The sequence below is a fragment of the Arthrobacter sp. zg-Y40 genome (assembly GCF_020731535.1).
In the GTDB taxonomy this organism is placed as follows: domain Bacteria; phylum Actinomycetota; class Actinomycetes; order Actinomycetales; family Micrococcaceae; genus Arthrobacter_B.
This window is the reverse complement of record NZ_JAJFZS010000001.1, coordinates 343,652-401,322: the sequence shown is the minus strand read 5'-3', so window position 1 is coordinate 401,322 and position 57,671 is coordinate 343,652. Positions and strand designations below refer to the sequence as shown.

At 67.1% G+C, this 57,671-nt stretch carries 54 protein-coding genes (2 of these 54 running past the window's edge); 42 read left to right on the top strand and 12 right to left on the bottom strand.

Annotated elements, in window-relative coordinates; all coding sequences use genetic code 11:
• Positions 1–139: the 3' portion of a phosphoglucosamine mutase gene (gene glmM / locus LJ754_RS01820; RefSeq protein ID WP_227925088.1), read on the top strand. 1,226 nt of this gene lie to the left of the window's left edge; only the last 139 of its 1,365 coding nucleotides appear in the window; its start codon lies beyond the left edge, outside the window; it ends in the stop codon at positions 137–139.
• A gap of 18 nt (positions 140–157) precedes the next feature.
• Here glmM and coaA read toward each other — a convergent pair whose 3' ends face one another.
• Entirely contained in the window at positions 158–1,138 is a 981-nt protein-coding gene (coaA, locus tag LJ754_RS01815; protein WP_442860299.1) for a type I pantothenate kinase, read from the bottom strand.
• Between the two features lie 124 nt (positions 1,139–1,262).
• Between coaA and glmS the strand changes: the two genes are divergently transcribed.
• The 13 genes from glmS to tsaD all read left to right on the top strand — a co-directional run bounded on the left by glmS (position 1,263) and on the right by tsaD (position 17,157).
• Positions 1,263–3,149, top strand: coding sequence for a glutamine--fructose-6-phosphate transaminase (isomerizing) (gene glmS, locus LJ754_RS01810; RefSeq protein ID WP_227925086.1), 1,887 nt, complete (start codon positions 1,263–1,265; stop codon positions 3,147–3,149).
• A gap of 11 nt (positions 3,150–3,160) precedes the next feature.
• Positions 3,161–3,511 carry a holo-ACP synthase gene (locus LJ754_RS01805; protein ID WP_227912822.1) on the top strand — a complete coding sequence of 117 codons (351 nt, stop codon included), beginning with the start codon at positions 3,161–3,163 and terminating at the stop codon, positions 3,509–3,511.
• Positions 3,512–3,521: 10 nt separating this feature from the next.
• On the top strand, positions 3,522–5,048 hold the full coding sequence (locus LJ754_RS01800; protein ID WP_227925085.1) for an NAD(P)H-hydrate epimerase: 1,527 nt from the start codon (positions 3,522–3,524) through the stop codon (positions 5,046–5,048).
• 75 nt (positions 5,049–5,123) lie between these two features.
• Positions 5,124–7,313, top strand: coding sequence for a glycogen debranching protein GlgX (gene glgX, locus LJ754_RS01795; protein ID WP_227912828.1), 2,190 nt, complete (start codon positions 5,124–5,126; stop codon positions 7,311–7,313).
• On the top strand, positions 7,310–9,640 hold the full coding sequence (treY, locus tag LJ754_RS01790; RefSeq protein ID WP_227925084.1) for a malto-oligosyltrehalose synthase: 2,331 nt from the start codon (positions 7,310–7,312) through the stop codon (positions 9,638–9,640). Before glgX ends, treY begins: the two co-directional genes overlap by 4 nt.
• Entirely contained in the window at positions 9,637–11,376 is a 1,740-nt protein-coding gene (gene treZ / locus LJ754_RS01785; RefSeq protein ID WP_227925083.1) for a malto-oligosyltrehalose trehalohydrolase, read from the top strand. The genes treY and treZ overlap by 4 nt, the downstream gene beginning before the upstream one ends.
• A 143-nt stretch (positions 11,377–11,519) precedes the next feature.
• On the top strand, positions 11,520–12,566 hold the full coding sequence (gene mgrA, locus LJ754_RS01780; protein WP_227925419.1) for an L-glyceraldehyde 3-phosphate reductase: 1,047 nt from the start codon (positions 11,520–11,522) through the stop codon (positions 12,564–12,566).
• Positions 12,567–13,100 (top strand): GNAT family N-acetyltransferase, encoded by a 534-nt coding sequence (locus LJ754_RS01775; RefSeq protein ID WP_227925082.1) that lies wholly within the window; start codon positions 12,567–12,569, stop codon positions 13,098–13,100.
• A gap of 4 nt (positions 13,101–13,104) precedes the next feature.
• On the top strand, positions 13,105–14,355 hold the full coding sequence (gene alr, locus LJ754_RS01770) for an alanine racemase (protein WP_227925081.1): 1,251 nt from the start codon (positions 13,105–13,107) through the stop codon (positions 14,353–14,355).
• Positions 14,352–14,885: a tRNA (adenosine(37)-N6)-threonylcarbamoyltransferase complex ATPase subunit type 1 TsaE gene (tsaE, locus tag LJ754_RS01765; RefSeq protein WP_227925080.1), complete on the top strand. Its 534-nt coding sequence runs from the start codon at positions 14,352–14,354 to the stop codon at positions 14,883–14,885. Before alr ends, tsaE begins: the two co-directional genes overlap by 4 nt.
• 36 nt (positions 14,886–14,921) lie before the next feature.
• Entirely contained in the window at positions 14,922–15,590 is a 669-nt protein-coding gene (gene tsaB / locus LJ754_RS01760) for a tRNA (adenosine(37)-N6)-threonylcarbamoyltransferase complex dimerization subunit type 1 TsaB (RefSeq protein ID WP_227925079.1), read from the top strand.
• 26 nt (positions 15,591–15,616) lie between these two features.
• Positions 15,617–16,081, top strand: coding sequence for a ribosomal protein S18-alanine N-acetyltransferase (gene rimI / locus LJ754_RS01755; protein WP_227925418.1), 465 nt, complete (start codon positions 15,617–15,619; stop codon positions 16,079–16,081).
• Entirely contained in the window at positions 16,078–17,157 is a 1,080-nt protein-coding gene (gene tsaD, locus LJ754_RS01750; RefSeq protein WP_227912842.1) for a tRNA (adenosine(37)-N6)-threonylcarbamoyltransferase complex transferase subunit TsaD, read from the top strand. The genes rimI and tsaD overlap by 4 nt, the downstream gene beginning before the upstream one ends.
• Here the strand turns inward: tsaD and LJ754_RS01745 are convergent.
• The gene (locus tag LJ754_RS01745; RefSeq protein ID WP_227912843.1) at positions 17,154–18,299 is read right to left on the bottom strand and encodes a glutamate--cysteine ligase; all 1,146 of its coding nucleotides are present in this window, start codon (positions 18,297–18,299) and stop codon (positions 17,154–17,156) included. The two genes, tsaD and LJ754_RS01745, sit on opposite strands and share 4 nt — an antisense overlap.
• 175 nt (positions 18,300–18,474) lie before the next feature.
• Between LJ754_RS01745 and LJ754_RS01740 the strand changes: the two genes are divergently transcribed.
• On the top strand, positions 18,475–19,287 hold the full coding sequence (locus LJ754_RS01740) for a shikimate 5-dehydrogenase (protein ID WP_227925078.1): 813 nt from the start codon (positions 18,475–18,477) through the stop codon (positions 19,285–19,287).
• Between the two features lie 42 nt (positions 19,288–19,329).
• Here the strand turns inward: LJ754_RS01740 and LJ754_RS01735 are convergent, their stop codons facing one another.
• Positions 19,330–20,559 carry a class I SAM-dependent methyltransferase gene (locus LJ754_RS01735; RefSeq protein ID WP_227925077.1) on the bottom strand — a complete coding sequence of 410 codons (1,230 nt, stop codon included), beginning with the start codon at positions 20,557–20,559 and terminating at the stop codon, positions 19,330–19,332.
• Between the two features lie 54 nt (positions 20,560–20,613).
• On the opposite strand from LJ754_RS01735, the gene LJ754_RS01730 reads away from it, so the two are divergent.
• The 4 genes from LJ754_RS01730 to LJ754_RS01715 all read left to right on the top strand — a co-directional run bounded on the left by LJ754_RS01730 (position 20,614) and on the right by LJ754_RS01715 (position 24,213).
• Positions 20,614–21,768 carry a MalY/PatB family protein gene (locus LJ754_RS01730; RefSeq protein ID WP_227925076.1) on the top strand — a complete coding sequence of 385 codons (1,155 nt, stop codon included), beginning with the start codon at positions 20,614–20,616 and terminating at the stop codon, positions 21,766–21,768.
• A gap of 111 nt (positions 21,769–21,879) precedes the next feature.
• Entirely contained in the window at positions 21,880–22,239 is a 360-nt protein-coding gene (locus LJ754_RS01725) for a hypothetical protein (RefSeq protein WP_227925075.1), read from the top strand.
• An 82-nt stretch (positions 22,240–22,321) separates the two neighbouring features.
• On the top strand, positions 22,322–22,726 hold the full coding sequence (locus tag LJ754_RS01720; RefSeq protein WP_227925074.1) for a hypothetical protein: 405 nt from the start codon (positions 22,322–22,324) through the stop codon (positions 22,724–22,726).
• A 101-nt stretch (positions 22,727–22,827) separates the two neighbouring features.
• On the top strand, positions 22,828–24,213 hold the full coding sequence (locus LJ754_RS01715; protein WP_227925073.1) for a hypothetical protein: 1,386 nt from the start codon (positions 22,828–22,830) through the stop codon (positions 24,211–24,213).
• 32 nt (positions 24,214–24,245) lie between these two features.
• Here the strand turns inward: LJ754_RS01715 and LJ754_RS01710 are convergent, their stop codons facing one another.
• On the bottom strand, positions 24,246–24,548 hold the full coding sequence (locus LJ754_RS01710) for a hypothetical protein (RefSeq protein ID WP_227912854.1): 303 nt from the start codon (positions 24,546–24,548) through the stop codon (positions 24,246–24,248).
• A gap of 387 nt (positions 24,549–24,935) precedes the next feature.
• On the opposite strand from LJ754_RS01710, the gene LJ754_RS01705 reads away from it, so the two are divergent.
• Positions 24,936–25,730 (top strand): hypothetical protein, encoded by a 795-nt coding sequence (locus LJ754_RS01705; protein WP_227925072.1) that lies wholly within the window; start codon positions 24,936–24,938, stop codon positions 25,728–25,730.
• A 10-nt stretch (positions 25,731–25,740) separates the two neighbouring features.
• Here LJ754_RS01705 and LJ754_RS01700 read toward each other — a convergent pair whose 3' ends face one another.
• The 4 genes from LJ754_RS01700 to LJ754_RS01685 form a co-directional block, all read right to left on the bottom strand.
• The gene (locus LJ754_RS01700) at positions 25,741–26,499 is read right to left on the bottom strand and encodes an iron ABC transporter ATP-binding protein (RefSeq protein ID WP_227925071.1); all 759 of its coding nucleotides are present in this window, start codon (positions 26,497–26,499) and stop codon (positions 25,741–25,743) included.
• Between the two features lie 37 nt (positions 26,500–26,536).
• Entirely contained in the window at positions 26,537–27,553 is a 1,017-nt protein-coding gene (locus tag LJ754_RS01695; RefSeq protein WP_227912862.1) for an iron chelate uptake ABC transporter family permease subunit, read from the bottom strand.
• The gene (locus tag LJ754_RS01690) at positions 27,546–28,571 is read right to left on the bottom strand and encodes an ABC transporter permease (protein WP_227925070.1); all 1,026 of its coding nucleotides are present in this window, start codon (positions 28,569–28,571) and stop codon (positions 27,546–27,548) included. The genes LJ754_RS01695 and LJ754_RS01690 overlap by 8 nt, the downstream gene beginning before the upstream one ends.
• Before the next feature lie 63 nt (positions 28,572–28,634).
• The gene (locus tag LJ754_RS01685) at positions 28,635–29,576 is read right to left on the bottom strand and encodes a siderophore ABC transporter substrate-binding protein (protein ID WP_227925069.1); all 942 of its coding nucleotides are present in this window, start codon (positions 29,574–29,576) and stop codon (positions 28,635–28,637) included.
• A gap of 334 nt (positions 29,577–29,910) precedes the next feature.
• On the opposite strand from LJ754_RS01685, the gene groES reads away from it, so the two are divergent.
• The 12 genes from groES (at position 29,911) to LJ754_RS01625 (ending at position 46,450) form a co-directional block, all read left to right on the top strand.
• A complete protein-coding gene (gene groES / locus LJ754_RS01680; protein WP_146361179.1) occupies positions 29,911–30,207 on the top strand; it encodes a co-chaperone GroES in 297 nt (98 codons plus the stop codon).
• Positions 30,208–30,289: 82 nt separating this feature from the next.
• Complete coding sequence (groL, locus tag LJ754_RS01675; RefSeq protein ID WP_227925068.1) at positions 30,290–31,900, top strand: chaperonin GroEL; 1,611 nt, start codon at positions 30,290–30,292, stop codon at positions 31,898–31,900.
• Between the two features lie 143 nt (positions 31,901–32,043).
• The gene (locus tag LJ754_RS01670; RefSeq protein WP_227925067.1) at positions 32,044–34,098 is read left to right on the top strand and encodes an acyltransferase family protein; all 2,055 of its coding nucleotides are present in this window, start codon (positions 32,044–32,046) and stop codon (positions 34,096–34,098) included.
• 83 nt (positions 34,099–34,181) lie between these two features.
• On the top strand, positions 34,182–35,702 hold the full coding sequence (guaB, locus tag LJ754_RS01665) for an IMP dehydrogenase (protein WP_227912871.1): 1,521 nt from the start codon (positions 34,182–34,184) through the stop codon (positions 35,700–35,702).
• A gap of 93 nt (positions 35,703–35,795) precedes the next feature.
• Positions 35,796–36,935, top strand: coding sequence for a GuaB3 family IMP dehydrogenase-related protein (locus tag LJ754_RS01660; protein WP_227912872.1), 1,140 nt, complete (start codon positions 35,796–35,798; stop codon positions 36,933–36,935).
• A gap of 64 nt (positions 36,936–36,999) precedes the next feature.
• The gene (locus tag LJ754_RS01655; protein ID WP_227912961.1) at positions 37,000–38,724 is read left to right on the top strand and encodes a glycerol-3-phosphate dehydrogenase/oxidase; all 1,725 of its coding nucleotides are present in this window, start codon (positions 37,000–37,002) and stop codon (positions 38,722–38,724) included.
• Between the two features lie 15 nt (positions 38,725–38,739).
• Positions 38,740–39,234: a PTS sugar transporter subunit IIA gene (locus LJ754_RS01650; protein WP_227925066.1), complete on the top strand. Its 495-nt coding sequence runs from the start codon at positions 38,740–38,742 to the stop codon at positions 39,232–39,234.
• Between the two features lie 54 nt (positions 39,235–39,288).
• Positions 39,289–40,098, top strand: a complete 810-nt coding sequence (locus tag LJ754_RS01645) for an SURF1 family protein (protein WP_227925065.1) — start codon at positions 39,289–39,291, stop codon at positions 40,096–40,098.
• Positions 40,095–40,514, top strand: coding sequence for a DUF3817 domain-containing protein (locus LJ754_RS01640; RefSeq protein ID WP_227912877.1), 420 nt, complete (start codon positions 40,095–40,097; stop codon positions 40,512–40,514). Before LJ754_RS01645 ends, LJ754_RS01640 begins: the two co-directional genes overlap by 4 nt.
• Before the next feature lie 82 nt (positions 40,515–40,596).
• Positions 40,597–42,186 (top strand): glutamine-hydrolyzing GMP synthase, encoded by a 1,590-nt coding sequence (guaA, locus tag LJ754_RS01635; RefSeq protein WP_227912878.1) that lies wholly within the window; start codon positions 40,597–40,599, stop codon positions 42,184–42,186.
• A 192-nt stretch (positions 42,187–42,378) separates the two neighbouring features.
• A complete protein-coding gene (locus tag LJ754_RS01630) occupies positions 42,379–46,224 on the top strand; it encodes a DUF4011 domain-containing protein (RefSeq protein ID WP_331461496.1) in 3,846 nt (1,281 codons plus the stop codon).
• 4 nt (positions 46,225–46,228) lie between these two features.
• On the top strand, positions 46,229–46,450 hold the full coding sequence (locus LJ754_RS01625; RefSeq protein ID WP_227925063.1) for a hypothetical protein: 222 nt from the start codon (positions 46,229–46,231) through the stop codon (positions 46,448–46,450).
• A 21-nt stretch (positions 46,451–46,471) separates the two neighbouring features.
• On the opposite strand, the gene LJ754_RS01620 is transcribed toward LJ754_RS01625, so the two are convergent.
• From LJ754_RS01620 to LJ754_RS01610, 3 genes are all read right to left on the bottom strand, one after another.
• Positions 46,472–47,272 (bottom strand): RcpC/CpaB family pilus assembly protein, encoded by an 801-nt coding sequence (locus LJ754_RS01620; RefSeq protein ID WP_227925062.1) that lies wholly within the window; start codon positions 47,270–47,272, stop codon positions 46,472–46,474.
• A 107-nt stretch (positions 47,273–47,379) separates the two neighbouring features.
• Entirely contained in the window at positions 47,380–47,667 is a 288-nt protein-coding gene (locus LJ754_RS01615) for an FmdB family zinc ribbon protein (RefSeq protein WP_227925061.1), read from the bottom strand.
• Positions 47,668–47,718: 51 nt separating this feature from the next.
• Positions 47,719–48,321 (bottom strand): 5-formyltetrahydrofolate cyclo-ligase, encoded by a 603-nt coding sequence (locus LJ754_RS01610; protein WP_227925060.1) that lies wholly within the window; start codon positions 48,319–48,321, stop codon positions 47,719–47,721.
• 67 nt (positions 48,322–48,388) lie between these two features.
• On the opposite strand from LJ754_RS01610, the gene galU reads away from it, so the two are divergent.
• The 4 genes from galU (at position 48,389) to LJ754_RS01590 (ending at position 52,309) form a co-directional block, all read left to right on the top strand.
• The gene (gene galU, locus LJ754_RS01605) at positions 48,389–49,294 is read left to right on the top strand and encodes a UTP--glucose-1-phosphate uridylyltransferase GalU (RefSeq protein WP_227912886.1); all 906 of its coding nucleotides are present in this window, start codon (positions 48,389–48,391) and stop codon (positions 49,292–49,294) included.
• Positions 49,295–49,302: 8 nt separating this feature from the next.
• Positions 49,303–49,920, top strand: a complete 618-nt coding sequence (locus LJ754_RS01600; RefSeq protein WP_227925059.1) for a GNAT family N-acetyltransferase — start codon at positions 49,303–49,305, stop codon at positions 49,918–49,920.
• An 81-nt stretch (positions 49,921–50,001) separates the two neighbouring features.
• Positions 50,002–51,030 (top strand): hypothetical protein, encoded by a 1,029-nt coding sequence (locus LJ754_RS01595; protein ID WP_227925058.1) that lies wholly within the window; start codon positions 50,002–50,004, stop codon positions 51,028–51,030.
• Between the two features lie 19 nt (positions 51,031–51,049).
• Positions 51,050–52,309 (top strand): phosphotransferase, encoded by a 1,260-nt coding sequence (locus LJ754_RS01590; protein WP_227925057.1) that lies wholly within the window; start codon positions 51,050–51,052, stop codon positions 52,307–52,309.
• A gap of 35 nt (positions 52,310–52,344) precedes the next feature.
• Here the strand turns inward: LJ754_RS01590 and LJ754_RS01585 are convergent, their stop codons facing one another.
• Positions 52,345–52,821 (bottom strand): Lrp/AsnC family transcriptional regulator, encoded by a 477-nt coding sequence (locus LJ754_RS01585; protein WP_227912892.1) that lies wholly within the window; start codon positions 52,819–52,821, stop codon positions 52,345–52,347.
• A gap of 133 nt (positions 52,822–52,954) precedes the next feature.
• Between LJ754_RS01585 and LJ754_RS01580 the strand changes: the two genes are divergently transcribed.
• From LJ754_RS01580 to LJ754_RS01555, 6 genes are all read left to right on the top strand, one after another.
• The gene (locus LJ754_RS01580; protein WP_227925056.1) at positions 52,955–54,199 is read left to right on the top strand and encodes an MFS transporter; all 1,245 of its coding nucleotides are present in this window, start codon (positions 52,955–52,957) and stop codon (positions 54,197–54,199) included.
• 47 nt (positions 54,200–54,246) lie between these two features.
• Positions 54,247–55,176 carry an N-acetylglucosamine kinase gene (locus LJ754_RS01575; protein WP_227925055.1) on the top strand — a complete coding sequence of 310 codons (930 nt, stop codon included), beginning with the start codon at positions 54,247–54,249 and terminating at the stop codon, positions 55,174–55,176.
• Between the two features lies 1 nt (position 55,177).
• Positions 55,178–55,453, top strand: a complete 276-nt coding sequence (locus tag LJ754_RS01570) for a hypothetical protein (RefSeq protein ID WP_331461495.1) — start codon at positions 55,178–55,180, stop codon at positions 55,451–55,453.
• 210 nt (positions 55,454–55,663) lie between these two features.
• On the top strand, positions 55,664–56,764 hold the full coding sequence (locus LJ754_RS01565; RefSeq protein WP_227925416.1) for an ABC transporter ATP-binding protein: 1,101 nt from the start codon (positions 55,664–55,666) through the stop codon (positions 56,762–56,764).
• Between the two features lies 1 nt (position 56,765).
• Positions 56,766–57,512 (top strand): ABC transporter permease, encoded by a 747-nt coding sequence (locus LJ754_RS01560; protein ID WP_227912898.1) that lies wholly within the window; start codon positions 56,766–56,768, stop codon positions 57,510–57,512.
• Positions 57,509–57,671, top strand: partial view of an ABC transporter permease gene (locus tag LJ754_RS01555; protein ID WP_227925054.1) — the 5' end (the start) only. The gene runs 602 nt beyond the window's last position; 163 of the gene's 765 nt are visible here — the first part of the coding sequence; its start codon is at positions 57,509–57,511; its stop codon lies beyond the right edge, outside the window. The genes LJ754_RS01560 and LJ754_RS01555 overlap by 4 nt, the downstream gene beginning before the upstream one ends.

Below are 57,671 nucleotides of genomic sequence, written 5' to 3'. Positions count from 1 at the left end.
GCTGCGTCCCTCCGGCACCGAGCCGGTGGTTCGGGTCATGGTGGAAGCGGCCGACACGGGCACTGCCTCCGCAACGGCCCGCCGCCTGGCCGATGCCGTGGAAGCCAACCTGGCGCTGAACGCCGGTGCCGCCGTCTAGCTTTCCGGCCCGCCGGACCTACGTCTTACGCAGCAGCATCCGCGTCACCGAGTGGTCCGCGTCCTTGGTCAGTACCAACTGGGCACGGCCCCTCGTGGGCAGGACGTTTGTCACCAGGTTCGGTTCGTTGATCCGCTTCCAGATGTCCAGGGCGGTGGCACGGGCCTGCTCGTCCGTGAGCCCGGCGTACCGGTGGAAGTACGACGCCGGGTCCGCGAAGGCACCGCTGCGCAGCGACTGGAACCGCTGGACGTACCACTCCTCGATGTAGGACGTGCGGGCGTCCACGTAGATGGAAAAGTCGAAGAAGTCGCTCAGGGCCAGGCCCGCCCGGCCATCCGCCCGGGTGCGTGCCGGTGCCAGGACATTCAGGCCCTCGACAATCAGCACATCCGGGCGGCGAACCACCACTTCCTCGTCCGGCACGATGTCGTACGTCAGGTGCGAGTACTTCGGCGCCCGCACTTCCTCGGCACCGCTCTTTACCGCACTGACAAAGCGCAGCAGCCGGCGGCGGTCGTAGGACTCCGGGAAGCCCTTGCGCTGCATCAGCCCCCGGCGCTCCAACTCCGCATTGGGATAGAGGAAACCGTCGGTGGTGATCAGTTCCACGTTCGGCGTTTCCGGCCACCGCCGCAGCATCTCGCGCAGCACGCGCGCCGTGGTGGACTTTCCCACCGCCACGGACCCGGCGACACCGATCACGAAGGGAGTGCGCGTGGTCTTTTCACCCAGGAACGTGGTGGTGGCGCTGTGCAGGCGCCCGGCGGCCGCGACGTAAAGGTTCAACAGCCGGGACAGGGGCAGGTAGACCTCGCGGATCTCCTCGAGGTTCAGCTGGTCGCCCAGCCCGCGCAGGCGCAGGATGTCATCCTGGTTCAGCGGGGACCGGATCTCATGTGAGAGCCGTGACCAGGTTTTGCGGTCCAGCTCAACAAAGGGAGTGACACTGCCCTCGGAGGAGTGGTCGGGAGAGGGCTTCGCATGGCGTTCTGTCACCCTAGGAATTCTGCCCTGAAGCGCCTGCATTCCCAAACGGCCGCGGCGGCGGGTCCCGCCGCGCAGCGCGGGCAGCCCGTCCGGGTTTTCAGCACTGCGACCACCTGCCGGTAGTCTTATGGGTATGTGTGGAATTATTGGATATGCAGGCCGCCCGGGTGCCGTAAGCGGTACTGAAACTGCTGGCCACGGGGCCCTCGACGTTGTGATGGAAGGCCTGCGGCGGCTTGAATACCGCGGTTACGACTCCGCGGGCGTAGCTGTCCTGACACCCCTGGGTATTGAGTACCGCAAGAAGTCCGGCAAGCTGGCGAACCTGGTGGCCGAACTCGAGGCTGCTCCGCTGCCGGCCGCCACCACCGGAATCGGCCACACCCGCTGGGCCACCCACGGCGGCCCGAGCGATGAAAACGCGCACCCCCACCTGGCGGACAACGGCCGCCTGGCCGTGATCCACAACGGGATCATCGAGAACTTCGCCGAGCTCAAGTCCGAGATGCTGGCCGCCGGCGCCGTGTTCGTGTCCGAAACGGATACCGAGGTAGCGGCGGCACTGCTCGCTTCGATCTACCGCGGCGAGGGCGGCGGGGACCTGACCCGTTCCATGCAGCTTGCCTGCCAGCGCCTGGAAGGCGCTTTCACCCTGCTGGCAGTGCACAACGATTCCCCCGGCACCGTGGTGGCAGCCCGCCGTAACTCCCCGCTCGTCGTCGGGCTGGGTGAGGGCGAGAACTTCCTGGGCTCGGATGTGTCCGGCTTCATTGACTTCACCCGCCGGGCCGTTGAACTGGGCCAGGACCAGGTGGTGACCATCACGCCGGACTCCGTGGATATCAGCGATTTCTTCGGGAAGCCCGCCGAAGGCACCGAGTTCCACGTGAACTGGGACGCTGCAGCCGCCGAAAAGGGCGGTTACGACTCCTTCATGGAGAAGGAAATCAACGACCAGCCGCAGGCAGTCGGCGACACCCTGCTGGGACGTTCCGACGCCGACGGGCGCCTGACCCTGGACGAGCTGCGCGTCAGCCCCGAGGACCTGAAGGCCGTCAACAAGATCATGGTCCTGGCCTGCGGCACCTCCGCCTACGCCGGGCAGGTCGCCAAGTACGCCATCGAGCACTGGTGCAGGATCCCCGTGGAGGTGGAACTCAGCCACGAGTTCCGTTACCGCGACCCCATCGTCGACTCCAACACGCTGATCGTGGCCATCTCCCAGTCCGGCGAGACCATGGATACCCTCATGGCCGTGCGCTACGCGAAGGAACAGGGCGCCAAGGTCCTGGCCATCTGCAATACCAACGGCTCCACCATTCCGCGTGAATCCGACGCCGTGCTCTACACCCACGCCGGACCGGAAATCGCCGTCGCATCGACCAAGGCGTTCCTGGCCCAGATCACCGCGGCGTACCTGCTGGGCCTGTACCTGGCCCAGATCCGCGGCAATAAGTTCCAGGGCGAGATCAAGGACATCCTGGCCGACCTGGCCAAGATCCCGGACAAGATCCAGCAGGTGCTGGACAACTCCGGCCAGATCAAGGACCTCGCGCATCTGATGGCAGATACCGGTTCGGTGCTCTTCCTCGGCCGGCACGTCGGTTTCCCGGTCGCCATGGAAGGCGCCCTGAAGCTGAAGGAACTGGCGTACATCCACGCCGAGGGGTTCGCTGCCGGTGAGCTCAAGCACGGTCCGATCGCCCTGATCGAGGAAGGCCAGCCCGTTTTCGTGGTGGTCCCCTCACCCCGCGGACGGGACTCCCTGCACGCGAAGGTGGTCTCCAACATCCAGGAGATCCGCGCCCGCGGCGCCAAGACCATCGTCATCGCCGAAGAGGGCGACGACGCGGTCAAGGCCTACGCCGAGCACATCTTCTACGTGCCGGAAACGCCCACGCTGCTGGCTCCGCTGCTGACCACCGTGCCGCTGCAGATCTTCGCCTGCGAACTGGCCACGGCCAAGGGCTTCGACGTGGACCAGCCGCGCAACCTTGCCAAGTCCGTCACCGTGGAATAGGGAGCTGCTGCGTGATTATTGGAATCGGCGTCGACGTTGTGGACGTGCCGCGTTTCGGGCGGCAGCTTGAACGCACGCCCGGGCTCCGGGCACGGCTGTTTGCGCCGGCGGAGCGGGAACTGAACCTCCGCTCCCTGGCGGCCCGTTTCGCCGCCAAGGAAGCCGTAGCAAAGGCGCTGGGCGCTCCGGCCGGCATGAACTGGCAGGACTGCCAGGTCCGGCTGGATCCGGCCGGTGCTCCGCAGCTGCAGATCGACGGAACCGTGGCCGCCGTGGCAGCGGGCAAGGGCGTGCGCACCTGGCACCTCTCGCTCAGCCATGACGGTGACGTAGCTACAGCAATGGTCATCGCCGAGGGCTAGGCTTTAGCGCATGATCAGTGCGTACACCGGGACGTCCGTCCGCCGTGCCGAGCAGCCCTTGCTGGCCGCCGGGCAGGGTGCCGAACTGATGCAGCGTGCAGCCTACGGGCTGTACGCTGCCACGGCCGCCGAGCTGGCTGCCCGACGCCGGATCTACGGTTCGCGCGTCGTCGTGCTGGCCGGGAGCGGCAACAATGGCGCAGACGCACTGTATGCCGCGTCCCGCCTGGCCGCCCGCGGCGCCGCCGTGACGGCATTGCTGACCTCTCAGGCAGCCCACCCCGAGGCCCTGGCGGCCGTCCGTGCCGAGGGCGGACGGGTGGCAACCCTGAACGACCACAACGCTCCCGCCCTGGTTCGGGCCGTGCAGGCAGCGGACGCCGTCATTGACGGGGTCCTGGGTACCGGCGGCAGAGGCGGTCTCCGCGGCCCGGTACAGGTACTGGCGGAGGCGTTGAACCATCGCCCGCCGGGCTCCGGCCCCTTAGTGGTGGCCTGCGACCTGCCCAGCGGCGTGGACGTCGATTCCGGGCAGGCACCCGGTACCTGCCTGCACGCCGACCTGACCGTTACCTTCGGTGCGGTCAAAACCGGGTTGCTGGCCGGACCAGGCGCGGCGGCGGCCGGCCGGATCCGCTGCATCGATATTGGGCTGGGCCCGTACCTGGGCGCCCCCGAGGCTTTCCGGCTGCAGGACGAAGACCTCCCCGGGCTGCTGCCCGTACCGGGTCCCCGGGACCACAAATACAGCAGGGGTGTGCTGGGCATCGCCGCAGGCTCAGCCACCTACCCGGGCGCCGCGCTGATGGCCACGGGAGCAGCCCTGGCTACCGGGGCGGGGATGGTCCGCTACCTCGGCCCCGACTCCGTGGCCCGGCTGGTCAACCTCACGCATCCTGAAGCGGTATGCAGTACCGGCACGGTCTCGCTCACGCACGTCCAGGCCTGGCTGGCCGGCCCCGGAGCCGGGGAGGACGAAGCCCAGCACCGGCGCGCGGCCGACGCCATGTCTTCGGGACTTCCGGCAGTGATCGATGCCGATGCGATCGGCGGCGTGCGTCCAGGACTGCATGCCGGCGTCGTCCTGACTCCGCACGCCGGCGAGCTCACCGCGCTGCTGCGGTCCCTCGGCGAAGAGGCGGACCGGACGGGCATCGAAGCGGATCCCGTCCGCTGGGTCCGCCGGGCCGCGGAACTCACCGGTGCCACGGTGCTGCTCAAAGGCTGGGCCACGCTGGTCGCGGCGCCCACCGGCGAGTTGTACAGCCAGGCGGAAGCCACCCCGTGGCTGGCGACGGCGGGAAGCGGCGACACACTTTCGGGAATCCTCGGCGCCCTGCTGGCCACCGACCGCACGCCTGGCGCCGAACGGGAGCCGGGCCACTACGCACGGCTGGCCGCAGCGGCCGCAAGCCTGCACGGCCGGGCAGGTGTCCTGGCGTCCGCCGCCGGACCCGTGGAACCCTCGCAGCTTGGCCCGCTGATCCGGTCGCTGGTCGCTGAATTCACCCCACGGCGAAACCCAAAATTCAAGTAAACACCGCGTCTGGGGTACAAAAGTAAGCAGACATATTAATTTTGGTGTTGTCAGGAACTAGTTCAGGAGCACTACATGGAAGTTTGGCCGGGAGATGCCTACCCGCTGGGCGCGACCTACGACGGAAACGGCACTAACTTTGCGCTGTACAGCGAAGTCGCGGACTCTGTCACGTTGTGTCTGTTTGATGAGGACGGCACCGAGCACCAGGTCCGGCTGACCGAGGTCGACGGGTATGTCTGGCACTGCTACCTGCCGCAGGTGCTGCCCGGCCAGAAGTACGGTTACCGCGTAGACGGGCCGAATGACCCGGAGAACGGCAACCGGTGCAACCCCAACAAGCTGTTGCTGGATCCTTACGCCAAGGCCGTGGCCGGTGAAATCGACTGGGACCAGTCGCTCTTCGGCTACAACTTCGGTGACGAGCATTCCCGCAACGACGAGGACTCCGCCGCGCACATGATGATGGGCGTCGTGATCAACCCGTTCTTCGACTGGGACGGCGACCGCAGGCCGAAGGTTCCCTACCACCAGTCGGTCATCTACGAAGCGCACGTCAAGGGCCTGACCGAGCTGCACCCCGATGTGCCCGAAGAACAGCGCGGCACGTACGCCGGCGTTGCGCATCCTTCGGTGATCGCCCACCTGCAGAAGCTGGGCATCACCGCCATCGAACTGATGCCGGTTCACCAGTTCGTCAACGACTCGACCCTGCAGGAAAAGGGACTGTCGAACTACTGGGGCTACAACACCATCGGTTTCTTCGCCCCGCACAACACCTACAGCGCCACCGGCGATCAGGGCCAGCAGGTACAGGAATTCAAGGCCATGGTGCGTGCACTGCACCTGGCCGGCATCGAAGTGATTCTGGACGTGGTCTACAACCACACGGCCGAGGGCAACCACATGGGCCCCACGCTGTCCTTCCGCGGCATCGACAACGCCTCCTACTACCGGCTGGTGGAGGACGACAAGCAGTACTACATGGACTACACGGGCACGGGCAATTCGCTGAACGTGGGCAACCCGCACTCGCTGCAGCTGCTGATGGACTCGCTGCGTTACTGGGTCACGGAAATGCATGTGGACGGTTTCCGCTTTGACCTGGCCTCGACGCTGGCCCGAGAGTTCTACGACGTGGACCGCCTGTCCGCCTTCTTCGAATTGGTGCAGCAGGACCCGGTAGTGTCACAGGTCAAGCTGATCGCCGAGCCGTGGGACGTTGGCCCCGGCGGCTACCAGGTAGGCAACTTCCCTCCGCAGTGGACCGAATGGAACGGCAAGTACCGCGACACGGTCCGCGATTTCTGGCGCGGAGAGCCCTCCACCCTGGGCGAGTTCGCCTCCCGCATCACCGGCTCGGCGGACCTGTACGAGTCCTCCGCCCGCCGCCCGGTGGCGTCCATCAACTTCGTCACCGCCCACGACGGCTTCACGCTGCAGGACCTCGTGTCCTACAACGAGAAGCACAACGAGGCCAACGGTGAGGACAACAACGACGGCGAGTCCCACAACCGCTCCTGGAACTGCGGCGTTGAGGGGCCCACGGATGATCCCGCGGTCCTGTCCCTGCGGGCCCGCCAGCAGCGCAACTTCCTTGCCACCCTGCTCCTGTCCCAGGGCGTGCCCATGATCGCCCACGGCGACGAGCTGGGCCGCACCCAGCAGGGCAACAACAACACCTACGCGCAGGACTCCGAGCTCAGCTGGATCAACTGGGAGACCATGGATGCTCCGCTGATGGAATTCACGGCAGCGGTGAACACGCTGCGCGCCGAGCACCCCACGTTCCGCCGGCGCCGGTTCTTCGACGGCCGTCCCGTACGGCGCGGCGAGGGCGAGGCGCTGCCGGACATCGTCTGGCTGAACGAGGACGGTTCCACCATGTCCCCGGATGACTGGGACACTCCGGTGGCCCGGTCCCTGGGTGTCTTCCTCAACGGACAGGGCATTTCCGGGAAGGATACACGCGGACAGCGCATCACCGACCTGAACTTCCTGCTGTACTTCAACGCCCACGACGAGGCCGTGAAGATCACCCTTCCGTCCAAGGAATACGCCCCCATGTGGGACCTGGTGATCGACACTGCCGGAGAATACGCCGACTCGGAACCGGTGGCCGCTGACGGCCAGCTGACCGTGGCTGCCAAATCCATGGTGGTCCTGCGGGCCCACGCGGAGGAAGAGGAGCACGACCATTCGGTCGCCGCCTCCCTGGCAGCGCTGGCCGGATCCAAGGCGCACATGTCCGAGGGTGCGGTATGAGGACCCCGCTGTCCACCTACCGGCTGCAGATCCGCCCTTCCTTCACCCTCTACGACGCCGCTGAACTGGTGCCGTACCTCGCGGACCTCGGCGCGGACTGGGTGTACCTCTCGCCCATCCTGACCGCTGAAGAGGGGTCCGACCACGGCTACGACGTGGTTGACCCCTCCGCAGTGGATCCCGCCCGCGGCGGTGCGGACGGACTCCGGGCCCTGTCCGACGCCGCCCACGCAGCGGGCATGGGCGTGCTGGTGGACATTGTGCCCAACCACATGGGTGTTGCCACCCCGGCGGCGAACAAGTGGTGGTGGTCCGTGCTGGCCGAAGGCCGCGCCTCCCGCTACGCCGAAGCGTTCGACATTGACTGGGATGCGGCAGGCGGAAAGCTGCGCCTCCCCGTCCTGGGCGACGGCGAAAACGAACTGGAGCAGCTGAAGCTGGTAGACGGCGAGCTGCACTACTACGACAACCGCTACCCGGTGGCACACGGCACGGCGTCCGTTGGCGACTCGGCCGTGGACGTCCATGCCCGCCAGCACTACGAACTGGTGAACTGGCGCCGCGCCGACAACGAACTGAACTACCGCCGGTTCTTCGGGGTCAACACCCTGGCCGGCATCCGCGTGGAGGAGCAGTGGGTCTTCGACGAGGCCCACGCCGAAGTGAAGCGCTGGTTCGACGAGGGCCTGGTGGACGGCCTGCGGATCGACCACCCGGACGGTCTCGCCGATCCCAAGGGGTACCTCGCCCGGCTGCGGGAACTGACCGGAGGTGCCTACATCCTGGTCGAAAAGATCCTGGAGCCGGGGGAGAAGCTTCCCGCGGACTGGGAGACCGAAGGCACCACCGGGTATGACGCGCTCGCCGACGTCGACCGGCTGTTCGTGGATCCGGCCGGCGAGGACACCCTCACCGCCATGGTTCCCCTGGAGCCGTACGCCGACATGATCCACGGCACCAAGCGGGCCATCGCCGACGGGTTGCTCCACTCCGAGGTGCAGCGGCTGGTGCGGCTGCTGCCGGCCGGTTCCGGACTGGATTCCGCAACGGCCGCCGATGCGCTGGCGGAACTGCTGGCGTGCTTCCCGGTCTACCGGAGCTACCTGCCTGAAGGCGCCGGTTACCTGACCGACGCCGTTATTGCCGCCACGGTCCACAGGCCGGATCTTGCCGCGGCCCTGCAGACCCTGCACGGCCTACTGGACCCGCTGCCCGGCGCCTCCGCTCCGGTGTCCCTGCAGGACCTGGGCGAGCTGGCAGTGCGTTTCCAGCAGACCTCCGGCATGGTCATGGCCAAGGGCGTGGAGGACACCGCGTTCTACCGCTATTCCCGGCTGACCTCGCTCAACGAGGTGGGTGCGGACCCGGCGCACTTTGCCGTGGCCCCTTCGCAGCTGCATGCCCGGCTGCTTCGCCGGCAGCTGGAACAGCCGGCAGCCATGACGGCACTGACCACCCATGACACCAAACGCAGCGAGGACACCCGGGCCCGGATCTCGGTCCTGGCCGAGGTCCCGGACGAGTGGAGCGAAACCTTCACCCGTCTTGACGCCCTGGTGCCCATGGGCGACGGGCCGATGGCCAACCTGCTCTGGCAGGCCATCGCCGGCGCCTGGCCGCTGAGCCGGGAACGGGCCCATGCATATGCCGAGAAGGCATCGCGGGAAGCATCAGCCAGCACCACCTGGACCGCGCCCAACGCTGAATTCGAGGACCGGATGCATGCGGCCGTGGACGCCGCGTTCGACAACGCGGAGGTAAACGCGCTGATCACCGGTTTCGTGGAGCGGGTAAGGGAAGCCGGTTACAGCAATTCGCTTTCGGCCAAGCTCCTGCAGCTGGCCATGCCGGGAGTGCCCGACGTGTACCAGGGCACTGAATTCTGGGACCGCTCCCTGGTGGACCCGGACAACCGCCGTGCGGTGGACTACGCCCGGCGGCGCCGGACGGCGGCATCATTTGCCGACGCCGGCGTTCCGGCCGTGGACGAGGAAGCCGCGGCCAAGTTGCTGGTCACCTCCCGGGCCCTGCAGCTCAAGCGCGGCCGCCCCGAACTGTTCACCGGCTATGTGCCGGTGGCCGTGCACGGACCGGCTGCGGAACACCTGTTCGGATTTGACCGCGGCGGCGCGGTTGCCCTGCTGACCAGGCTGCCGCTGGGACTTGAACAGGCGGGCGGCTGGCAGGATACCGCCGTCGTGCTGGCTCCGGGCACGTACCGGGATGTCATCACGGGCAGTACGCACCACAGCAGCGGCCGGCTGGCCGCAGCGGAACTGTTTGGCACCTATCCGGTGGCACTGCTTGTTCGGGAGGACGGGGAATGAGGACCACTTTCGAGGTGTGGGCGCCCAAGGCCAACACCATGACGCTGCTGGCCGACGGCCGGCGCCTGTCGATGAGCCGCGGCGAGAACGGCTGGTGGCACGCCCAGCACGCCGAGCTCACCGAAGACGTCGACTACGGCTACCTCATCGACGATGCGGAAACTCCGGTTCCTGATCCCCGCTCCCGCCGGCAGCCCGAAGGAGTCCACGCCCTCTCGCGCACCTTTGACCCCGATCTGTTCCAGTGGCAGGACTCCGGCTGGGTGTCCCCGGGGCTCGACGGCGGCGCAATCTATGAAATGCACGTGGGCACCTTCACCCCCGAAGGCACGCTGGACGCAGCAATCGGCAAACTGGACTACCTGGTGGACCTGGGCGTCCGCTTTGTGGAACTGCTGCCGGTCAACGCCTTCAACGGTACGCACAACTGGGGTTACGACGGCGTGCTCTGGTACGCCGTGCAGGAAACCTACGGCGGGCCCGAGGCTTACCAGCGCTTTGTCGACGCAGCCCACCGCAAGGGCCTGGGCGTCATCCAGGACGTGGTGTACAACCACCTCGGACCCAGCGGCAACTACCTGCCGATGTTCGGCCCCTACCTCACGGAGGGGAAGTCGAACACATGGGGCGACTCGGTGAACCTGGATGGGCCGCTGTCCGACGCCGTCCGCCAGTACATCGTGGACAACGTGCTGATGTGGTTCCGCGACTATCACGTGGACGGGCTGCGCCTGGATGCGGTGCACGCCCTGCACGACGAACGGGCCGTGCACATCCTCGAGGAAATGGCAGCAGCGACGGAGAACTGCGCAGAGACCCTGGGCAAGCCGCTGTTCCTTATCGCGGAGTCGGACCTGAACAACCCCCGTCTCATCACCCCGCGCAGCGTCAACGGCTACGGCCTCACCGGCCAGTGGTCCGATGACTTCCATCATGCAGCCCACACCAACCTCACCGGTGAAAACGGCGGCTACTACGCGGACTTCGACTCGGTCGGGGCGCTGGCGAAGGTCCTGCAGGAGGGGTTCTTCCACAACGGCACATTCTCTTCCTTCAGGGAACGCGGGCACGGCCGTCCGCTGGACAAGGACGTGGTGACCGCGCGCCAGCTGGTCACCGCCATCCAGAACCATGACCAAATCGGCAACCGGGCGGCAGGCGACAGGCTCAGCGCGACCCTGGGGTACGAGCAGCTCGCCCTTGGCGCGGTGCTGAGCTTGGCCTCCCCGTTCACCCCCATGCTGTTCATGGGGGAGGAGTTCGGTGCGTCTACCCCGTGGCAGTTCTTCACCTCCCATCCGGAACCGGAGCTGGGGAAAGCCACGGCGGAGGGCCGTCTGAAGGAATTCGAGCGGATGGGATGGGATCCGGACACGGTTCCCAATCCCCAGGATCCGGCAACCTTCACCAACTCGAAGCTGGACTGGTCCGAGGTGGAGCAAGGGAACCACGGACGGCTCCTGGACCTGTACCGCCGGCTCCTGACGCTGCGCCGGGAAACCCCCGACCTGATGGACCCGGACCTGCGCAACGTCAGGGTGGACTATGACGAAGCGGGACGCTGGCTGGTAATGCAGCGCGGGTCCACCACGGTGGTCCTGAACTTCGCGGACACCCCCCGCGAGGTGCCGGTTCCGTTCGGGAAGCAGGTCGATATCCTGCTGGAAACCGGCCCGTCAGAGGTTTCCGGCGACGGCGTGCAGCTGCCCGCGTACGGCGCAGCCATCCTGGCCTGATAGCAGCACCGCAGCGTCCACTGCAGCCGGTGTCCCGCAGGTTATTCTCCTGCCGGGCGCCGGCTGCAGCGGATTAAGCCGTCCCGGAGACGGGCCGGGCCGGGGGGCACCGTGAGCGAGGCAACAGTGGCAGTATGGTGCCCATGACTTATGTTGCTGCAGAGAACCGATATGAATCCATGCCCTACCGCCGCGTCGGACAGAGCGGACTCCAGCTCCCGGCCGTCTCGCTCGGGCTGTGGCACAACTTCGGTGATGACAAGCCCTTCGAAACGCAGCGGGCCATCCTGCGCCGTGCGTTCGACCTGGGAGTCACCCACTTTGACCTGGCCAACAACTATGGCCCGCCCTACGGTTCCGCAGAGACCAACTTCGGCCGGCACATGCGCGACGATTTCCGTCCGTACCGCGACGAGCTGGTGATTTCCAGCAAGGCCGGTTACGACATGTGGCCCGGCCCCTACGGAAACTGGGGATCCCGCAAGTACCTGCTCTCTTCCCTGGACCAGTCCCTGGAGCGCATGGGCCTGGATTACGTGGATATTTTCTACAGCCACCGCCCCGACCCGGAAACCCCGCTGGAGGAAACCATGGGTGCCCTGGACACGGCAGTGCGCTCCGGCCGGGCGCTTTACGCGGGCATCTCCTCCTATTCGCCGGAACGGACCATTGAGGCGGCACGCATCCTGCGGGAAATGGGCACCCCGCTGCTCATCCACCAGCCCTCCTACTCGATGCTCAACCGCTGGGTGGAGGACGGCGAGCCCGACCTGTTCGCCGCACTGGATGAAGTCGGCGCCGGCTCCATCGCCTTCTCGCCGCTGGCCCAGGGGCTGCTCACCAACAAGTACCTGGGCGGCGTTCCGGAAGATTCCCGTGCCGCCGCGGGGAAGTCCCTGGACAAGTCCCAGCTCTCGGAAGAAAACCTGGAACGGGTCCGCGGGCTGAACAGCATTGCCGAATCCCGCGGCCAGAGCCTGGCGCAGATGGCCATCGCCTGGGTCCTGCGCACCCGGGCCGACGGCGCGTCCATCACCTCCGCGCTCATCGGCGCCTCAAGCGTCAAGCAGTTGGAGGACTCGCTGGCTGCGGTTAACAACCTGGAGTTCAGCGCGGACGAACTGCACCGCATTGACGAATACGCCGTCGACTCCAAGATCAACCTCTGGGCAGCGGCCCTCGAAGCGTAAATGGCGGAAGTTACCATCCGGACGGCCCGGCCGGGCGACTGGCCGGGCATCTGGAACCTGATGGAGCCCATTGTGCGTGCCGGCGAGACGTACTGCTGGGACACCGGCACCGACGAACAGCAGGCCCGGGAGCTGTGGCTGGAGCCGGCCCCCACGGCGGTGTTCGTGGCGGAGCTGGAAGGGACGGTGGCCGGCACCGCCCAGCTGCACCCGAACCGGTCCGGAAACGGCAGCCACGTGGCGAACGCGTCCTTTATGACCGGGGCACAGTTCAGCGGCCGCGGCATTGCCCGCGCCCTCGCGGAACACGTCCTCGCGGAGGCCTCCCGGCGCGGCTACCGGTCCATGCAGTTCAACGCCGTGGTGCAAACCAACACCCGGGCCGTACGCCTCTGGGAGTCGCTGGGCTTCCGCATCCTTGCCACCGTGCCCGAAGCCTTCGACCATCCCGTCGCAGGGCTTACCGGACTGCACATCATGTACCGCTCCCTGCAGCACCCCGGCGGACGGACCGGTACAGGGGTGGAAGAATAGGTACGTGAACTATGCAGAATCCCAGTCCCCCGCAGAACGGTCGGCCGTCATCGACCTCGCTGCGATCCGCCACAATGTCCGCCACCTGTCCCACGTTGTCAGCCCCGCACGGGTGATGGCGGTAGTGAAGGCGGACGGCTACGGGCACGGTGCAGTGCAGACCGCCCGGGCAGCGGTCGAGGCAGGCGCGGCATGGCTGGGGGTTGCGCACATCAGCGAAGCGCTGGAGCTGCGGGCCGCGGGTATTACCGAACCGGTCCTGGCCTGGCTGCATACCCGGGACACGGACTTCGGCGAAGCGATCCGGGCCAATGTGGATGTCGGGGTGTCCGGCTGGGACCTGGACGCCGTCGTCGCAGCCGCGCGGGAACTCCAGATACCCGCCCGCGTGCACCTGAAAATCGACACCGGGCTGGGCCGCAACGGCTGCCCGGAGGACCTTTGGGAGGCCTTCGTTGGACGCGCCCTGGCCTACCAGGAGGAGGGCCTGCTGCGCGTAGTGGGCATCTTTTCGCACTTTGCCGTGGCCGATGAGCCGCACCGCCCGGAAACCGACGAGCAGCTGCAGAAGTTCCGCATCGCCGTCGCCGTGGCCGAAGACGCCGGTGTGGACCGCGAAGTGCGGCACATCGCCAACACTCCCGGAGCCCTGTCCCGGCCCGACGCCCACTTCGACCTGGTCCGCATTGGCCTGGGCATGTACGGGCTGTCCCCGTTCGCGGGGCAGACACCGGCCGAGCTTGGCCTGCGCCCGGCAATGACGCTGAAAACCACCATTGCGGCCTGCAAGGAGGTCCCCGCCGGGCAGGGTGTGTCCTACGGGCTGCACTACCGGACGAAGGAACCCACCACCCTGGCGCTGGTGCCCCTGGGCTACGCCGACGGCGTGCCGCGGGTGGCCACCGGCGGTCCGGTACAAGTGGACGGGCAGGTTTACCCGGTGGTGGGCCGCATCGCCATGGACCAGATGGTCATTGACCTGCACCGGACGGGAATCGCCGGGACCCCCGATTCCCTTGTGGGCCACGAAGCGGTCCTCTTCGGCGGGGAAGGCGCGCCCGGCGTGGACGAATGGGCGTCGGCCGCCGGCAGCATCAACTACGAGATCATCACTAGGATCAGCGGCCGGGTGCCCCGCCGGTATGTGGACAGTGCTGCGGGCGAGCCGGCTCCGGCCGACGCCCCGCCCATCGCCTTGGAAGCGGCTGAGCAGATTGCGGGCGGTCCGGCTGCGCAGAAGGTACAGGCCCAGTGACGCAGGCAGCCGCCTGGGAAGCGGAGTACACCACCACTGGTGCCGGTGAAACGAAGGCACTCGCCGCACGCCTTGGCGCCCTGCTGCAGCGCGGTGACCTGCTGCTGCTGACAGGGGAACTCGGCGCCGGCAAAACCACGTTCACGCAGGGCCTGGGCGAAGGCATGGGCGTACGCCCGGGCATCATTTCGCCCACCTTCGTGCTGGTGCGCGAGCACCCCAACATGGTCGGCGGTCCGGACCTCGTCCACGTGGACGCCTACCGGCTGGGCTCCGAAGGGGAGGTCGACGACATCGACCTGGAGGCCTCCATGGACCGCTCGGTCACCGTGGTCGAGTGGGGTGCCGGACTGGTGGAGCACCTCTCCGACAGCCGGGTGGAAATCACCCTGGTCCGCGCCGTCGGCAGGGCCTCCTCCGGGCCGGACGGGCCGGGCACCGACTTCTCCGCAGAGGACACGGACGAAGAGCGGCTGATCCGGCTGGCCGGCTACGGTCCGCGGTGGGCCACGGCCCCGGACCTGGGCTGAAGGGAGCGTCCGGCACGCGCCGGTAGAATGGTACCCGTGCTGATTCTCTCCATCGATACCTCCGCCATAGCCAGTGCGGCTCTGCTCAACGGGGAAGGGGAGGTCCTGGGATCCTTTGCCACCGCCGACACCCGCTCCCACGCCGAAGTCCTGGCTCCCGGCATCGCCGCCCTGCTGGCTGAGGCCGGTGTCTCCGGAGCGGACCTCGACGCCGTGGTGGTGGGCGTCGGCCCGGGACCGTTCACCGGGCTGCGCGCCGGGATCGCAACGGCCCGCACCCTCGCCTTCGCCTGGGATAAACCGCTGCACGGGGTGATGAGCCTGGACGCGATCGCCGTGGACGCCGCCCTGGACGCGTGGCGCCTGGGCATCGACAAGTTCGCCGTCGCCACCGACGCGCGCCGCAAAGAGGTCTACTGGGCCAGCTACCGAAGCACCGGCGGAACACCCGAACTGCTCGAGGGGCCGCACGTCGGGGACCCGGCCGTAGTACCGGCGCTGCCCGTCTACGGTGCCGGTGCCGGGCTCTATCCCGAAATCCTGCATGCCGTGGAGGACTTTGCCGCCGCCCAGCCCACCGCCGAAGCGTTGGGCCGAACCGCCGTCGTCCGGCTGGCCCGGGGCCTGCCCCTGCTGGCGAGCACCCCGCTGTACCTGCGCGAATCCGATGCCAAGGTTCCCGGCCCGCGGAAGCGCGCCCTGTGAGCGCCCCCGGCGTACGGCTGCGGCCCATGACCGCCGAGGACATTCCCGCCGTGGACGCCCTGGAACGCCGGCTGTTCCCGGTCGACGCGTGGCCGCTGCAGATGTTCCACGACGAACTGGCGCAGACCGGGACGCGCTCCTACTACGTGGCCGAAGACGCGGACGGCACGGTGATCGGCTACGCCGGGCTGATGTGCGTGCTGCCGATCGCGGACGTCCAGACCATTGCCGTGGTACCCGAGAAGGAAGGCGCCGGCATTGGCTCCCGGTTGCTGGCCATGCTCGTGGACGAGGCCCAGCAGCGCGGCGCCGAAGACGTGCTGCTGGAAGTACGCGATGACAACCCCCGCGCCCAGCGCCTCTACCGCTGGTTCGGCTTCGAACAGATCCACATCCGCCCCCGCTACTACCGCGACGGCGCCAGCGCCCTGATCATGCGCCTGCCGCTGGCCGCGTGGTCCGGTGCACCAGATAAGAAGGACAGCAAATGAACCGCACCGAACCCCTGGTGCTTGGCATCGAATCCTCCTGCGACGAGACCGGCATCGGGATTGTCCGCGGCACGGCGCTGCTGACCAACACGGTGTCCTCCTCCATGGACGAACACGTCCGCTTCGGCGGGGTCATTCCGGAGATCGCGTCCCGGGCGCACCTGGACGCCGTGGTGCCGGCCCTGCAGGCCGCCCTGGCCGAAGCAGGCGTCAGCCTTGCCGAGCTCGACGCCATTGCGGTGACCTCCGGCCCCGGCCTGTCCGGTGCGTTGATGGTGGGCGTCAGCGCCGCCAAGGCCCTGGCCCTGGCCACCGGCAAACCGCTGTACGCCATCAACCACCTGGTGGCGCACGTGGGTGTGGGTGTGCTCGACGGCGGGGCGCTGCCGGAGAACCTCGGGGCGCTGCTGGTTTCCGGCGGGCACACCGAAATCCTGAAGGTGGCTTCCCTGACCGACAACGTGGAACTGCTCGGCTCCACCATCGACGACGCCGCGGGCGAGGCCTACGACAAGGTGGCCCGCATCCTCGGCCTGGGGTACCCCGGCGGACCGGCCATCGACCGGCTGGCCCGCGAGGGTGATCCGTTGGCCATCCGCTTCCCGCGCGGACTCACCCAGCCCAAGTACATGGGGACGCCGGATGCGCCCGGGCCGCACCGTTACGACTGGTCCTTCTCCGGGCTGAAGACGGCCGTGGCCCGCTGCGTGGAGCAGTACGAGGCCGCGGGGCAGGAACCGCCGGTGGCTGATATTGCAGCGTCCTTCCAGGAAGCCGTGGTGGACGTCATCACCGCCAAGGCAGTGCTGGCCTGCACCGAGCACGGCATCACGAACCTGCTGCTGGGAGGGGGAGTGGCCGCCAATTCGCGGCTCCGGGCACTGACCGGTGAACGGTGCGCCGCTGCCGGAATCACCCTGCGGGTACCGCCCATTTCGCTGTGCACCGACAACGGGGCCATGGTGGCGGCGCTGGGAGCCCAGGTGGTCATGGCCGGCGGCGAACCCTCCGGCATCGGCTTCGGCACGGACCCGTCCCTGCCGGTGACCACAGTCCACCTGCCGGCCGGCGCCTAGGCGCCGCGGAGCTGGGCGATCCCGTCGAGGACGACGGCGCGCAGGTCGCCGTCGTTCTCCGCAGCCACCCGCCGCTGCCGCTGGTAGCCGGCACCGCGCTCGATGATGGTCCGCACGTCGGCCAGTTCCGCGCTGCATCCCAGCTGCTCCGCAACCGGTTCCAGCCGGGGCAGCACGTCTTCGAGCAGGTGCTCGGTGACCAGCTTTTCGTTGCCCTCCGCGTCCAGGATCACGATGGCTTCCAGGCCGTAGCGGGCCGCCCGCCATTTGTTTTCCTGCACATGCCACGGGGGCATGGTGGCAATGGTGCCGCCGGCGTCGATGATCGAGGAGAATTCGTGGACCAGGCACTGGGTCAGGGCGGCTATGGCACCCACGTCCTGCAGGTTCGCCAGTCCGTCGCATACCCGCATTTCAATGGTGCCCAGGCCGGGGACGGGCCGGATATCCCAGCGGATTTCACTGATGGAGTCGATGACCCCGGTGGTGAACATGTCCGCGACGTAAGCCTCGTATTCGGTCCAGGAACCGAACTGGAACGGCAGTCCGGCGGTGGGCAGCTGCTGGAACATCAGGGCCCGCTGGGAGGCGTAGCCCGTGTCATCCCCGGACCAGAACGGCGAGGAAGCGGAAAGGGCCTGGAAATGCGGGAAGTAGTTGACCAGGCCGTCGAGGACGGGCAGCACCTTGTCCCGGCTGTCCAGGCCCACATGCACGTGCACGCCGTAGATCAGCATCTGCTGGCCCCACCACTGCGTGCGGTCAATGAGTTTGGCGTAGCGTTCCTTGTCCGTGACCGGCTGGGAGCGCGGCGTGCTGAACGGGTGCGAACCGGAGCAGAACAGTTCCACGCCCATCGGGTCGGTGACCCGGCGGACCGCCTCCAGTGAACGGGTGAGGTCGGCCTTGGCTTCGGCCACGGTGGTGCATACGCCGGTCACCAGCTCCACGGTGTTTTCCAGCAGTTCCTGCTTGATGTGCGGATGCTCTTCATCGGCCCGCAGTGCAGGATCATTGGCGTTGACACCGGACAGCACCTGGTCCGCTACTGAGACCAGGTCGCCCGTACGGCCGTCCACGAGGGCGAGTTCCCACTCGACTCCAAGGGTTGACTGCGCGGACTTGGCGAACTCGATTTCCAAACTGTCTCCTGCTTCATGCATTACCAACTAACAGCGCCCGGACCCGCATCTTTGCGCTTGAGAACCTTCCCAATCCTATCGCCGCGGACAGCACCGGCAGACCTGTTACGCCGAACCGGTCCTGCGCCGCGGGACCGGCGCGAGCTGCAGCCGTGCCGGCAGCCATAATGGACAGATGCCGATCCTGAACAAAGACATGACCCTGTGCATCTCCCTGGCCGCCAGGCCGAGCAACATCGGAACCCGTTTCCACAACTACCTGTATGACGAGCTGGGCCTGAACTACGTCTACAAGGCCTTCGCCCCTGCAGACTTGGCGCAGGCCATTGCCGGGGTGCGCGGGCTGCCGATCCGGGGCGCGGCGGTGTCCATGCCGTACAAGGAGGAGGTGATTGCACTGGTGGACCGGATGGACCCTTCTGCCAAGGCCATCGACTCCGTGAACACCATCGTCAACGACGACGGCGTGCTCACCGCTTACAACACGGACTACCTCGCCATCGCCCGGCTGCTGCGGGACCACAGCGTCCCGGCCTCGCACTCAGTGCTGCTGCGCGGGTCCGGCGGCATGGCCAAGGCTGTCGCCGCGGCCCTGCGGGATGCGGGCTTCTCCGACGTCACCGTGGCGGCCCGCAACGAGGCCGCCGGGCGGACGCTGGCGGACCTGTATGACTTCGCGTGGCAGCCGGACCCGGGAACCTCGACGGCGGACCTGCTCATCAACGTGACACCGCTGGGCATGGCGGGCCGGGACGAGGACGTGCAGTCCTTCACTGACGACGCCGTGGCTGCCGCGAAGGTGGTGTTCGACGTCGTCGCGCTGCCTGCCGAGACCCCGCTGATCACGGCCGTGCGGGCTGCCGGCAAACCGGTCATCACCGGCGCGGAGGTCATTGCCATCCAGGCCGAGGAGCAGTTTGTGCTCTACACGGGTGTGCGGCCCACGCCTGAGCAGGTCCGGGCGGCCAGCGAGTTCTCCCGCGCCTGAGGGAGCGTCCCCGCCGGCCGCCGGCGGCTCCCGGTATGCGGCTCAGGCGGCGGGGACCGGCTCCACCACCAGGGCCACACGGTCTTCCCCAATCCGGGTGAGGACCAGTGTGGCCTTGTTGTCCGCTTTGCCCGGTCCCCTTCCGGAACCGGCGAGCAGGGCCTTGCGTACTTCCTCGGGCGTCACGGACATGCCGCGCTTTTTGATATCCAGCACGCCGATGCGGTTTTCCTTCACCCAGGCCTTCAGCGCCTTGACGTTGTAGGGGCGCACCTCGAGGATGCGGTAGGCCCGGGCAAACGGCGTCTCGCGCAGCTCAGGTGCGCAGATGTAGGCAATGTGCTCATCCAGCAGATGCCCCTCCAATGTGCGGGCGACATCGGCCACCAGCCCGGCACGGATCACGGCGCCGTCGGGTTCGTAGAGGTAGCCCTCGGCCGGACCCACCTGCACGTCCTGGGCGCCGGCGTCGTAATCCACCGGTGAGGTCAGTTCAGCGGCACCGGCGGCGCCGATAACCAGCGCCGCCCGGCGGACGCCGTCGCGGCGGAGCGCGTTGAACCACAGCGTGGCTTCCGTGACGTCGCCGTCCACGGAGACCCACTGCGCTTCGCAGTTCGCCGGCAGCGCCTCGTGCGGAATGCCCGGGCCCATCTTCACGCCTACCGGCAGCCCGGAATCGGCCAGGGACTCCACAAAGGACAGGGGAGGGGAGAACGCCTCCGGATCAAAGATGCGGGTGGTTCCCGACGTCGAGGTGGTGCGGCGCGCGGGATCCAGCCACACGCCGTCGAATCCGGTCAGGTCGAACTCCTCCGCCCGTCCCTGCACCACGGTGGCCTCGGGCCAGGGCATCAGGTTGATGGTGGCCGCGGCGGCAGTGACCTCATCAAGCTCCACGGAGGTTACCTGCCGGTCCAGGGTGGCCAGGGCCAGGGAATCGGCGCCGATTCCGCAGCCGAGGTCGGCCACCTTGGCCAGGCCGGCCGCCTGGTAGCGCTGGGCATGCAGGGCCGCAACATTGAGCCTGGTGGCCTGCTCCAATCCCGGGGCGGTGAAGACCATGTGCTCCGCGAACGGGCCGAACTTTGCCCGGGCCTTCATCCGCAGCTTCGCCTGGGTCAGCACGGCGGCCACCAGCTCGGGGGAATGCCCGGCCTTGCGCAGCTCCGTGTTCAGCTTCAGGGACTCGGATTCGAGATACGGGGGCAGGGAGTTCAGCAGCTGCCATCCCTCGGGGGTCAGAACGTGTGCAAGGGAAGTATCAGGCATGCCCACCAGCCTAGTTCTTCTGCGTGCAGCCGCGTTAGCTGTAGGTTGGGCGGCATGACGAAGATCTCCGCCGAGCCGCTGGCCGCACTGCGGGAGCGGACCAGCTGGAAATGGCAGACGTATCCGCAGGACGTGCTGCCCCTGTTCGTGGCCGAAATGGATTATCCGCTGGCCGAACCCGTGCAGCAGGCCGTCATCGACCGGGTGCTGGCATCGGACACGGGTTACATCGCCGGGCCCGGTATGGTGGCGCAGGCCTTTGCCGGGTTCGCTGCCCGGACCTGGGGCTGGACGGTGGAGGCGGGGGATGTCCGGTGCACTACGGACGTGAGCGTGGCGATTGTGGAATGCCTGCGGCAGACGGTGCCGGTGGACGGCAGCGTGGTGATCACCCCGCCGGTGTATCCGCCGTTCTTCGAACTGCCAGTGGAAGCTGATGCCTCCGTGGTGGAAGTGCCGCTGCTGCCCAGCGCAGAAGGCTGGACGCTGGACCTGGCCAACATCGAGCGCGCCTTTGCCCGCGGTGCTGATGCCCTGCTGCTGTGCAATCCGCACAACCCGCTGGGACTGGTCCACTCCGCCGGCACCCTGCGTGCGCTCGCCGACCTGTCCGCGAAGTACGGCGTGGCCGTGATCAGCGACGAAATCCATGCTCCGCTGACGTATTCGCCAGACTCCTTCACCCCGTACCTCACGGTGTCCGACAACGCGCGGGAGTTCGGCATCTGCGTCACCGCCGCCAGCAAGGCCTGGAACATTGCCGGCACCAAGTGCGCCGTGATGGCGGCGGCAAGTGAACGGACCCGGCTGCAGCTGGACTCCATGCCGGCGGAAGTGTCCGCCCGCACCAGCATCCTGGGCCTGCATGCCACAACAGCGGCGTACAACGACGGCGGCCCTTGGCTGGCCGGGGTGATGGAATCACTGGCGGAAAACCGGATACTGCTGGGGGAGCTGCTGGCGGAGCATTTGCCCGGGGTCGGCTACCGTGCGCCGTCGGCTGGCTACCTTGCCTGGCTGGACTTCGGTGCGGCGGACTGGGGAGATGATCCGGCTGCGTTCGCCTTGGACCATGCGCGGGTGGCGTTGGAACCGGGACTGCGGTTCGGCCGGCAGGGTGCCGGATTCGCCCGCCTGAATTTCGCCTGTTCACCCGAGGTGCTTACCGAGGCCGTGTCACGGCTGGCCGCCTCAGCCGCCCTGCGGTAGCCGGGCCGGTATATGCAGCATTTCCATGGGTAGTTCTGTCCATGGTAAAAGGCGGTGGTCGCCGGTAATGTTCCGTTCCGGACAATGCACATTGTTTTGCGGCCTGTAAATGTGAATGAGAAAGCCATTTTCCGTGCCGGGACGAGTGTGGCCGCGGGTCTGGGTGCAGGTTATGCGGGTGCCGCAGTCGGTACGATGATCGGCGGCCCGGTGGGGACCGTAGTGGGCTTTGGCGTCGGCATGGCCATTTCATGGGCGGTGGACACCGAGTTGGATATCTTTGGTGGCCGTAGCTTGACACAGGCGGCAGGTGACGGAGTGCAAAATCTTTGGAATGCTGTTACCGAGAACGAAAAGGTAGAGAAAGCCGCCGCCAAGGCCAAAGAACTTGTCAGCGAAGCCAAGGAAGCTGTAGAAGGTGCCATTGGCAAGGCCGGCGCAGCTATGTTCAAGAGCGTATTCGGACGATGACCCGGACCTGGGGTATCTTCCAATTCTGCGCCGCATTCCAGCGTGACCCGCAGGTGCCTACAGACAGAGACAGGTGATCCCCTTGAAACAGGACCTTTTCCTTGCGATTTTTTCCCTGCCCTTCGGCGGGTTTCTGATGGTGGTTGGGCTCTTGGTCTATAACGGTCGTTTCCTGGCGTTCCGAGCGGTGCTGAACAGCTTTCGGAGTGGTGAACCTGCCCTGGCGTCCACCTACATTGGACTTTTTTTCATCCTCATTCCCCTCTCGCAGATGGCCTTAGCCGCCGATATCAATGAATTCGCCATAATGGTGTTTGCCTGTGTTACTCTGCTGAGCGGTTTTATAGGGGTGATTGGTGGTTTCTGGATGCCGAATTTCCTCAAGCCCCGGTTTATCCGGGAAGAAAATGCCGAGCGAAAGCGGGCGCGGCAGGCCGATCGGAAGCGGCGGAAGGAAATCCAAGCCGGATCCGTAAGCGCTGAGTGAACGCCTGATCCGCTTACCGGCGCGCCGGCTTTATTCGTCGACAACTATAGGGGCACCCATTGGATCTGTTTTCAGGTTTTTCTCCGGTCAGCTTTCGCGGGGTGAACGCTGCCCTTCCTCCGGGATGGGTGCAGGAGGAAGGCCCCGATGACACCTGGGTACTGGCGCACCCACCGGTACCGGAGGGCCATTTCCGCCCCAACCTTGTGATTCGCATCGGGCGGAACGATGGCCATCCGCTGGAATGGGTGGCGTCCACGGGGTTTGCCGCCACCATGGCTCAGTTCGCCGCACTCCACGTTCTGTCCGTGGACGAATGGCCCAAGGTTTTTGACCCGTCGCTGGGGCGGGCCGTCCCCGGACGAAGGCAGCGTTTCGTCTATCAGGGGGACGGCCAAACCGTATGCGTGGACCGGTGGATCTGGGTGCTCGGTGCAGGGGTAGTTGAAGCGACCGGCAGCTATGCCTTGGAGTACCACACCGGGCAAAAGACCCTCATCGAATACCTGGTTGACCAACTGACAATCACCGGCCACGGCAGTAACCGGATTCCGGACTGGGCGGAGCTGGACCGGGCGGAGCTGGACCGGGACAGGGATCCCCGTCCCGACGTTTTCGCCTCGCAGCAGCGGGAAACCTATCTCGAGGACCTCACCCGGGTCAGCGCTGAACAGCCTTACCAACCGGAGGGGTGGCTGTTGACCGCTGCTGCCGCCGACCTCCTGCAGAACCTTCAAGGACGGAAGAAACTGGGCCGGTTTGATCTTGCCGGCAACCGGTCTGCAGCGGCGGAACTGGTGGAGGCCGGGCTGCTGACCGCCGAGGGGCATGTCACGGAGAAGGGTGCCGCTTGCCTCTATCCGCTCACTGATCCCGTCGCCAGGCTGTCCCTTACAGCCCGGCGCGGTAACGAGGAAACAGCGGCGGACGTGTGGATCGGTGAAGGGCTGGCTTTGTTGGTCGCCGGTCCGTCGTTCTTCGGTCCGTCCTCCGAGCCGGCTTATGGGCCCGGGGAACGCGAAGTCCGTATACTTCCCCCCGCCCTTCTGCCGTTGGTTTTGGCATCATGGGCCGGCGTGGCTCCGGCATGGGCCATGCGGCATGATCCGCTTGTCGTGAGCGAAGGAGTGTTCCACGCGAGGGTAGCTTCCTCGTCTGTCCCTGCCCCCAGCGCCGGGGAAGCGGAGCACCGATTGTGGGCCGCCCAGTGGACGAGCTGGGACATTACCCATATCGAGGCCAATGCCGGCTTCCGCTGGCTTCATGCCGGCGAGGCAGGCCACTACTCGGTGATCCCGGCCGACGGCGGTATCCGGCTGGATGCGCAGCCGTCCTCCCTGGTCTGGGATGCCATCACCAGAACGGTTCATACTGCAGCAACGGGAGCACCGCTGGATCTCGGTGCGGATGTCCCTTCCGCATGGCTGCACGCCCGATCCCTCGAGGACATTGTCCACCGCCCGGGGAACGGGGCGCCCACCCGCTGAGCAGTGGCGGAAGGCTGGAGGCGTCCGGAGGGCTAAGCCGCCGGAGCCAGGATGCTCAGCTGCCGAGGTGCAAGTGCCTCCGTCTCCGGCCGCCCCGTCAGCACCGGCAGTTCGCCCGTTTCGGAGCTGCGGGTCAGGCCGGCCATGGCGCTCTCGGTGACAACGGCCCGGCGCAGGTCCAGGACTACGTTGAGGCCCGGAAGGGTGGCGTTGGCTCGGCGCGCCAGCACGTACAGCACCCTGCAGTTCTGGTCAGTGACCCGCCCGTGCACCACCAGCCGTGCCTGCTGGAGATCGAGGTCGAGCCGGATGGCCACACGGAGTTTGGGGTCCACGGCAGGTCCTTTCCTTGCGGGCGGCGGAAGCTTGGGGTCCCAACCTAGGAGAACGGTCTGGGACGGCGCAATACAAGGGGCGGTTAACTGGCCGCCGGGCCTGCGTATTTGCCGTTGGGCTTCATGGTGCACGGTGCGGGGCAGGTAGTCGATGGGTAGTTCTACCCATCGACGGTTTTTGCCTCCGCCAGTACGTTGGAACCACACGTCAATCAGGGGGCAGCAACAATGCCGGTATACGGCCGCACCACCGGGGAAATTAGTGCCCTGCACAGTACCGCCCTGCACAGTACTGCCCGGCACAGTACCGCCCGCACACAGCCGGCTGGGCCCTTTCCCGCACCCGCTCCCGCTCAGGGGACACTCCCGGAAGCGCTGGACAGTTTCATGCTTTCAGCATCGGCGCTGGAGTTACTGGCGGCCATGGTTTCGCGCGCGGCCGTGGAACGGCGTCGTCGGAGGCTGCAGCCGGCTGCGGTGGCCGAACTGCAGGACGCGGACCTGCTGACTGCAGATGCTTTCCTCACCGCCCGGGGACACCGCCTGGCCGGGCCCTGGCGACGGGCCGATAGAAGGCTGGCACTGTGCAGCCGCAATTATGGCAGCAGCACCAGGCTGGACATCTGGACCGGAGAACGCGAGGCACTGCTGCTTACGGGAACCGACGTGCTCACGGGACCGGATTTGCTCTCCGGGCCCCGCGCGTCCAGCGGAAACGAGCAGCTGTCCCTGCTGCCGTTGGGCAGCCTGACACCTGTACTGGCCCGCCGGGCCGCGTCACCGCACGCAGGGCCCGGAACCGCCGCTGCACCGGGAGAGCATCAGGTCCTGGTTCTTGACGCGCGGGAGTATGAGGACCGGCTGAACGGTGGCCGGTTGCCGTCCCCGGAGGGAGCCGGCGCAGAGATCCGGGACATGCTGGAAACGGACTGGACGGAATGGACCCTGGCCGACCAGTCCTCGGGGCAGGGATTCACCTGGATCAGCGCTGCCGGGGCCGGCATTTGGGCTGCACAGTCACTGCCCGGCGCCGGCACGGCGCTTGAGGCGATTGCATCTTCCACGCTCCAGGACATCCTCATGTGCCTCATTTATGCTCTCCCCGAGCAGCTCGGCTCTGCGCTGCCGGCGAGCCGCGGCCGTGGCGGGCGGAAGCAGCAGCAACGCGGGCAGGGCCGCTGATCGGGGCCGGTCAGGCGAAGTACACGCCTATCCGGTTGCCTTCAATTTCCTCGATCCGGATATCGATGTCGTAAATGTCCTTCAGGACTTCCGGGCGCATGATGTCCGACGGCGGCCCCTGATGAATCAGCCGGCCGTCACACATGGCGATGATGTCGTCCGAATAGCAGGACGCGAAGTTAATGTCGTGGATGACCAGCACCACGGTCTTGCCGAAGTCGTCGGTAAGCCGGCGCAGCAGCCGCATCATTTCCACGGAGTGCTTCATGTCCAGGTTGTTCAGCGGCTCATCCAGCAGCAGGTAGTCCGTGTCCTGGGCCAGCACCATGGCAATGAACGCGCGCTGGCGCTGGCCGCCGGACAGCTCGTCCACGAACTTGTCCGCCAGGGCAGCCAGGTCCAGGTACTCCATGGCGGTATTGATGTGGGCCTTGTCCGCAGGCCCGGGACGTCCGCCGTTGTGCGGGTAGCGGCCAAACCCGACCAGGTCCCGCACAGTCAGGCGGACAGTGAGCTGGTTGTCCTGGCGCAGGATGGCCATCTTCTTCGCAAGGTCGCGCCCCGGCGTGGTGACGACGTCGAGCCCGTCCACGGTGACCGTCCCCGAGTCCATCCCCAGCAGCCGGCTGATCATGGAAAGCAGCGTGGATTTGCCGGCGCCGTTGGGTCCAATGATCGAGGTGATGCCGCCTTCCTTGATTTCGCAGCTGACACCGTCCACCACGACGGCGGAGGAGTAGCGTTTGGTCACGCCGGAAACGGAAATCATGATGCGGGGCCTTTCTGGCGGTGCAGCGGGGACGGGATCATTTCACCGATCCCCGCAGGAGCAGGATGAGGAAGACAATGCCGCCCACGAATTCAATGACGATGCTCAGGGCGGTATCGAAGTCGAAGATCCGCTCCAGCACCAGCTGCCCGCCCACCAGGGCAATGATGCCCAGGAGTACGGCAATGGGCAGGACAGCTGCGTGGCGGAACTGGGCGCACAGCTGGTAGGCCAGGGACGCGACGAGCAGGCCGAAGAAGGTCACCGGGCCCACCAGGGCGGTGGACACCGCCACCAGCACGGAGCAGATGACCAGCGTGGCGGTCACCGCGCGCTTGTGGTCCACGCCAAGGTTCACTGCGGTTTCCCGGCCCAGCGCCAGCACGTCGAAGGAGTGCCGCATGCGCCAGGCCATGGCACTGACGACGGCGACGGCAACGGCCGAATAGCCGAGCAGCCCGGCGTCCACGTTGTTGAAACTGGCGAAGAACAGGTCCTGCAGGATGATGAATTCGCTCGGGTCGATCAGCCGCTGCAGCAGCGAGGAGAAACCGCGGAACATGGTGCCGAAGACAATGCCGACCAGCAGCATCAGGTGCAGCGACTTGCCCCCGCCGGTGAACAGCCAGCGGTACAGCAGGAAGGAGAAGCCCACCATCAGCAGCACTTCGATGCCGAACCGCGCGGGGGCGCCCAGGGACAGCAGCGCCCCGCCGCCCAGGGCGAAAACGAGCACGGTCTGGATCAGGACGTACAGGGCGTCGAAGCCCATGATGGAGGGGGTGAGGATGCGGTTGGCAGTCACGGTCTGGAACAGCACCGTGGAGACGCCGACGGCGTAGGCCACCAGGATCATGGAACCCACCTTCACGGCACGCCGGGGCAGGATGTAGCCCAGGTTGCCGCGGAGCTCGATGGTCATGAACACGGCGACGAGGGCCGCAGCCACCACGCCCAGGGTGATGATCCAGAATTTCGCCGGCACCGTCCGGACCGGCCGGCGCCGGTGCTCCGTGAGGGCTGCGGGCAGCACGCTGGGGGAGGACTCAGGCACGGGAACCCCGTTTGCGCAGCAGAAGGTACAGGAAGATGACACTGCCGACGGCGGACACAATAACGCCTACGGGAATTTCATACGGGTAGCGGATGGTGCGGCCGATGATGTCGCACAGCAGCACGAAACCGGCACCGAACACGGCAACCCAGGGAACAGCCCGGCGCACGTTGTCACCGATCAGCAGCGAGACCAGGTTCGGCACGATCAGTCCCAGGAAGGGTATGGAGCCGACGCTGACCACAACCACGGCACTGATCAGGGACACGATGACCAGGCCCAGTGCCATGACCCGGTTGTAGTCCAGGCCGAGGTTGGTGGTGAAATCCGCCCCCATGCCGGCCACGGTGAAGCGGTCTGCGGCAAGGTAGCCGATCAGGGTCAGGGCGCCCACAATCCACAGCAGCTCGTAGCGTCCGCGCAGGACACCTGAGAAGTCGCCGATCATCCAGCTGTTGAGGGTCTGCAGCAGGTCGGTGCGGTAGGCGAAGAACGTGGTGACGGCGGAAATGACGCCGCCGAGCATGATTCCCACCAGGGGGACAATCAGGGTGTTGCGCAACGGAATCCGGCGCAGGACCAGCAGGAACAGTGCGGTCCCCGCGGCGGCGAAGACCGAGGCCGCGGACATCTTCAGGAACATGGATGCACCCGGCAGCAGCACCGTGACGGCGAGGATGCCCAGCTGCGCCGATTCCACCGTTCCCACAGTGGAGGGCTCCACGAACTTGTTGCGGGCCATCAGCTGCATGATCAGGCCGGCCACGCTCAGGGCCATGCCTGCCAGGACGATGCTCAGGGTGCGGGGGAATTGGCTGGCCCAGAAGAGCATCTGCGTGGTGGGATCCCCGGCAAGCAGCGAGGACAGGGACAGGTCGCCCACGCCCACAAAGAGGCTGAGGGCTGCCAGGAGGATAACAATGCATACACCCGCGGCGAGTCCGGAGGCCGAACGCACAAAGCGCCGCCGTTCAACGGCGGCGTGGGCTGGTGCCGGCTGCGCGGCGGTAGCGGTCATAGTGATGTCCAGTTCCTCCGCGGCCCGGCACAGGTGCCGGGCCGCGGAGCGGGGGAGGCGCGGCTAGAGGGCGTCGTGGATGGTGGAAACCATCGAGTCGACGTTGTTCAGGCCGTATCCGACCAGGTACCAGCTGGCGGAGTCCAGCATGGTGATGTTGTTGTTCTGAGCAGCCTTGGTGCTCTTGACCAGTTCGTTGTCCAGCACGGCGGACGCGGCTTCGCCGGATTCGCCGACGGCAACGTCCCGGTCAATCACGAACAAGTGGTCGGGGTTGGTGTCGGCAATGTAGTTGAAGGACACGGACTCGCCGTGGGCGCCTTCGGTCTTCACTTCGGCAGCGGGCTCGACGCCGAGGACGTCATGGATGATGCCGAAACGCGAGCCGGCGCCGTAGGCGGTCATTTCGCCGCCGCTGGTCATCACGATCAGGCCGTTGCCGGCGTCGGCTGCCAGCTTCTTGGTGTCCCCGACCTTGGACTCCAGCGCCGAGAGCTTGTCCTCGACCATGTCGTCCTTGCCGAAGATCTTTCCGATGGTCCGGGTGTTTTCCTCGAAGGAGTTCCACGCATTGGTGTTGTCGACACTCAGGTCGATGGTCGGGGCGATCTTGTTCAGTTCCGCATAGGAATCCGCAACGCGGCCGGAAATGATGATCAAATCCGGGGCCTCGGCGCTAATGGCTTCGAAGTCCGGCTCCTTCATGCTGCCGATCTTGGTGATGTCATCCGCCGCGTACTTGGACAGGCTCTCGGGGAAGTTGGCTGCCGGGACGCCGTCGACGTCAATGTCGAGTGCATCCATGGTGTCCAGCGCACCGAGGTCGAAGGTGTAGACGGTCTCGGGGTTCACCGGTACTTCGGTGCTGCCCTGCGCGTGCTCGACCGTCACGGTGGAGGCCTGCGTGGACTCGGCGTCGGCTTCTGCGGCTTCGGTGGAGCAGGCGCTGAGGGCCAGGAGGGACACAAGGGCGGTTCCGGCCAGCAGGCGGGACGTGGTGATCATGGGGGCTCCGGTAAGAGTCGTGGTGCCTGTTTCGGAAATAGGGCACAGAAATGTTTTCTAATGATGCGCGCAGATGAAAACTATCCCGCTTAGGTAAGCCTAAGCAAATCAGCTTTCCCGGCATTAGACGCGCAATGGACCGCCGGAGACGGCGGGAATCGGCCTGCGCTGGCACTCACCTTGACCGAGTGCTAACCGTTGCATAAAGTCTCACTTAGCACTCCGAACGTGAGGGTGCTAACTCCCGAAGGGACAGCGCGAACCGGCACCGCGACGACGGCCAGCGCCAACCAACGGCCCCATTCTGTTAGAAACTACGCAAAGGAGAGCCCGAGTGTCGGTCTCTATTAAGCCCCTTGAAGATCGTATTGTTGTCCGCCCCCTCGAGGCCGAGCAGACCACTGCTTCCGGTCTCGTTATCCCGGACACTGCCAAGGAAAAGCCCCAGGAGGGCGAAGTAGTTGCAGTTGGACCCGGCCGCGTTGACGACAACGGCAACCGCATCCCGGTTGACGTTGCCGAAGGCGACGTAGTCATCTACTCCAAGTACGGCGGAACCGAAGTCAAGCACGGTGGCCAGGAGTACCTGGTGCTGTCCGCCCGCGACGTGCTGGCCGTCGTCGTAAAGTAGTTCCCCCCGGAAAACCCCGGCCACATCCTGGCCGGGGTTTTCTGATGCAGGTGCAGATGTAGTTGTCGGAAAGGACACACACATGGCAAAGCAGTTGGAGTTCAATGACTCCGCCCGTCGCTCGCTGGAAGCCGGCGTTGATAAGCTCGCCAACGCAGTCAAGGTGACCCTCGGCCCGCGCGGCCGCAACGTCGTCCTGGCTAAGTCCTGGGGCGCTCCCACCATCACCAACGACGGCGTCACGATTGCCCGCGAAGTCGAGCTCGATGACCCGTACGAGAACCTTGGCGCACAGCTGGCCAAGGAAGTAGCCACCAAGACCAACGATGTTGCCGGCGACGGCACCACCACGGCCACCGTCCTGGCGCAGGCCCTGGTCAAGGAAGGCCTGCGCAACGTTGCCGCCGGTGCTGCTCCCGGGCAGCTCAAGCGCGGCATCGAGGTGTCCGTGGACGCCGTTGCCAAGCGCCTTCTGGAGAATGCCAAGGAAGTTGAAGGCAACCAGGTGGCCCACGTGGCCGCCATCTCCGCGCAGAGCACCGAGATCGGCGAACTGCTGGCGCAGGCCTTCGACACCGTCGGCAAGGACGGCGTGATCACCATCGAGGAGTCCTCCTCCACGCAGACCGAACTGGCCATCACCGAAGGCATGCAGTTCGACAAGGGCTACCTCTCGCCGTACTTCGTCACCGATCCGGAGCGCCAGGAAGCCGTCCTCGAAGACGCGCTGATCCTGATCAACTCCGGCAAAATCTCCTCGGTTGCCGAGTTCCTGCCGCTGCTTGAAAAGGCGCTGCAGACCTCCAAGCCGCTGTTCATCATTGCCGAAGACGTCGACGGCGAAGCCCTGTCCACCCTGGTGGTCAACAAGATCCGCGGCACCCTGAACGTGGTTGCCGTCAAGGCTCCGGGCTTCGGCGACCGCCGCAAGGCCATGATGCAGGACATCGCGACCCTCACCGGCGCACAGGTGGTCAGCCCCGATCTGGGCCTGAAGCTGGACCAGGTTGGCCTGGAGGTCCTGGGTTCGGCCCGCCGGATCACCGTCACCAAGGACAACACCACCATTGTTGACGGCGCCGGTTCCGAAGCCGACGTTGCCGACCGCGTGGCACAGATCCGTGCGGAGATTGAGCGCACGGATTCCGACTGGGACCGCGAGAAGCTGCAGGAACGCCTGGCCAAGCTCTCCGGCGGCATCGGCGTCATCCGCGTCGGCGCAGCCACCGAGGTGGAGCTGAAGGAAAAGAAGCACCGCATCGAAGATGCTGTTTCCTCCACCCGTGCAGCCCTGGAAGAAGGCATTGTGGCCGGCGGCGGTTCCGCGCTGGTCCACGCCTCGCAGGTCCTGGACACCGACCCGGAGGTCCTGAAGCTCGAAGGCGACGCCGCCACCGCGGTTTCGCTGGTGCGCCGCGCACTGGCCCAGCCGCTGCGCTGGATCGCTGAAAACGCCGGCGCCGAAGGCATGGTCGTAGTCGCCAAGGTCGGTGAGCTGAAGGTCAACAACGGCTTCAACGCCGCCACCGGCGAGTACGAGGACCTGATTGCCGCCGGCATCATCGACCCCGTCAAGGTCACCCGCTCGGCCCTGCGCAACGCCGCTTCGATCGCTTCGCTGGTGCTCACCACCGAAGCCCTCGTGGTGGAGAAGCCTGCCGAGGAAGACGAGGACCACGGCCACCAGCACTAGCTGAACAGCCGCCCTCACCAGGCACCTGGCCCCGCCCCGGAAACCCTTCCGCGGCGGGGCCTTGCGCTGTCCGGGCTGCGGGGCCGGGCTTACGCAGCGGGTAAACTCTTCCGGTTATATGTTCCAGAACAGAAGGGCAGCGGGTGCCGGACACACACCAGCAGGAGCGGCGCTACCGGCCCGAAGTGCAGGGCCTGCGCGCCCTCGCCGTGGTGCTGGTGATGGTTTACCACGTGTGGCTGGACCGGGTTTCCGGCGGCGTGGATATTTTCCTGCTCCTGTCCGCGTTCCTGCTCACCGGGTCCTTTGTACGGAAGATGGAAGCCGGCCGGCCGCTGGCGCTGGGCCGGTATTGGCTGCACCTGTTTCCCCGGCTGCTGCCCTCCGCGGCGGCAGTGCTGCTGGCCGTGCTGGCTGCGGCCCGCGTCCTGCTGCCGGCCAGCGACTGGACGGGCGTGTTCCGGCAGGCCTGGTCCTCACTGTTTTATGTGCAGAACTGGACCCTGGCCCACGGCTCGGTGGATTACTACGCCCGCGACCATAGCAGCGCCAGTCCGCTCCAGCACTTCTGGTCACTGTCGGTCCAAGGCCAGGTGTTCATCCTCTGGCCCCTGCTCTTTGCCCTGGCTGCCGGGGCCGCGGCGGCCTTCGGATGGCGCTTCCGCCCGGTACTGCTGGCGGTGTTCGGCACGGTCTTTACCCTCTCCCTGGCCTTTTCCGTCCGCGAAACTGCCGTGAACCAGGCCTACGCCTACTTCGACACCCGCACCCGCCTGTGGGAGTTCGCACTGGGTTCGCTGCTGGCCCTGGCACTGCCGTACCTCAACCTGCCGCGCCTGCTCCGGATTATTATGGGCTGGGTCGGCCTGGCTGCCATGCTCAGCTGCGGCGTGCTGCTCCAGGTCCAGCAGCAGTTCCCCGGATATATTGCCCTCTGGCCCCTGCTGGCCGCCGCCATGATCATTGTGGCGGGGCAGACCGGCAGCAGGGCGGGGGTGGACCGTTTCCTTGCCGCACCGCCCCTGGTGAAGCTGGGCAACAGCTCCTACGGCCTGTACCTGTGGCATTGGCCGGTCCTGGTGTTCTGGCTGGTGTATTCCGGGCAGGATTCCGCCGGGCCGGTAGACGGTGCACTGGTCATCGCAGCGTCCCTGGTCCTGGCCGTGCTCAGTACCCGGTTCGTGGAAGCGCCCGTGCGGTCCTTGTCCTGGAGCGGAGCCGGACGCTGGCGTTCCGCCGTCGTCATTGCCGCCCTGCTGGCCGTGGTGGCTGCACCCCTGGCCGGCTGGCAGCGGCAGGTGCACGGGACTCAGATCAAGGTCATGAGCCAGGGCGTGGCGGAAAACCCGGGTGCCCTGGCCCTGGATCCGGCCTTCGTGGAGTCCGTGCCGGCTGAAGCCGTGCTCAAACCGGCCGTGAGCAGCATCGGCAGTGAATGGGCGGACTTCGACGGCGCCTGCGCGCCGGAGTACGCGCCTGCCGATCCGCTGTTGGGCAAGTGCCTGGAAATCGGGTCGCCGGAGGGCGCCGAGCGCACCATCGTGGTCCTCGGGGACTCGCATGCCCAGCAGTGGATGGCCGCGATGGGTCCTGTGGCCCGGACGAACTCGTGGCACCTGATCGCCGTGCTCAAGCCCGGCTGCCGCTACGGCGGCGACGTGCCGGAGCGCAGTGCCGAATGCAATTCCTTTAATGCCGCCGCCGCACGGTACGTGGTGGAAAGAACTCCCGACGCCGTGTTTACGGTGGCATCGCTCACACGCGAAAGCTCGCCGGAGGAGGTCCTGGTCCCGGGTTACGACGACGGCGTGCGGCCTTTCGCCGAGGCGGGGATCGGCGTTATCGCCCTGCGCGACAACCCCCGTTTCGACTACGACATGGTCAAGTGCCTGGAAAGCAACGAGCTGGATCCGGCGAGCTGCAGCATGCCGCGCAGCCGGGTCCTGGCCCCGGTTTCCCCGCTTGAGGGCTTATCCGAGCGGATTCCGGGGACAGCTGTGGTGGATATGAGCGACCGGCTGTGCACGGAGGGGGAGTGCCCGGGCATCGTGGGCAACATGCTCGTGTACATGGACCACGACCATCTGGGTAAGACCTACCTGGAGACCACCGCGCGGGTCCTTTCCCAGCGGATACTGGCGACCACCGGCTGGGATGGTGAACCCGTTCCGGCCGAAGGTTACCAACCCGTGGAATAGGGGCACGGGCGCTTTCGTTTTAGGATAGGTACAGGCTACATCGGGCCTTTTCCTTCCTCTCATTCCCCGAAAGAGGCGCAGCTTTGAGTCAGCAGTACCCAGAACATGATCCGTTCGGCTTCGTCGGCCTGACGTACGACGACGTCCTCCTGCTGCCCGGCCCGACGGATGTTATCCCCTCCGAAGCAGACACCAGCTCGCGGCTGTCCAAGCGCATCACCGTGCAGACCCCGCTGCTTTCGGCAGCCATGGACACGGTGACCGAGTCCCGCATGGCCATCGCAATGGCCCGCCAGGGCGGCCTCGGCGTCATCCACCGCAACCTTTCCATCGCTGACCAGGCCGAGCACGTGGACCGCGTCAAGCGCAGCGAATCGGGCATGATCACCAACCCGGTCACCATTTCCCCCGGCGCCACCCTGCGCGACCTCGATGACCTGTGCGCACACTTCCGTGTTTCCGGCCTGCCGGTTGTCGACGAGGAAAACACGCTGCTGGGCATTGTGACCAACCGCGACACCCGGTTCATTCCGGTCTCCGAGTACCCCAACCGCAAGGTCGAAGAAGTAATGACGCGGATGCCGCTCATCACCGGCCGGGTGGGGATCAGCGCCGAGGAAACCGTGGAGCTGCTCGGCAAGAACCGCATCGAGAAGCTGCCGCTGGTGGACGACGACGGCAAGCTGCAGGGCCTGATCACCGTCAAGGACTTCGACAAGGCGGAGCAGTACCCGCTGGCCACCAAGGACGATGAAGGACGGCTGCGCGTGGGCGCCGCCATCGGGTTCTTCGGCGACGGGTACGAGCGTGCCATGTCCATGGTGGAGGCCGGCGTCGACATCCTCGTGGTGGACACCGCCAACGGCCACAGCGCCGGTGTGCTGGAAATGATCGCCCGCCTGAAGAAGGATCCGGCCGCGGCACACGTGGACATCATCGGCGGCCAGGCGGCCACCCGCGAAGGCGCCCAGGCACTGATTGACGCCGGTGCCGACGCCATCAAGGTGGGTGTGGGCCCCGGCTCCATCTGCACCACCCGCGTGGTGGCCGGCGTCGGGGTACCCCAGATCACCGCCATCTACGAAGCGTCCAAGGCGGCCATTCCTGCCGGCGTGCCGCTGATCGCCGACGGCGGCCTGCAGTACTCCGGCGACATCGGCAAGGCCATTGTGGCCGGCGCCGACACCGTTATGCTCGGCGGCCTGCTCGCCGGTTCTGCCGAAAGCCCGGGTGACCTGGTGTTCGTCAACGGCAAGCAGTTCAAGTCCTACCGCGGCATGGGCTCCCTGGGTGCCATGCAGTCCCGGGGCAAGAACACCTCCTACTCCAAGGACCGCTACTTCCAGGCCGACGTCCCCAGCGACGAAAAGCTGATCCCGGAAGGCATCGAGGGCCAGGTGCCCTACCGCGGGCCGCTCTCGGCCGTGGCCCACCAGCTGGTGGGCGGCCTGCGCCAGACCATGTTCTACACCGGCGCACGCACCATCCCCGAACTGAAGGCCAAGGGCAAGTTCGTCCGGATCACCCCGGCCGGCCTGAAGGAATCCCACCCGCACGACATCATGATGACTGTCGAGGCACCGAACTACGGTTCACGCCGCTAACCGGTTTCCGGCCAAGGGCAGCTCCTGCGCACTGCGCGGCGGCTGCCCTTGGTGTTTAAGCCTCCCGTCACACACTGGGATAACCTAGGGAGTGTGAGTAACGAGATTGAAATTGGCCGTGGCAAGCAAGGGCGCAGAGCCTACTCCCTGGATGACGTGGCAATTGTGCCCTCGCGGCGTACCCGTGATCCGCAGGACGTCTCGATCAACTGGCAGATAGACGCCTACCAGTTCGAGATGCCGGTCATCGGCGCGCCCATGGACTCGGTCATGTCCCCGGCCTCCGCCATTGCGCTGGGCAAGCTGGGCGGCCTGGGTGTGCTGAACCTCGAAGGCCTGTGGACCCGGTACGAAGATCCGCAGCCGCTGCTGGACGAAATTGCCGAGCTCAGCCGCGACAACTTCAATCCCGCCGCCACCGCCCGCCTGCAGGAAATCTACGACGCTCCCATCCGCGCCGAGCTGATCAGTTCCCGGCTGGCCGAGATGCGCGACGCCGGCGTGACGGTTGCCGGTTCGCTCACCCCGCAGCGCACCCAGGAGTTCTACAAGACGGTCCTGGCTGCCGGCGTCGACGTTTTCGTCATCCGCGGCACCACCGTTTCGGCCGAGCACGTGTCCAAGAACGTGGAACCGCTGAACCTGAAGCAGTTCATCTACGAACTCGATGTCCCCGTAATTGTCGGCGGCGCTGCCGGCTACACCCCGGCCCTGCACCTGATGCGCACCGGCGCCGCCGGCGTGCTGGTCGGCTTCGGCGGCGGAGCCACCACCACCACCCGCCGCGCCCTGGGCATCCACGCCCCCATGGCTACGGCCATCTCCGACATTGCCGAAGCGCGCCGGGACTACATGGATGAGTCCGGCGGCCGGTACGTGCACGTCATTGCCGACGGCGGCATGGGCACCAGCGGCGACATCATCAAGGCCTTCGCCATGGGCGCCGACGCGGTAATGCTCGGTTCCGCGCTGGCCCGCGCCGAAGAGGCGCCGGGGCAGGGCTGGCACTGGGGCCAGGAAGCCCACCACAGCGAGCTGCCGCGCGGCGACAGGGTCCGGCTGGACACCGTGGGACCGCTTCGGGAAGTCCTGTGGGGCCCCTCCCACCACACCAACGGCACCTCGAACCTGATGGGCGCGCTGCGCCGGGCCATGGCGACCACCGGGTATTCGGACCTCAAGGCTTTCCAGCGTATTGAGGTGTTGGTTTCGCCGTACCAGTACAACCTGTAATAACCGCCGCTCATTGCCTAGAGTGGACGCAGCTACGGCAGGACCCTAGAGAGGAACCTTGACCATGTCTGCAGACGCCCTGAGCCCCGAGTACCGGATTGATGCGATGGACCGGCTGCGGTCCACCGCGCAACCCGGAAATGAACTGGACATCCTGATTGTGGGTGGCGGCGTCGTGGGCGCCGGAGCAGCCCTGGACGCCGTAACGCGGGGCTTGAAGGTGGGCATGGTGGAGGCCCGTGACTGGGCGTCGGGAACATCGTCACGGTCCTCCAAACTCATCCACGGCGGCCTGCGCTACCTGGAAATGCTGGACTTCGCCCTCGTGCAGGAGGCACTGAAGGAGCGCGGCCTGCTGCTCCAGCGGATCGCCCCGCACCTGGTGAAGCCCGTGGCGTTCCTGTATCCGCTCACCAAGCGGGTCATCGAGCGGCCCTACGTGGGTGCAGGCATCTTCCTCTACGACACCATGGGCATGACCTCTGGCAATTCCCGGGGCGTGCCCATGCAGAAGCACCTGACCCGCAAGCAGACCCTGCGCATGGCCCCGAGCCTGAAGGATGACGCGATGGTGGGTGCCATCCGCTACTACGACGGGCAGGTGGACGATGCCCGGTACGTGGCCAACATGGTCCGGACCGCGGCGCATTACGGGGCAGCCGTGGTCAACCGCCTGGCCGTGGTCGAGTTCCTGCGCGAGGGGGAGCGGGTGGTTGGCGCCCGCGTCCGCGACCAGGAGACCGGTGCCGAGTTCGATATTGCCGCCAGCCAGGTGGTCAACGCCACCGGTGTATGGACGGACGAAACCCAGGCCCTGGTCACCGACCGCGGCCAGCTGAAGGTCCGGGCCTCCAAGGGGGTGCACCTGGTGGTCCCCAAGGACCGCATCCAGTCCACCGTGGGCATGATCCTGCGGACCGAGAAGTCGGTGCTGTTCGTCATCCCGTGGGGACGGCACTGGATCATCGGCACCACCGACACTGACTGGAACCTGGACAAGGCCCATCCCGCGGCTACCTCGGCGGACATCGACTACATCCTTGAGCATGTGAACCTGGTGCTGAAGACGCCGCTGGGGCGCGCGGATGTGGAGGGGGTCTACGCCGGGCTCCGGCCGCTGCTGGCCGGCGAGAATGACTCCACGGCCAAGCTGTCCCGCGAGCACGTGGTGGCCCACCCCGTGCCCGGCCTGGTGGTGGTGGCCGGCGGAAAATGGACCACCTACCGCGTGATGGCCAAGGACGCCGTTGACGAGGCCGCCCGGGCGCTGGACGAAAAGGTGCCCGAAAGCTGCACCCAGACCATCCCGCTGCTGGGAGCGGTGGGCTACGCGGCGGCCTGGAACCGGCGGCACCGCACCGCCGACGAGTACGGGGTGCACGTAGCCCGGGTTGAACACCTGCTCAACCGGTACGGCTCCATGGCCTACGACGTGCTGGACCTGATCCGCGAGGATCCGGCCCTGGCCGAACCGCTGCCCGGCGCCGACGACTACCTGCGCGCCGAGGTCGTCTACGCCACCACGCATGAGGGCGCCCGGCATGTGGAGGACGTTCTGGCCCGCCGGACACGCATCTCCATTGAGACCTGGGACCGCGGGGTGTCCGCTGCGCCGGTGGCCGCCGAGCTGATGGCTCCGCTGCTGGGCTGGGACGTGGCCCGGACCGAAAGCGAAGTGGCGCATTACGCGGCCCGGGTGGAGGCTGAACGGCTCAGCCAGGAACAGCCCGACGACAAGAGTGCCGACGCCGCCCGCCTGGCCGCTGAAGACATTGCCCCCAGGATCTAGGCGGAATCGGAAACCTTGGCTGAAGAACTTTCACTGAACGAAGCGGGGGCGGTGCTCACCGAACCTGCGCTGGTGATCCTGGAAATGGAGGCAGCGGACCGGTACGACGCCGCGGCGCAGCTGGCGGCGCGGCTCTATGCCACCGGGCGGATCAGTAACCTGGAGGGCTTCCTGGAGCAGGTGCGTGCCCGGGAACACCAGATGGCCACCGGGCTGCCCGGCGGGATCGGGCTGCCCCACGCCCGCAGCGAGTACGTCCGCGAGACATCCATCGCCGTGGGCATAGCCCGGTACGGGCACAGCGTGGATTTCGGTGCCGCCGACGGCCCGGCAACTGTGATCTTGCTCATCGCCACACCTTCTGCGTCCTTCTCCCAGCACTTGGAAGTGCTGGCCACCATTGCGCGGTCCCTGTTCCGGCCCGCCTTCAGGGATTCCCTGCGCCGGGCCAACGATGCCGAGGTTATTGCGGAACTGATCAATTCCTCCCTGGTGTTCTTCGACCACTAGGCACCAGCCAAACGCCATTGGGTTTTCTACAGCCGGACGAAGTACCGTTAACGCGTGCTCAAAACTGCCCTGCAGCCGCGCTGGATAGCCGGCCTGCTCTTTGCCCTAGCAATCTCGACGGTCTTTGTGCTGTTGAGCCAATGGCAGTTCTCCAGCGCCGAACCGGAGGAGTCCACCGGCCCCCGGGCCACCGAAGACGTCCGCCCGCTGACCGAAGCCTTCACCCCCGGCAAACCGATCTTCGAATCCGAAGCCGACCAGATGGTCTCCTTCACCGGGCATTTTGAACCGGAAAAATCCGTCCTCGTGGAGCAGCGGCTCCAGGACGGACAGGAGGGCTACTGGGTGGTCACCGCCTTCAAGGTCGACGGTGCTCCGGCCGGCGAAGTGATCCCCGTGGTCCGCGGCTGGGTCCAGGACCCCGACGACGCCGAGCCGGCCCCGGCCGGTGACGCCGCCGTCGTCGGCCGCCTGCTGCCCACCGAGGCCCCGGTGGCCAAGACCCCCGCAGAGGGCCGTGTTGCATCGCTGTCCACCGCCGAGCTGATCAACCTGTGGGACACCCCGTCGTATTCGGCGTTCGTGACCGCGCATGAGCTCACGGTCGACGGCGTGGCACCTGAGACGGGCAGCATGCAGCCCGTGCAGGTTCAAGCCCAGCCGGAGGAAACCCCGGTCAACTGGCTGAACATTTTCTACGCCCTGGAATGGATTGTTTTCGCCGGTTTCTCCGTGTTCCTGTGGTGGCGGCTGGTGGCCGACGACTACCGGCGCAGCCTTGAGGACGACGAATACGAAGACGAGTATGACGACGACGATGCAGAACCCGAAGCCGACCACCCCAGCAGTGAGGTAACCAAGTGAGCGAATCCGCAGGCACCGCCAAAGCAACCCCGAAGAAAAAGAAGCGCCGGTTCGGGGGTACGCACGCCCAGATCCGCTCCGCCCTGGGGTTCTACAAGGTCTTTGCCTACGTCACCGGCGTGCTGCTGCTGGCCCTGGTGGTAGAGATGGTTGCCAAGTACGGCTTCAATACCGAAATCATTGTGGGCGGGGTCAACCTGTCCATCGGCGTGCTGATCCTGCACGGCTGGATGTACGTGGTTTACCTGCTTTCGGACTTCCGGCTGTGGCAGCTGATGCGCTGGCCGTTCTCCAAGTTCATCCTCATCGCCCTCGGCGGCGTTGTGCCGTTCCTCTCCTTTATTGTCGAGGGACGCGTCCACAAGCAGGTCCTGGCCGAGCTCGACGCCCATCCTGAAGCGGCCAAGCGGTACTAAGCGGACCTGCCGGCCAGCGGATGCAGCAAAGCGTCCGCCGGCCGGTGTGCATGCCCGGCGGCGGGCCGACTATCCTTGAAACGTGACTAATCCCGCGACTGACCCCATTGAAGAGCGGCCCGTCCTTGTTGTGGACTACGGAGCACAGTACGCCCAGTTGATTGCCCGCCGGGTGCGCGAAGCCGACGTCTACTCCGAGGTGGTTCCCCACACCTACACCACCGAGCAGCTGCTGGCGAAGAACCCGGCTGCCATCATCCTTTCCGGCGGCCCCTCCAGCGTTTACGCCGAAGGCGCCCCGACCGTGCACACCGACCTGTTCGAAGCCGGCGTGCCCGTATTCGGCATCTGCTACGGTTTCCAGGCCATGGCTGCCGCCCTGGGCGGCAAGGTGGCCAAGACCGGCCTGCGCGAGTACGGCTCCACCGATGCCCGCGCCGTCGGCGGTGCCCGGTCCATCCTCGAGGGCACCCCCGAGGAGCAGAACACGTGGATGAGCCACGGCGACAGCGTCCAGGAAGCCCCGGAAGGCTTCGACGTTCTAGCCAGCACTGCCGGAGCACCGGTGGCGGCCTTCGCGAATGAGGAAAAGGGCCTCTACGGCGTGCAGTGGCACCCCGAGGTCAAGCACTCCGCCCACGGCCAGACCGTGCTGGAGAACTTCCTCTTCAAGGGCGCCAAGCTGGACCGCAGCTGGACCACGGGCAACATCGTGGAAGAGCAGGTTGCCCGCATCCGCGCCCAGGTCGGCACTTCCCGGGTTATCTGCGGACTCTCCGGCGGCGTCGACTCCGCTGTAGCCGCCGCCCTGGTCCAGCGCGCCGTCGGCGACCAGCTGACCTGTGTCTTCGTGGACCACGGGCTGCTGCGTGAAGGCGAAGCCGAGCAGGTGGAACGCGATTTCGTGGCCGCCACCGGCGTCAACCTGTATGTGGCCAACGAGCAGGAGCGCTTCCTGAGCGCACTTGCCGGGGTGTCGGATCCGGAGACGAAGCGCAAGATCATCGGCCGCGAGTTCATCCGGGCCTTCGAAGAAGCCGAGCGGGCCATCATGGCCAAGGCCGAAGCCGAGGGCGAGCCCATCCGCTTCCTGGTCCAGGGCACCCTGTACCCCGACGTCGTCGAGTCCGGCGGCGGTGAAGGCGCAGCCAACATCAAGAGCCACCACAACGTGGGCGGGCTGCCCGAGGACATGAAGTTCGAACTCGTGGAGCCCCTGCGGGCGCTGTTCAAGGACGAAGTCCGCGCCGTGGGTGCCGAGCTCGGCCTGCCCGCCGAAATCGTGGGACGCCAGCCGTTCCCCGGCCCCGGCCTGGGTATCCGCATTGTCGGCGAGGTCACCAAGGAACGCCTGGACCTGCTCCGCCGTGCCGACGCCATTGCCCGCGCCGAGCTGACCGCTGCCGGCCTGGACAACGAGGTGTGGCAGATGCCGGTGGTCCTGCTCGCCGACGTGCGCAGCGTGGGCGTGCAGGGCGACGGCCGGACCTACGGCCACCCCATCGTCCTGCGCCCGGTCTCGAGCGAAGACGCAATGACAGCCGACTGGTCACGCCTGCCGTACGACCTGCTGGCACGTATTTCCAACCGCATCACCAACGAGGTGGACGGAATCAACCGCGTAGTGCTGGATGTCACGTCCAAGCCACCGGGAACAATCGAGTGGGAATAGCGTAAAAAGCTGGGGACGGCCCTTTTGGCCGTCCCCAGCTTCGTATCCGGTGCTGCCCGGTACCGTCCCCGGTGTTGGCCCCTCTGTTTGTCCCCCGCGTTGCTATGTTCGGGAAACCGTGCCCGACGCGATAGTTTTGAACGTATGCCAATTTGGTCGAAAACGCGCGGAAGTGCAGAAAAGAGGGCACTAGTGTCTGAGCAGAATACCGGGGAGAATCCCTCGGACTTCCTGCTGCCGTGGCTGGGACAATTGGGACAGCACGCCGGAACGGACACTTTGCTGCATTTCACCCCCTCAGCCGCGAACAGCATCGACCTGACGCACGCGCATCCCTCCGGCCTGGCCCAGCTGCTGGCCGGCCGCCGCACCCGCCTGTCCACGCTGCTGCGGGACCCGGATCAGTATGGTGCCGCCATGAAGGCCGGGCGCCTGCTTCGCGCCAAGATTTACGAGCTGGGCACCGACCGCGGCATCGACGTTGGGTACATGGCCGCCGGTACCGCCTCCTGGCGGTACGCCTCGGACGAGGCACTGCGCCCCGAGTCGCTCACCGCGCCGGTGCTGCTGACCCCCGTGGCCCTGACCATCCATGCCTCCCAGGATGACTACGAACTCCAGCTGACCGAAAAGGCAGCACTGAACCCCGCGCTGGTACGCCACCTGCAGCAGGAACAGGGCCTGGACATCGACGTCGACGCCCTGACCCGCCTGGCCTACGGCACCGCCCGCTTCGATCCGCACCCGGTGCTGGAACGGCTCCGGGCCGTCACCGGCAGCGTCCGCGGCATCAACATCGAGCACCGGCTGCTGGTATCCACCTTCGCCGACCTGGCGGACCTCGCCGAGGACCCGGCGCTGGACCCCGCGCACCCGATCCTCCGCGCGCTGATCGACGCCGCCCGCGACGGTTCTGCCGCGCCGGCCTCTGCCCGGCCGCTGGACCTGCCGCCGCTGGACGACCGCGACCCCGCAGACGAACTGCTGATCCTCGACGCGGACCGGCAGCAGCAGGAAGTCCTGGACCTGGTCAATGCCGGGCAGTCCCTGGTGGTCTCGGCTCCGGCCGGCACCGGGCAGACCCAAACGGCCCTGAACGCCGTCGCGGCCCTGGCCAACGCGGGCAAGTCAGTGCTCGTGGTCGCCGAACGCCGCGGCACCCTGAACCAGTTCGTGTCCGAACTCGATGCCCTGCAGCTGGGCTCCCTGGTCCTGCAGGTCAACGCAGGCCTCACACAGCAGCAGCTCAAGGACCAGCTGATCCGGGCCATCGTGCGCAACGAGAAAGCCCAGGCCCCGGAAGTAGCGGGCCTGCACAAGGTCCTGCTCGAAAACCGGCACCAACTGCGGGACCACGTCAAGTCCCTGCACAACGTGCGCCGCCGCTGGGGCTGCTCGCCGTACCAGGCCATGCAGTCCCTGGCGGAGCTGACCAGCATGAGCCCCGCGCCGGCCACCACCGTCCGGCTCAAGCGGAGCGTGCTGGACAGTATCACGGACCGCACTGAGCTGACCGGACGCCTGCGCCGGGCCGCCGAACTTGGCAGTTTCAGCCGCGCGGCCACCACCAGCCCCTGGTACGGTGCCAAGCTGCTCAACCGCAAGGAAACCGAAGAAGCCTACGCGCTGACCCAAACCCTTGCCACGGACCTGCCCGCCCTGCGCACGAAGGTCCAAGACGTAGCCGAGCACTCCGAAATCCGTTTGGGCGAAACCTTCGCACAGTGGGGCGAACAGCTGGAACTGCTGGTCGCCGTGCGCGAAAGCCTGGACAAGTTCACGCCGGATATTTTCGACCGCCCGGTCACCGACCTGATTTCCGCCACCGCCTCTTCTTCCTGGCGGCGCGAGCGCGGAATCGACATGAGCTCGATGACCCGTTCCCGCCTGCGCCGGGTGGCCAAGGAATATGTGCGTCCCGGCGTCCACATCTCGGACCTGCACGCGTCCCTGACCGAAGTGCAGCAGCAGCGGGCCACCTGGACCCGGTACGCCACCACCCAGCGCCACCCCTCGGTACCCACCGGCCTGGCGGAGATCAACCGGTCCTACGTGTTGGTCAAGAACCAGCTGGACACCCTGACCGGAATCCTGGCCGAGACGCCGCTGCACCCTGACCTGGCTTCCCTGCAGCTGGATGAGCTGGAGAAACAGCTCAGCGAGCTGGCAGGGGACCGCCAAACACTGGAAACGCTGCCCGAGCGCACCCTGCTTCTGGATGAAATGCGGGCCCAGGGCCTGGGCGAACTGCTGGATGACCTGGCCGAACGGCAGGTCCAGCCCAAGCACGTGGGTTATGAACTGGAACTGGCCTGGTGGCAGTCCGCGCTGGAAGCCATGATCAGCGGTGATGATTACCTGGCCATGTCCGACGGCAACAGCCTGCGCCGCCTGGAAGCGGAATACCGGCTCGCGGACAACGCCCACATCGCCTCCGGCAGTGCCCGCCTGCGCTGGAGCCTGGCCTCACGCTGGCGTTCCGGCGTCGACCGCTCCGCGGGAGCTGCCAACCAGCTGCGCGAGCTGATCAAGGACGGCGAGCTGTCCCTGGACAGCCTCTGCGAGCAGTCCGAGGAACTCGTCTCGGCCCTGCTGCCCGTGTGGGCTGCCAGCCCCCTGGTGCTGCCGATGGTCCTGCCCGAGGACCGGCGCTTCGACACGGTGGTCCTGCTGGATGCCGAGTCCACCAGCCTGCAGTCCGCGGTGCCCGCCCTGGCCCGCGCCTCCCAGGTCATTGCCTTCGGCGACAGCTGGCTGGGCGGACCGCGGCCGTTCACCATTGGTGTGGAACCGGCCGGGGCGCCGCTGCAGCACGTTGAACTGCTCAGTGCGTTTGACGCGCTGGAGCGTGTGCTGCCCACCCGAACCCTGTCCACTGTGTACCGGGGGACTGACAAGGCGCTGCTGCGCCAGCTCAGCGACTCCTTCTATGACGGCCGGCTCTCCATGGTGCCGAGCGCTGAAGAGGTCACCAGCGGCCACCGTTCCCTGTCCGTGGAATACCTGGCCGACGGCACCGGCATGCCCAGTGCCGACCATGAGGGTGTGGAAAGCGTGGCGGCCGAGGTCAACCGCGTGGTCGACCTGGTCTTTGAACACATCCGCCGCCGCCCGCACCACTCCCTGGGCGTTATCACGGCCAGCCCGCGCCATGCCGTCCGGGTAGCCGAGGCCATCCGTGTACAAATGGCCAACTTCCCCTGGGCAGCTGACTTCTTCACCGCCAAAACCGAGTCCTTCCGGGTGGTTCCGGTGGACCGGGCCGTGGGAATGGTGCGCGACTGCGTGATCTTCTCCCTGGGCTTCGGCCGCACCCCGCACGGCCGTGCGCTGCACAACTTCGGCCCCCTCTCGGCACCGGACGGACGCAAGAAATTCGTCACGGCCATGACCCGCGCCCGCTACAAGCAGCATGTACTCACCTGCTTCCAGCCGGCGGACCTGGACCGGACCCGGCTGGGATACGGAGCGCTGGACTTCTACGAACTGATCAAACGCGAACTGGAGCCGGAAACGGCCAAGGCCGTGGAAGGACCGGCAACCGGTGGCATCATGGAAGAGGACCCGCTGGTCGCGGACCTGGTCGAGCGCCTGCGCGGACGGGGCGCCAAGGTGTGGGACCACTACGACGGTGCCATAGACATTGTCGCGGCTGCGCCCCTGACCGGAGACTCGGCCAGCATGTCGGTTCCGCTGGCTATTGAGTCCGACGGCACGGACCGGTACCGGGCCATGTCCGTCCGGGAACGCAGCCGCCTGCGTCCGCAGCTGCTGGAGCGCCGCGGTTGGCGGTACATGCCGTTGTGGACCATTGAGGTCTTCAGCGATCCGTCGGCCTGCGCCGACCTGGTCGGCCGCTACCTGGGCCTGCCCGAAACGGACCATGCGGCACCGCAGCCGGTGAACCGCGGAGCGGCGGCCGGCAGCACCGGCACGCAGCCGGGCGGCAGCGCCACCGTCACGGTGACCCCGCACGGCAGCAGCCGGATGCGTGATCGGAGGGCCGGATCCCTTCCGGAGAGCACGCAAGGAGAATGAAGCAGTGATGAAGCACCAGGAGCCGCACGCTTCCGGTGACGGCAACGATCAGCCGTCGCCGGAGCATGCGGCACCGCGCCGGCGGGGCAACCGCCGTGCAGGATCGATCGGGCCATCAGGGCTGGTTCCCGTCAAGGCCAAGGAGGACGATCCCAGGGTGTGGGGCGACGGTCCGGAGGACCGTGACTCCTGGCTGCTGGAGCAGCGGCCGCCGCACTGGGGCTGACTCCCTTCCGCCCGCGGGGGGCTACCCTCCCGTGAGGACCAGGTATATCCCGCCGGTTCCGGACGCCGCAGTAAGCCGGGCCGCGTCCTCATGGTTGGCGGCAACCACCACCAGGCCTTCGCCGGCGCCTGCCGTCCAGTCGCCGGCTGCGGAGCCGGCACCGGGGAAACCTGCCCCGGGGGAGGCGCCGGAGACCCACAGCACCGGAACCGCCGTAGCAAGAACCACAGCGCCGTCCTGCGCAGTACTGTCCTGCGCTGAACCGTCCTGCGCCGCCGCGCCCGCGCTGTAGTCCGCCTCGCCGGACGCCGCCACCACGGTGACCAGTTGACCCGGCCCCAGCAGGCCGAGCACCGAAGGATCAGCCGGGCGAAGGGGGACGGCAACCGTGCCGGGTGGTGCCCCTGCCAGCAGTCCCGAACCGGCGAGCGAGATTTCAGTAACGGGACTGCCCCGTAACAGCGGCGTGGCCAGGCGCCGCCCCACCAGCGGTTCGAGAGTGTCATGGGCGCCGGGCGGAACAGCTTCGGAGGGGATGCTGGCAGTTGCCAGTGATCCGGCCTCCAGCACCGAGCCGGCCGGCAGGTCCCGGGCGGCACGGACCACCACGGTCCGCTCCGCGTCCGGCGGAATCAGTGCCTGGACCGCAATGCCGGCAGCAGCGCAGCAGGCCAGGGCAGCCAACAGCCTGCGGCGGCGCGCGACAAAGCGGCGCAGGCGTCGTCGTCGGCTGTGTGGATGCACGCCCAAGGCGCGGTCGCCGGTGAAAAGAGGCGGGGCGGAACCTGGGGGGCCGGGAACAATCCGGCGTCGAAAAGGCATGCCGCCACGCTAGGCGCGGTGCGGCCCTCCAAAGGCGCCGGGGGAGCGGCGGGGTGGCGGCGATGCCCGCCCGCGGAGGGAAGGCCTGCTGTGGAGGCGGGGTCGGCCTAGAGTGGGGAGGAGGTTGCCGCGGCGGAAGAAGTGCCGCTTTCGGCCTTGGCGGCCGGCGCCGGGCCGGCGTCGGCCTTGGCAGGTGCAGCCGGGACGGAGGAAGCTGCGTCGCGGGAATCGGTGCGGTAGAAACCGGATCCCTTAAAAACAACTCCAACGCTGTTGAATTTCTTGCGAAGACGGCCGCCGCATTCGGGGCAGACCGTCAGGGAATCTTCGCTGAAGGACTGCTGGATATCGAACGAATGGGAGCAGTCCTTGCAGGCGTAGGCGTACGTGGGCACTCTGTAATCCTCCTTGGCACTCTATGGCCTTGAGTGCTAAGTATACATGCGTTAAACCGGTACTTTCCGCCAAGCAGCAGGGGTCAGCACAGCGTCCACGGCCGCATCGAGGGGGGTTGTTTCAAAGGTGCCGGCAGGGACGAATTCCTGCTCGAAGACCACGGCCACCGCGGGTGCTGCGTTGCCGTCGGCCCGCAGCTGCGCCAGGAACCGGTCGTAATAGCCGCCGCCCTTTCCCATCCGGCCCCCGGCCTCATCGGCGGCAAGTGCGGGAACAAACACCAGGTCGAGGCCGGGCAGATCGGCGGCCGCGTAGCGCGGTCCGGCCGGTTCCATCAGGTTCGGATAGATCCCGGGCACCATGTCGATACCGGGTGTCCAAGAGCACCACGACAACTGGCGGCCGGGTTCGCAGACCGGCGCCACCACGTGGAAGCCGGCCCCGTGCAGGGACGGCAGCAGCAGGCCGGTTCCCGGTTCGGTGCCAACGGAGAGGTAGCAGGCGACCGTAGCGCCGGCGGGCAGCAGCTCGCAGACGCCGTCCAAGCCCCGGACGGCGAGGCCACGGGCCGCTGCGGTCCGCTCGGCATCCGTCAGCCCACGGCGGTTCTGCAGGAATTCCTGCCGTGCCTGGTCCTTTGTCAGTTGGCGCATAAGGCCTATTGTCCCAATAGCACGCTTATTTGGTGCAACCTGAGCACACTTGGGTAGTCTTACGACTATGACGACGTCGCGCCCCACCATAACCAAAGCCGTAATCCCCGCCGCTGGTCTCGGTACCCGCTTCCTGCCCGCCACCAAGGCAATGCCGAAGGAAATGCTCCCGGTGGTGGACAAGCCCGCCATCCAGTACGTGGTTGAAGAAGCCGTTAACGCGGGCATGTCGGACATCCTGATGATCACCGGACGGAACAAGCGTTCGCTCGAGGACCATTTCGACCGCGTGCCGTTCATCGAGAAGACCCTGGAAGACAAGGGCGACTTCGACAAGCTCGCAATGGTGCGTGCAGCGTCGGAGCTCGGCGAGATCCACTACCTCCGCCAGGGCGACCCGAAGGGACTGGGCCACGCCGTGCTGCGCGCAAAGCTGCACGTGGGCGACGAGCCCTTCGCGGTCCTGCTGGGCGATGACCTCATTGACGCCCGGGACGAGCTGCTCGAACAGATGGTGGCCGTCCAGGCCAAGACCGGCGGGTCGGTGATTGCCCTGATCGAGGTCGACCCCGAGCAGATCAGTGCCTACGGCTGCGCCGACATCACCGTAGTGGAAGGCGAGGACTACGTCCGCGTCAACGAGCTTGTCGAAAAGCCAGACGCGGCTGACGCCCCGTCCAACCTGGCCGTGATCGGCCGGTATGTGCTGCACCCCTCCGTCTTCGAGGTCCTGGAGCAGACCGGCCCGGGCCGCGGCGGGGAGATCCAGTTGACCGACGCACTGCAGACCCTTGCCTCCGCCGAGGGAGAAGGCGCGGGTGTATACGGTGTGGTCTTCCGTGGACGCCGCTACGACACCGGCGACAAGATGAGCTACCTCAAGGCCGTGGTGACCCTGGCCTCCGAGCGTGAGGACCTGGGCCCCGGACTCCGCGAGTGGCTCAAGGACTTCACCGGTACGTTCGAAGCCTAGAACCCGCGATGCAGGGGCCTGCGTGGCCGGTGAGGCTGGAGAGCGACGACGTTGTGCTCCGGCCGATCCGGCACCGCGACCGGCGTGAATGGACTGACGTCCGTGCACGCAATTCAGCGTGGGTCGGTCCCTGGGAAGCGACCAATCCCGTACCGGGCGGCGAACCGCCCACCTATGGGGAAATGGTGCGCAGCCTCAATAGGCAGGCGCGGCAGGACTCCGCGCTGCCGTTCGTGATTACCGAGCGGCAGGATCCTGCCCGCGCTCCGGCTATCGTGGGGCAGTTGACGGTCTCCAGCATTGTGTGGGGATCCGCGCGGATGGCTACGCTGGGCTACTGGGTGGACCAGGCGCGTGCCGGCCGCGGCATTGTCCCCACCGCCGTCGCCCTGGCCACTGATTACTGCTTCTCCGCACTGGGCCTGCACCGGATGGAAATCAATATCCGGCCCGAGAACCGGCCCAGCCTGCGGGTGGTGGAAAAACTCGGTTTCCGTGATGAGGGAATGCGCCTGCGCTACCTGCACATCGACGGAGAATGGACCGACCACCGCAGTTTTGCCCTGACCGCGGAGGAAGTGCCGGAGGGGCTCTTGAACCGGTGGAATGGCCGCCGGCACGGTTAGGCAACTTTTTTCACACCGGACACGCCGACACACCGCACTGAATGCGGGGGCCGGTGCCCGGGAGCTTCTACCGTCGTAGATGTGGACTTCCCTCTTAACAGCTCCCTGAACAGCTCTTTGGCGCTGGCACTTGCCGTGGCGCTGTGGCTGTTCTGGGTGGGTCCCTATTTCTTCCGGCGACCAGCCGCCGAATCGCTGGCGGCTGGATTCTCCGCCGCCGCCGTCACCACCGTCCGACCGCCCGCCTCGCCGGGCACAGGGTTCCAGGGGAACATCATGAATACCAGCAGCCACACACCCAGCGGGGGCGGGTTCCCACACGGCCGGGAGCCGGGAACGACGGCGCGTCCGACGTCGGCGGCGCCCCTGCGGATCCGGACCGGCAGGACCGTCCTGGCGGCTGTCGGGTTCATTGCGCTGCTGGCCATTCCCTTGGGTGCGGTCCTCGCAGCCGTCACCTCGGTTTCCTGGCTGCTGCCGGTGGCCGGGCTTGCCGTAACGGCAGTGGTGGTGTCCGCCCTGCGTTCGCTCGCGCTGCGGGACCGCCGCCGCCGGATGGAGAACGCCTTCCGTGCCGCCATGGGTCCGTTGCCGCAGAACCGTGCAGCCGTTCAGGACAGTAGCGCCGACGGTGCAGCAGTTGGTACCGCCGCCCGGGCAGTACCAGCCGAACCACAGAAAGAAACCGTCCTCTTCGACCGTGAATCCGCCGCTTCCCCTCACACCGGTGCTTCCACGGAAACGGGCGTTTCGACCGAAATGGACACCGCCCCGGGCGCCGAAGCAGCTCCCGCCGCCGCAGCACCGACAGCTCCTGCCCCGTTCACTGCGGAGGAACTGCGCGCGGAGGCCCTGAAGGTGGCCGCTGCGGCTCAGCCGGTCAAGCCCGGCACCAGCCCGTGGCAGCCGGTGGAGGTTCCCAAGCCGATCTACGTGGACGCGCCCAAGGCTGAACGCCGCGCGCCCGAACCCATTGCCCTGCCCGAGCCCCCGCGTCCCCTCACGAAGACTCCGCTGCGCCCTGGCGCTGTCCCGGCTCCGGCCGCCCAGGAACGGCCGGAAATCGGCAAAATCAACCTCGACGACGTTCTGCAGCGCCGGCGGGCCTAGCGCCGCACGCGGCCCAGCGATGGCATCCGGGAGTTCCGGTCCCGGCCGGGCGTCCGACGCCGTGGCAGTTTTTGCCGGTGCGGCCATGCGCGGGCCTCTTCAGCAGATGCTGGCAGACCGCGGACTGCGGCTGCGGGAATGGGCCCACCTGCGCAGCCACCACCGTCCCGGAGGAGCCGTTTCGGCCCTCTACCGCGTACGGTGCGGCACCGGGAACGCCGGCAGCAAAACCGGGCCGGATGACTTGACCCTCCATATCGGGGTTACCACTGCCGCTGTCACAGCCATGGATACCGCCCCGGGCCTTACCCGGGCACGGATCGCCGGACTGGACCTGCGCATGTGGCTGCATCCGCATGACCCGGTGCTGGCGTCACTGCCTTGGGCCGTGGACGCCGGGGCCGTGGGTCAGGACGTCTTCGGAACCGGCAGCCCGGCCCGGTTGTCCCTGGTGGCTTACCGGCCGTTGCGCCGGGCCGTGGTGCGGGCTGAGCATGCCGGCAGTACGGCCTACCTGAAGCTCCTGCCGAAGCCGCTGCTGCCGGGACTGAGGCAGCGGCACCAGCTGCTGTCTGCAGCAGGCCTTCCCGTGCCGCCGCTCCTTCCGGTGCCCCCTGCGCACGCCGGTGATGCGGTGGCCCTGGGCGGGCTGGCCGGCATCTCGCTCTTCCGCCTTCTGGCCTCAAGTACTGCGCTCCCGGCGGGGACCGCTATCCCGGCACCGGAGACCCTTCTGCAGTTGTTGGATGATCTTCCCGCCGCCGCGCTGGAGCTTCCGCACCGGCATGCCTGGGCGGAGCGGGCGGGCGACTATGCCTGCACCGCGGCCGCGGTCCTGCCCGCCGAGGAAGGCCGGATCCGGGAACTGGCAGCTGGCATCCAGGAGGTCCTGGTGTCCGCCCCGGCCGGTCCAACCGTGCCCGTCCACGGGGATTTCCACGAAGGAAACCTGCTGGTCACCGGTTCCGAGGTGACGGGTTTGCTGGACGTGGACGGGCTGGGTCCGGGCAAACGCGCCGATGACCTGGCTTGCATCATGGGGCACCTGTCCGTCCTTGCGGCTGCCCATCCGCACCTGCCGCACCTGGGCGAAACATTGCTGCGCTACCGGCTGGTCTTCGAAGAAGCGGTTGATCCGGCATCCCTGGCCGCCCGGACCGCCGGAGTGGTGCTGACCCTGGTGGCCGGCTCCCGCCCGGTGCGCGGAACGTGCCGCGTCCAGCAGGCCCGGCTCAGGCTGGAGACCGCCCGGCAGCTGCTGCGGACGGCGCAAGGCTGACCGGAGGCAACGCGCGCCGGCGGGCCGGGAAGGGATCATTCGCGGGGCGGAACCAGCTTTTCCAGCAGCGGCTCGGTGCGGTAGGGAATGTGCTCATGCAGGGCCAGCACGGTTTCGGTCCGAATGACTCCCTTGATCCGCAGCACCGACCGCAGGGCCTGCTGCAGCTGCTGGGTGTCGGTGGCGGTCAGCCGGCACCACACGTCTCCGCGGCCGGATATTTCGTGTACCTCCAACACCTGCGGCAGGGTCCGCAGCCCGGCAATGACGCCGTCCAGTTCGCGGTGGGTGACCTCAATGGTCACGAAGGCCTGGACGTCGTAGCCGAGCTGGGACAGGTCCACGTCGCGCCCGGCCGGGCGGATGACGCCGGCCCGCATCAGGTGCCGCACATGGCTCTGCGCAGTGTTGCGGGCTACGCCGAGCTTTTCGCTCAGGTCGCTGATCTGGACCCGGGGGTCCCTTACCAGTTCCAGCAGCAGGCGGCGGTCCAGTGCGTCCAGATTGGCCATTTAGCGCATCTCCGGTCAGTGTGGGGCGGTCATATTGAGCAGATCAATCAAATGTTCACTCTAGTCTCTACTGACTGGTCGCTGACACTTCATCCTGTAGGAGCATTAGCTACAAATAGGACGGAAGTACCCAGTGACAGTGCTCAGTGAGCTGCGCATGCAGCCCGCCGCCCGGACCACCCGGAAGGAGTGGGACGCCGCCATACGTCCCCGGCTTATCCTGACGCTGGCGGTGATGAGCACCCTGCTGATTGGCGCCAATCTGGCCACCCCGCTGTATCCGCTGCTCGGGGACTCCCTTGGGCTGTCCTACTTCGGCGTTACGCTCGCCTTTGCCTCCTACGTGCTGGTCCTGGTGGCCGGTCTGCTGCTGGTGGGCCACTGGTCCGATTACATTGGCCGCCGCGCCGCGCTGGTGGTGGCCGGCGTCGTTTCCCTCGCCGGGGGATTGGTCTTCGGCACTGCCACCGGCGTCGGCGCCCTGATGGCGGGCCGCGCCCTGCAGGGTGCTTCCGTGGCCTTGGCCACCGGAGCCAGCTCCGCCGCGCTGCGGGAACTGCTGCCGCATAAGCCCGAATGGGCCACCCGCTTTACGCTGCTGGTGTCGGCCGGCGGGGTGGCGGCGGGCCCGGTGATCGGCGGCCTGCTGTCGCTGCTGCCGGCACCCACCATGACGCCGTTCCTGATCCACTCCGCCGTCCTCGCCGCCCTGCTGGTTCCGCTGTGCCTGCTCAAGGCCCGCCCCGCCATTTCGCTGAGCGAGGGCCGGCCGCTGGCCATGCTGCGGCCGCGCAAGCCCGCCGTGTCGCACCGGGCGCGGACACAGTTCTGGATTGCCTCCATCACGGGGTTCCTCAGCTTCGCCGCCTTCGGGTTCTGCCTTTCGCTGGCCCCCACCTATTTCTCCTCGATTGCCGGCACCACCTGGCGCCCGGCCATCGGCCTGCTGGCTGCGCTGGCCCTGGGCGCGTCGGCCGTCAGCCAGCTCACCGGCATCCGCGGAAGGTTTACCGCACCGGTGGGCCTCACCATGATGGGGCTGGGCATTGCGCTGATTCCGGTGGCCGGGGCCACCGGCAGCCTGGTCCTCCTGACCGTTGCCTGCCTGGCCGCCGGATTCGGCCAGGGCATGGCCTTCCGCGTGGTCTTCAATGAAGTCGCCGCCGCCGTGGAAGCTGCCGAACATGCCCGCATCATCAGCACCGTCTACGTCATCACCTACCTGGGCAGCGCTTTGCCGGTGCTCGGCCTCGGAGCGGCCGGCGGCATCTGGGGACTGGAGCCGTCCGTGGCCTGGTTCTCCGGCATCATCACCGCCGCCTGCCTCACGCTGGCCGTCCTGAGCCTGCGGCGGGCACGGCGCACGCACGCCCGCTGACACCTGTGCCGGTTCGCCGGATCCCGGCGGGAAAGTAGGCTGGACGAATGCATGTTCTCCCCAGCACCAACCCCGCCGACGGCATTGCCATCGGCCTCGACATCGGCGGCACCAAAACACACGGCATCCGGCTGCAGGGCGGCACCGTCACGGCCGAGGCCCGGACGGGAAGCGCCAACGTGCAGAACGTTTCCGTGGACGCGGCCCGGGCGGCCCTCGCGGAGATCTTCGCGCAGCTCGGCACCGACGGCGTGGGAACCGTAGTGGCCGGTTCCGGCGGAGTGGACACTCCCGGAGACGAGGCCGCGCTGCGGGCGCTGATCGCCGAACACGTGCCCGACGCCGTCGTCCGGGTTATCCACGACACCCGCCTGATCCTCGCTGCGGGGGAAGCCGCCGAAGGCATTGCCGTCATCGCCGGCACCGGCTCCGTAGCCTGGGGGATAAACGCATCGGGCCGTCAGGCCCGTTCCGGCGGCTGGGGTTACCTCCTGGGGGATGAAGGAAGCGGCTACTGGGTGGGGCGCGAAGCTGTCCGCCACGTGCTGCGGCACAGCGACCTCGAACGGACACCGGACGCGCTGACCAACGCGCTGCTGCCGGCCTGCGGAGTGGCCGAGCCGGCCGAACTCATCGGAAAGTTCCACGGCTCCACTGACCGCCGCTACTGGGCGGGCAAAGCGGGGCTGGTCTTCGAGGCGGCGCGGGCGGGAGATCCGGCCGCAGCCGACATTGTGCACGCTGCAGCCGAATACCTCGCCGGAACCATCCTTGACGTCGCCCGCCTCCTGAAGACCGCCGGGCCTGTGGTGATCGGCGGCGGGCTCGGGACGCACCAGCCGCTGCTGCAGGACCTGCTGCGGGACCGGTTGTCCGCAGCCGGGTTGACCGATATCCGCTTCCTTTCCGGGGACCCCGTGTTCGGTGTGGCGTATCTGCTGGCGAACCAGGCCCGCAGTACCGGCGCGGAGAGCTGAAATGGCCGCCGCCGAATTCGACGTCCGGGTGGGCGCGTACGGCAGGCTGCTGCACGCACTGCGGATCATTTACCGGGCCAGCCCCGAAGGCGGAGAACTGCGCAATGAAACGGGCGGAAGCACTGACCAAGCCGCATGGTTTCCGCTGGAGGGCATCAGTACGCTGGAGCGAACCGGGCTGGTGGATGCCGGATTGCGCCTGCTCTCCGCCGCACCGCCCCTCACTCCGCCCATCACACTGGGTGCCCGCCCTGCTGGACGCACGCCGCACCTGTGAAATACCGTGATGCTTCACGGCACGCCGCGAGCTGCCAACGCACCGGCATCCCTGGGCCTGGTATACCTGGGCCCGGCATCCCTGAACCCGGCATTCCTGAATCCGGCATTCCCACGCCATGGCACCCCACGGAAGGCACGCACCATGACCCCGCCGCCAGACCCCGCTGTTACCGGCCAGCATGCATCGGGCAGCCCTGCCGGAACCCCCATGATCCGCTTCCGCGCGGTGACCAAGACCTACGGGGACGCCGCGCCCGCCGTCAACAACCTGGACCTGGACATCGATCGGGGCTCGATCACCGTTTTTGTCGGCCCCTCGGGCTGCGGCAAAACCACGTCGCTGCGCATGATCAACCGGATGGTGGAACCCACTTCGGGCACCGTTGAGGTGGACGGCCGGGACGTATCGGATGTGCCGGCCGCGCAGCTGCGCCGCTCCATGGGCTACGTGATGCAGTCCTCGGGGCTGCTGCCGCACCGCACCGTGCTGGACAACGTGGCCACCGTGCCGCGGTTGAACGGGACCTCACGCACAGCGGCCCGCCGCCGGGCCGCGGAACTGCTCGACGTCGTCGGACTGGCCCGTACCCTGGGGGACCGGTATCCGGGGCAGCTGTCCGGCGGCCAGCAGCAGCGCGTGGGCGTGGCCCGTGCCCTTGCCGCGGATCCGCCCGTGCTGCTGATGGACGAGCCCTTCAGCGCGGTGGACCCGGTGGTGCGCGCCGAACTGCAGGAGGAACTGCTGCGCCTGCAGCAGGACCTGTCCAAGACCATCGTGTTCGTCACGCACGACATTGACGAGGCCACCATCCTGGGGGACAAGGTGGCCGTTTTCGGCATCGGCGGCAGGCTGGCCCAGTACGCCGCTCCCGAGGAGATCCTCCGGGCGCCGGTGGATGATTTCGTGGCCGGTTTTGTGGGCCGCGACCGCGGCTTCCGGCACCTGTCCTTCCAGAACGGGGACGCGGTGCCCGTGCACCCGGTGCAGCTGGTCGACGTAGCTCAGCTGCAGGACCCCGCCCTCAAGGTCCAGGACGGCTGGGCACTGTGCGTAGATGCCGGCGGCGCACCGTTGGGCTGGGTGCCGGCAGCCGGGCGCACCGCCGTCACCGGTGCCGGGGACCTGGTGCCCGGGGGTTCGCTCTATCCCGAAGGTGAAAGCCTGCGCCGCGCGCTGGACGCTGCCCTGTCCTCGCCCTCGGGCCTGGGCGTGGCAGTTGACGGTGCCGGCCGGGCCGTTGGCGTGGTGAAGGCGGCCGAAGTCCTGGCCCTGATCGAAGCGGCCAGGCTCGCGCGGAGCGGCAGCTGACATGGAGTGGTTCCAGGCCCATCTCGACGACGTGCTGCGGCTCAGCGCCCTGCACCTGTACCAGGCCGTGCTGCCCCTGCTGATCGGGGTGCTGATCGCCCTGCCGGTGGCCCAGCTGGTCCGGGGGCGGCCGAAAATCCGCGGCTTTGTCCTCTCGGCAGGTTCCCTGCTCTACACGATTCCCTCGCTTGCACTGTTCGTCACGCTGCCGGCCATCCTGGGGACCCGGATCCTCGACATGGCCAACATCATCATCGCCCTGACCATCTATGCCGTGGCACTGATGCTGCGGGTAGGTATTGATGCTTTCGATTCGGTGGATGACGGCGTCCGGCAGGCCGCCGTGGCCATGGGGTACCGGCCGCTGCGCCGATTCCTGACCGTTGACCTGCCGCTGTCCGTTCCGGTGCTGATCGCCGGGCTGCGGGTGGTCTCGGTGAGCAACATTTCCATCGTCAGCGTGGGCGCGCTGATCGGCGTCGAAAACCTCGGTTTCTTCTTCAGCGACGGGCTGCGCCGCTACTTCGTGACGGAGATCGTGGTGGGCATCCTCGCCACCTTGGTCCTGGCCCTCGTGATGGACATGGTGTTTGTCCTGCTGCAGCGTTCGCTGACCCCGTGGCTGCGTGCCGGCAAGGGAAAGGGTTCCCGCTCTTCCGGCGGCCCGCACGGCCGCAGCGGACCGGGGCAGGCACCGCGCCCGGCACCCCTGGCGGCGGCTCCTGAAGCCGCTTTGAAGGGAGCATGACCGTGGCTGTTCCGCACACCGATTACACCAGCACCAATGCGCTGGGACAGGGCTGGGAGTGGCTGACCGACCCGGCCAACTGGAGCGGGGCAGCCGGCATCCCGGTACGGGTCCTGGAGCACCTTCAGTACACCGGCCTGGCGCTGCTGATCGCCGCCG

What these genes read in the sequence shown, in the direction of transcription:
- glmS (WP_227925086.1), top strand. Translation starts at nt 1,263, where the DNA reads ATGTGTGGAATTATTGGATATGCAGGCCGCCCGGGTGCCGTAAGCGGT.
- LJ754_RS01800 (WP_227925085.1), top strand. Translation starts at nt 3,522, where the DNA reads ATGATCAGTGCGTACACCGGGACGTCCGTCCGCCGTGCCGAGCAGCCC.
- glgX (WP_227912828.1), top strand. Translation starts at nt 5,124, where the DNA reads ATGGAAGTTTGGCCGGGAGATGCCTACCCGCTGGGCGCGACCTACGAC.
- treY (WP_227925084.1), top strand. Translation starts at nt 7,310, where the DNA reads ATGAGGACCCCGCTGTCCACCTACCGGCTGCAGATCCGCCCTTCCTTC.
- treZ (WP_227925083.1), top strand. Translation starts at nt 9,637, where the DNA reads ATGAGGACCACTTTCGAGGTGTGGGCGCCCAAGGCCAACACCATGACG.
- mgrA (WP_227925419.1), top strand. Translation starts at nt 11,520, where the DNA reads ATGACTTATGTTGCTGCAGAGAACCGATATGAATCCATGCCCTACCGC.
- LJ754_RS01775 (WP_227925082.1), top strand. Translation starts at nt 12,567, where the DNA reads ATGGCGGAAGTTACCATCCGGACGGCCCGGCCGGGCGACTGGCCGGGC.
- rimI (WP_227925418.1), top strand. Translation starts at nt 15,617, where the DNA reads ATGACCGCCGAGGACATTCCCGCCGTGGACGCCCTGGAACGCCGGCTG.
- tsaD (WP_227912842.1), top strand. Translation starts at nt 16,078, where the DNA reads ATGAACCGCACCGAACCCCTGGTGCTTGGCATCGAATCCTCCTGCGAC.
- LJ754_RS01740 (WP_227925078.1), top strand. Translation starts at nt 18,475, where the DNA reads ATGCCGATCCTGAACAAAGACATGACCCTGTGCATCTCCCTGGCCGCC.
- LJ754_RS01735 (WP_227925077.1), bottom strand. Translation starts at nt 20,559, where the DNA reads ATGCCTGATACTTCCCTTGCACACGTTCTGACCCCCGAGGGATGGCAG.
- LJ754_RS01730 (WP_227925076.1), top strand. Translation starts at nt 20,614, where the DNA reads ATGACGAAGATCTCCGCCGAGCCGCTGGCCGCACTGCGGGAGCGGACC.
- LJ754_RS01705 (WP_227925072.1), top strand. Translation starts at nt 24,936, where the DNA reads ATGCTTTCAGCATCGGCGCTGGAGTTACTGGCGGCCATGGTTTCGCGC.
- LJ754_RS01700 (WP_227925071.1), bottom strand. Translation starts at nt 26,499, where the DNA reads ATGATTTCCGTTTCCGGCGTGACCAAACGCTACTCCTCCGCCGTCGTG.
- LJ754_RS01690 (WP_227925070.1), bottom strand. Translation starts at nt 28,571, where the DNA reads ATGACCGCTACCGCCGCGCAGCCGGCACCAGCCCACGCCGCCGTTGAA.
- LJ754_RS01685 (WP_227925069.1), bottom strand. Translation starts at nt 29,576, where the DNA reads ATGATCACCACGTCCCGCCTGCTGGCCGGAACCGCCCTTGTGTCCCTC.
- groL (WP_227925068.1), top strand. Translation starts at nt 30,290, where the DNA reads ATGGCAAAGCAGTTGGAGTTCAATGACTCCGCCCGTCGCTCGCTGGAA.
- LJ754_RS01655 (WP_227912961.1), top strand. Translation starts at nt 37,000, where the DNA reads ATGTCTGCAGACGCCCTGAGCCCCGAGTACCGGATTGATGCGATGGAC.
- LJ754_RS01620 (WP_227925062.1), bottom strand. Translation starts at nt 47,272, where the DNA reads ATGCCTTTTCGACGCCGGATTGTTCCCGGCCCCCCAGGTTCCGCCCCG.
- LJ754_RS01610 (WP_227925060.1), bottom strand. Translation starts at nt 48,321, where the DNA reads ATGCGCCAACTGACAAAGGACCAGGCACGGCAGGAATTCCTGCAGAAC.
- galU (WP_227912886.1), top strand. Translation starts at nt 48,389, where the DNA reads ATGACGACGTCGCGCCCCACCATAACCAAAGCCGTAATCCCCGCCGCT.
- LJ754_RS01600 (WP_227925059.1), top strand. Translation starts at nt 49,303, where the DNA reads ATGCAGGGGCCTGCGTGGCCGGTGAGGCTGGAGAGCGACGACGTTGTG.
- LJ754_RS01590 (WP_227925057.1), top strand. Translation starts at nt 51,050, where the DNA reads ATGGCATCCGGGAGTTCCGGTCCCGGCCGGGCGTCCGACGCCGTGGCA.
- LJ754_RS01585 (WP_227912892.1), bottom strand. Translation starts at nt 52,821, where the DNA reads ATGGCCAATCTGGACGCACTGGACCGCCGCCTGCTGCTGGAACTGGTA.
- LJ754_RS01575 (WP_227925055.1), top strand. Translation starts at nt 54,247, where the DNA reads ATGCATGTTCTCCCCAGCACCAACCCCGCCGACGGCATTGCCATCGGC.
- LJ754_RS01570 (WP_331461495.1), top strand. Translation starts at nt 55,178, where the DNA reads ATGGCCGCCGCCGAATTCGACGTCCGGGTGGGCGCGTACGGCAGGCTG.
- LJ754_RS01565 (WP_227925416.1), top strand. Translation starts at nt 55,664, where the DNA reads ATGATCCGCTTCCGCGCGGTGACCAAGACCTACGGGGACGCCGCGCCC.
- LJ754_RS01560 (WP_227912898.1), top strand. Translation starts at nt 56,766, where the DNA reads ATGGAGTGGTTCCAGGCCCATCTCGACGACGTGCTGCGGCTCAGCGCC.